The sequence below is a fragment of the Sediminibacillus terrae genome (assembly GCF_009602435.1).
GTDB classification, from domain to species: Bacteria; Bacillota; Bacilli; order Bacillales; family Amphibacillaceae; genus Sediminibacillus; species Sediminibacillus terrae.
Window position 1 is genome coordinate 1 of the sequence record NZ_VZDQ01000027.1, and the last position, 57,671, is coordinate 57,671.

Consider the following 57,671-nt stretch of genomic DNA (forward strand, 5'->3'; position numbering starts at 1 on the left):
TTCAAACGTGTGAAGTTCGTTGATGTCTTCCTTCTTATCTAGTTTTGAAGGTACACTTTTCTTAATTAATCACCAAGGAAGTTCTGTTAAGCCCGTTCACGTCCTGTGAACAACACAGAACGACCTGTATCCTGCAGGCCTGGTGGCAATAGCGGAGAGGCCACACCTGTTCCCATGCCGAACACAGCAGTTAAGCTCTCCAGCGCCCATGGTAGTTGGGGCTTTGCCCCTGCGAGAGTAGGACGCCGCCAGGCAGATTATTCCACCGTAGCTCAGTGGTAGAGCAATCGGCTGTTAACCGATCGGTCGTAGGTTCGAATCCTACCGGTGGAGCCATTTGCTTCCATAGCTCAGTCGGTAGAGCGCTTCCATGGTAAGGAAGAGGTCGCCGGTTCAAGTCCGGCTGGAAGCTCTTTTTTAAAAAACAGGTTTTCGCAAATTGCGAGAACCTGTTTTTTTATGCGCTTGATGTTACAAATATGACTATATAGACTATTGTCACGCTTGAAAATGTAAAGCGGTTGAGTATATATACCTTCTTTCCTCACTCTCCTGCAAAAGACAGGGACTTTAACCATGACTAAATATTACAAAAACAGAGTATAATTACCTTTTTTTGCTATACTATCTAGCCAAGCTTGGAAAGTTTTAGTAATATCGTTGTAACTTCTTTAGAATATTCTGAAAAGTAATGAAAATGGAGGAGGTGAAAGAAAAGTAAGTCTAAAAAAATTGGAAAGGGGAAATTCCATTGAGGCCAAAAAGAGGAAAAATGAAATGGCTTAGCATTTCTTTGATCGCTTTTTTGGTATTACAACTTTTCACTTACACCACCGCCTCGGCACAGAGCTCCTCAACAAGTCTTTCCATCAAAGATAACCTGCAAGTAAATAATAAAATCAGTAAGGATTTAACTGATTCCTTTCAAAAGTCGAAAGAAGTCACCTATCTGGTGAAAATGAAGGATCAGGCAGATACTGCTAAAGCAGCAAAAAATGCTGAGGCAGCTGCGCAAAAGAAAGATTCTTCTTTAACAACCTCCCAAATTAAACGAGTCAAAACATCCGCAGTTGTGACGGAATTAAAATCAACTGCTTTAGAGTCCCAACAGTCATTGAAAAAATATTTGGAGAGTGCAACCGAAAAAGGTAAAGTCTCTTCTTTTAATTCTTACTACATTGTCAACGCGATGGCGGTGACAAGTAATGAAGCAATCATGAAGGAAATTGCTGCTATGCCGGAAGTAGAAAAGGTTCTCCCAAACAGGGTGAGAAAGCTGACTCCGGCTGTGCAAGAAACGGTAAAAGAAATGAAACTGGCGAAGGGTACAGATGCTACAGAATGGAATATTGATCGAGTAGGTGCCCCGGAAGTTTGGGAAGAAATGGGGATAGATGGAAGTGGCGTAGTCGTTGCAAATATTGACACTGGTGTCCAATGGGACCACCCAGCACTTCAAGCGCAGTATCGCGGCTTCGATGCTTCCAACCCTGATCAAACAGATCATGAACTAAATTGGTTCGACGCTACAGCCGGAGAAGAAACTCCATATGACGATCAGGGCCATGGTACCCACACGATGGGAACAATGGTAGGTACGGATGAAGATGGCAGTAACCAGATAGGTGTTGCACCTGGTGCGAAGTGGATAGCGGTAAAAGCTTTCACTGCTGCAGGCGGTACGGATGCAGATTTACTGGAAGCGGGTGAATGGGTGCTTGCTCCTAAAGATGCTGACGGAACGCCTCATCCGGAAGCGGCTCCAGATGTAGTGAACAATTCCTGGGGAGGCGGACCAGGAATGGATGAATGGTATCGTCCAATGGTACAGAATTGGATAAGTGCCGGTCTGGTTCCGGTATTTTCGGCAGGAAACGACGGACCTGGTGATGGAACCATCGCCGCACCGGCGAATTACCCAGAGGTCATCGCGGTAGCTGCTACCGATTCGAGCGATGGATTGGCCAGCTTTTCTTCTCGAGGGCCTTCTCCATACGACGGTGAAATAAAACCGGACATTGCTGCTCCTGGTGTGAACATTCGCTCCTCTGTACCGGGAAGCAACTACGAGAGTGGCTGGAATGGTACTTCGATGGCAGGACCACACGTTGCGGCTACTGCCGCCCTGTTGCTACAGGCGGATAGTTCCCTGTCGGTAGAAGATGTAAAGGATATACTGATGGAAACAGCAGATACAACTACGAACAGCCAATATCCGGAAGATCCTAATGAAGGATTCGGTCACGGAATTGTCAATGCATTCAATGCAGTTTCCGCAGTGGTGAGCGGAGTGGGTGAAATCACCGGGAATGTATACAAGGAAGGGGACGATAGCGAAGAGCCTGCCATTGAACATGTAGCCCCGGAAGATACTTATGAAGGTGTACCGCTCTCCCTTTCTGCCCAAGTCCAAGATAATGTCAGCGTTGATACGGTTGAACTGCAGTACCGTCTCGACGGGGGTGACTGGGAAACAATCACTGCAGAATTAGTCCAAGGTGATTTCACTGAAGGTACTTACCAGGCTGTGATTCCAGGTGAAGCTGTCGCAGGCGACACACTGGAATACAAATGGAAAGCAGTGGACTTTGGCGAAAATGAAGTGGAAACAAACGTGTATCAAATTTCTATTAAAGAAGCAATTTCTGCAGGGTACGAAGAGGACTTTGAAGCAAACCCGGTAGGCTGGTTGTCATTTGGGGAAAACAACACTTGGCAGTGGGGTGTGCCGGAATCCGGGCCAGAAGAAGCTGCGTCAGGAGAAAAAGTCTATGGGACAAACCTGGCGGGAGATTATGACAGTGATGCAAACATGACCCTGGTTATGCCGCCAGTGGAAGTGCCTGAAGGGGATACTTTCCTACAATTCAAATCATGGTTTAACTTAGAAAATAACTATGATTACGGTCATATAGTGGTTTCTACTGACATGGAAAACTGGGATCAGTTACAAGAATTTAACGGAACAACGGATGGGTGGACGGATGCAGAAGTTGACCTTTCCGATTATGCCGGACAGAATGTGTTTGTCGGATTTCACGTTGATACCGATTCAAGCGTAGTGCGTGAAGGATGGTATATAGACGATGTAGCATTAACTGATCAGGCAGATGGTTCAACTGCCTCCCTTCATAAGAACACGACGAAAAAAGCAAAAGCAGCTACGCAGGATAAGAAATCTGCTGACAAAAAAGTAGAAAAGAAAAAGAAGGTCAATCCTAAAAAATTAACACCTTCTAAGCTGAAAGAAGTGACTGCACCCCAGCTGGCAAAAGGGGAAATCGACGATCAGTATCAACCAAACCTCTTGCCATTGGATGCCACAGTCACTGTGCTTGAAACGGATCGTTCCGTAGACACGAACCCTGCTGATGGAAGCTTCCGCTTACTTCATGGTGCGGGAGAGTACACTCTACAAGCAGACGCGTACGGGTTCTATGCCGAGGAGCAGGCTGTTGATGTTCCGGAAGAAGGCTCAGTAGAAGCCAATTTCACGTTGAATCCGATCCCGACTGGTACGGTTTCCGGCCAAGTGATCAATGAAGAAACTGGGGAACCGATTGAAGGAGCTACCTTGATGCTTGTCGAGGACGCAGCAGTCGATCCTGTGGAAACAGGGGAAGATGGATCTTACTCCATCGAAGCATATGAAGGAGATTATACTCTTCGTGTGATGGCTCCGGAATTTCACGCTAAAGAAGTTTCTGTTTCCATTGAAGCGGATGAAACGGTCGAACTGACAATCGAAATGGACCCATTCATTGGGTACCCGGGAGAAATCGGTTACGATGATGGAACAGCAGAGAATGCACGTGCATTTTATGATGCGGGCAACGGCTGGGCTGTGAAAATGTCTCTTGCAGAAGGGCAGGAATCAGCCATGGTTACAGGTGGTCTTTTCCGTTTCTGGACAGAAGATTGGCCAGTACCTGGCGGAGAGGAATTCCAAGTAGCTGTCTACGATGCCAGCGGACCGGATGGGGCACCAGGTGAAAAACTTGGCGGACCATACGATGCAACTGCTTTGCGGAACGGCGAGTGGACGCGTGTCGACCTGGCTGATAAAGGAATTTCTGTATCCGGAGATTTCTATATGGTTTATATTCAAAGTCAACCAAATCCAAACACTCCAGGACTAGGTACTGATGAAGATGGAGAAAACGCCGGAAGAAGCTGGCAATTGGTTGACGGTGGCTGGAGTCAAACACCAGAGGCCGAAGGGAATTACATGATCCGGGCCTTGGTGAGCTATGCAGCTGAAGCACCAGTTATTGAATCGCCATCAGATAACAGTTATACCAAGGAAGAAGTTGTTACGGTTACTGGAAGCGCGGCACCATCTACAACCCTGACTGTTTACAATAACGAAGAAGAAGCAGCGGTGACAGAAGTCAGTGAAGCTGGTGAATTTTCGGTCGATGTTACACTTGAACCAGGGGCTAATTCCCTGACAGCTGTTTCTTCTACCGATAACGGTTCCACTGACCCTTCTGACCCGGTTGTCATAACACTCGACCAACAGAAGCCTGAGCTTACTATCACTTCTCCGGAAGATGGAGAAAAAACGAATAAAGAGGTAGTGAAGGTTACTGGCGAGGTTGAAGAAGACAATCTTGATAAAGTGGTAGTGAACGGTCAGAAAGCAGACGTTGATGAAAATGGAGCGTTTTCTAAGCGTATTCTTCTGGATGATGGTGAGAACGAAATTAAAGTCCGGGCTGTTGACAAAGCCGGTAATGTCCGTGTCAAAACCGTCACCATTGACGCGAAACTGACTGCGCCGGAAATCACCAATGTTTTACCAGAAGAGGATGTCCAACTTCAAGCAGGCGAATCAGTGAAAATCGAGTTTGATTCAGAAGCGGATTTGGATGCAACATTCTATATCAAAATGCCTTTAACCAATTTATCCAACAACGCTACCGAGCTGCCGATGACTGAAACCGAAGATGGACATTATGTTGGTTACTGGACAGCTACTTCCAATTTGGTAGCGGAAGGAGCGGAAATTGTGGTGAAAATAAGTGATGATTACGGTAATACAACCGAGGCAGCAGCCGAAGGGAAATTGTTTATTAACACGGAAGACTAAGCTTTTTACCTCCCCCTATATTATATAAATGGATTGGCCCCTTGGTGCCGTTTCACCAAGGGGTTGTTTTTATGGAAGAACGGCAAAGTTTTTGCGGAAAAATGCTTGTCAAAATCCACAATACCTATTATAATCATATTCGTGCTTAGAAACAGGAACGGCGTTTGTTAGAGGAGAAAATAAAATATAAAAATTTACTCTTTACAAACACCACCTATTTGAGTTATAATAGTATCTGTCAGTTTGAAAGATAGACAATACTGGCCCGTTGGTCAAGTGGTTAAGACACCGCCCTTTCACGGCGGTAACACGGGTTCGAATCCCGTACGGGTCACCATATGTTTTAGTTAGTTGGAGGATTAGCTCAGCTGGGAGAGCACCTGCCTTACAAGCAGGGGGTCGCAGGTTCGAGCCCTGCATCCTCCACCATTTGCCGGCCTAGCTCAATTGGTAGAGCAACTGACTTGTAATCAGTAGGTTGGGGGTTCAAGTCCTCTGGCCGGCACCATCTTTTTAATTGTATAACCTGCATTCCGAAGATTATAATAGGGGTACAGGTCCATTAATACATGGAGGGATAGCGAAGTTGGCCAAACGCGGCGGACTGTAAATCCGCTCCCATCGGGTTCGTAGGTTCGAGTCCTACTCCCTCCATCATTTAAAAACATATAAAAACGATTTAAGTGCGAGCAGCTGGCACTGCTTTTGTTTTTATTGGGCTATAGCCAAGCGGTAAGGCATCGGGTTTTGATCCCGTGATTCGCTGGTTCGAATCCAGCTAGCCCAGCCATTTCTTTTATAAGTAAGATGATTGGATTTATTGTGAGCCATTAGCTCAGTTGGTAGAGCATCTGACTTTTAATCAGAGGGTCGGAGGTTCGAATCCTCCATGGCTCATCAAGGAAGTTGTGGTCGGATTCTCACCTACGGTTCCCCTTGCTTTCGATTTACAACAAAAGGATGCAAGGACTAGCCTGCGGCGTCGGAATCCTCCATGGCTCATCAAGGAAGTTGTGGTCGGATTCTCACCTACGGTTCCCCTTGCTTTCGGTTTACAACAAAAGGATGCAAGGACTAGCCTGCGGCGTCGGAATCCTCCATGGCTCATTGTTTAACTTAAGATGGACAGGGCTGTTTTCAGTGTTCTCCATGTCTTTCTCGTTGTTGCCATTAAAATTTGCGGATGTGGCGGAATTGGCAGACGCGCTAGAATCAGGCTCTAGTGTCTTCGGACGTGGGGGTTCAAGTCCCTCCATCCGCACCATATGCGGAAGTAGTTCAGTGGTAGAACACCACCTTGCCAAGGTGGGGGTCGCGGGTTCGAATCCCGTCTTCCGCTCCAATATGGGGCCTTAGCTCAGCTGGGAGAGCGCCTGCTTTGCACGCAGGAGGTCAGCGGTTCGATCCCGCTAGGCTCCACTTCTAATAAAGGGTAAAATTACTGTTGACAGTAGTTTTACCCTTTTTATGTGGAATGAAATAGGGTGTGTGTCTGGCTTCAGCGTCTCCCGCTCGAGGTCTTAAGTCAATCCTTTATGTGGGCAGGAATATCAATCTGCCACTTCCGTATATATATACAATTTTTTGTCCGGTTGAGTCATTCCTGCACTTTTGACTAAAATGAAGATAGGAAGTAACGAACTTTGAAAAAATGAAAGCGGATCCTTGGAGTTATAAAGGGATGATAAATCGGGAGGAGGCAACATTGTGGTTAATAAGAAAGTATCGATTATAGGTGTTCCGATGGATTTAGGACAGAACAGACGTGGGGTCGATATGGGACCGAGCGCGATTCGCTATGCCGGTGTGTTGGAAACTCTGGAGGCGTTGAATTTTCAAATCGAAGACTTGGGGGATATTAAAATTTCCCGTCCGAGTCGGGGGGCGGAACAGCTGCAAGACAACTTGCGCAATTTAGGCCAAGTTGCCGAAGGGAATGAGTTGCTTGCCAAGCAGGTGGATGAAGTGATAACTGCCGGAAGGTTTCCCCTCGTGTTAGGCGGAGATCATAGCATTGCTATCGGAAGTTTGGCTGGGATAGCCAAGCATTACGAAAACCTTGGGGTGATATGGTACGATGCTCACGGAGACCTTAACACGGCGGACACATCGCCTTCCGGGAATATACACGGCATGCCATTGGCGGTGAATCTTGGACTGGGACACGAGCGACTGACCAATATACTAGGTTATCAGCCAAAAATAAAACCGGAAAACATTGTCCTCATCGGAGCGCGTTCTTTGGATGAAGGGGAAAAAGAGCTTATCCGTGAAAAAGGCATTAAGGTATATACAATGCATGAAGTGGATCGGATGGGAATGTCTGCGGTGATAACGGAAGTCATCGATTATTTAAAGGATCGAACCGACGGCGTGCATCTAAGCCTTGATTTGGATGGACTCGATCCGGGAGATGCACCGGGAGTGGGTACTCCGGTAATCGGGGGTCTGAGTTACCGGGAGAGCCATCTGGCTATGGAAATGCTGGCGGAAACAGACATGGTCACTTCTGCGGAGTTCGTGGAAGTAAATCCTATATTGGATGAAAAAAATAAAACAGCTGTAATAGCTGTGGGATTAATGGGTTCTTTATTTGGAGAAAAATTAAAGTAGTTTTATGGTGTGGCCCTTGCTGAAAAGCGGGGGTTTTTTGTTTTCGATTATGCTTTATCGTATTCATTCAGCCAGTAATCGAGCCGGGTACTGGCCGAGACTACTGCATCGGAGGTAAGTTCTTTTTTGTGAGACAGTTCTAGCATTTCCTTGCGGCAAGCTTCAATTTTTTCCAACAAATACAATTTAATATCCATACCTTCCTCCCAAACTGATATAATATAGTTGTTAATATTTACCCGGTTTAATAGACCTATAAACATAAATTTTTACTATTTTTTCGGTGGAACGAAAATGTTCCTGCTTTTGTTTGTTCAAAAAACAGCAAAAAAATTGAAACCTCAAACCATCGTCACTCGTATAGGTAGTGACCGCAAATGCAGCGGAGGTATTTTTAAATGGATCTGATGATAAAGCAAAAAATAAAGCAAGTGAAAAAAGGAGATCAATCTGCATTTGAGGATGTTGTTTCCTTTTATCAGAACAAAGTGTACCAAATATGTTACCGGATGTTGGGTAATAGTCATGAAGCAGAAGATATAGCTCAAGAAGCTTTTATTCGCGCCTATGTAAATATCCATACCTTCGATGAACGTCGCAAATTTTCTACATGGTTGTATCGAATTGCAACCAACTTGTCCATTGACAGGATCCGTAAGAAAAAACCTGATTACTTTCTGGATGCAGAAGTAAAAGGGACCGATGGATTGGATATGTATTCGCAATTGCCCGCAGAACAAGCATTGCCCGAGGAAGAAGTGGAAAGCCTGGAACTGCAGAGTTACATTCAACAGGAAATCATGGCACTTCCGCCCAAATACCGGGGAGTGATTGCCTTGAGGTATCTCGATGAATTGTCTTTACAAGAAATAAGTGAGATATTGGATATACCGATGGGTACAGTGAAAACACGGATTCATCGAGGCAGGGAGACCCTGAGGAAACGGCTTCGCCACGTGTAAAGGAGTGTGAATACAAATGAGCTGCGATAAAGAAATTGTCAACCTCATGCATATATATTTGGATGGAAACCTATCGAAGGAACAAGAAAATAAGTTGCGCAACCACTTGCAGTCCTGTGAAGCGTGCCAGAAGCATTTTCACGAGTTGAAAAGAACAGTAACGATGCTGAAGAGCGGCAGTGAAGTCCAGGCGCCATCCGGCTTCACTGCAAAAGTGATGGACAGTCTTCCGAAAGAAAAAAGGCGCGTCGGATATATGCGCTGGTTTAAAGCCCATCCACTCATAACAGCAGCAGCGATATTCTTCTTGTTTATGTTTAGCGGGATTTTCTCCGCTTGGAACCAGGATGGCCAGTTGTCCGTTTCCAAACAGAAAAACTTAGTTATCCAGGATGACACAGTCATCGTTCCGGAGGATGTGGTGGTGGACGGTGATTTAGTCGTTAAAAATGGAGACGTGAAGATAGAAGGAGAAGTAAATGGGGATGTGGTCATTATCAACGGGGACCACCTGATGGCTTCGGCCGGCCAGGTCAGTGGAGAATTGAAAGAAGTGAACCAAGTGTTTGACTGGATTTGGTACCATATCAAAGATATCACCAAGAGTGTATTTTCATTGAATGATTGATGGAACATGAACAAAACCTTTGCCACCTTTTGCGGGCAAAGGTTTTATATTGTCCAAAACAAGGAAGTATATTCATTTAAGAGCAATTATTGAATAAGGTTAATATATGATATAATAAAATAGCTTGTCCGGAGGGATGGTACTTGAGAATTCTATTGAGAGGAATTAAAATGCAAGTACATAGCGTTATCATTCAACAGATAGGAAGAAGATTTCATGCATAGAAGGACGTGGAAACATGTTTGATGGGGGATTCGACGTACTCGACATACTTAGAATCGGAATAGATATTGCCCTTGTCTGGTATGTTTTATATAAATTGATCATGTTAATCAGAGGCACGAAAGCCATTCAATTGTTAAAGGGCATTTTTGTCGTGCTTGGAATTTGGTTTTTGAGCAGCGAGAGTGTACTTGACTTGCGAACCGTCAACTGGTTGATGTGGCAGGCAATCACGTGGGGGTTCCTGGGAATCATCATCCTGTTCCAGCCAGAACTCAGACGGGCTTTGGAACAACTGGGCCGGGGAAGCTTTTTCTCACGGAACACCACTTCCGAAGAAGAATTGCTGAATCGAAACGTTGATGCCATTGTAAAGTCGTGCAATTATATGGCAAAACGAAGAATCGGAGCACTGATCACCATTGAAAGGGAAACGCCGATGGGTGATTATGTAGAGACAGGGATCCCGATCAATGGAAGACTGACCAATGAGCTGTTGACCAATATATTTATTCCCAATACCCCTTTACACGATGGGGCAGTCATCCTTAAAAATGAACAAATCATCGCCGCCGCCTGTTATTTGCCATTATCGGAAAACCCATTTATCTCGAAGGAATTGGGAACGCGCCACAGGGCGGCGATGGGTATCAGCGAGGTTACCGATGCATTGACCGTGGTGGTGTCGGAAGAAACCGGACAAATCTCCTGTACAAAAAATGGAGAGCTTCACAGGGATTTGGATCAGGAAAAACTGATCGAGATGCTTAAACAAGAGTTGGATGTCACGTCCAAGACCCCTATGGCAAAAAGCTGGAACTGGAGGGGGAAGAAGAATGGATAATTGGCTGAAAAGTCCTTGGGTTATCCGAGGATTATCATTGGCAATGGCGATATTACTGTTCACAGCAGTAAGGCTGGATGATAATATCGCTCCGCCAGATGACTCGAAAACCTTCATTCCAAGCGGTTCTGAGCAAATAGAAACAATGAACAATGTTCCGGTCAACATTGAAATCGACGAAGAAAAATATGTGGTAAGCGGTGTGCCGGAAAACGTCAACATGAATATAGAAGGTCCGAATAGTTCTGTAACCCCTTTGGTAAGACAGCGGTCATTTGAAGTGTTTGTCGACTTGCAGGGGCTTGAACCGGGCACGCATAACGTTGAAATTCAATATGCAGGCATTCCGAGCGACATCAATGTCGACATGGAGCCGAAGACTGCTGAAGTGACGATAGAGGAACGAGCAGCCGAATCGTTCCCTGTGGAAGTGGATTATATCAATCCGAGTCAATTAGCGGACGGATTTGAAATCGGAGATGCTTCTGCAGAACCGGAAACAGTGGAGATAACCAGTTCGCAGAGCGAAGTGGACAAGGTTGCAGTCGTAAAGGCTTATGTCGATTTGAAGGATGTAGATAAACCAATTGATTCCAGAGAAGTACCGGTCAAAGTCTATGACAGTCAGGGCAATGAACTGAGTGTCCGGGTGGAGCCGGAAACGGTCGAGGTATCTGTCGACATCAACAGTCCAAATAAAGAAGTGCCGGTAGAAACTGTGACCAGAGGAGAACTGCCGGACGGATATTCGATTAAGTCGATGGAAGTAGAACCAAGCGACGTCAAGGTCTATGCTTCAGAGGAAAATCTGGCGAAAATCGAACAAATCGAAACCGAAGAAATTGATCTTTCCAAGATTACAGAGGCGACGACTATGGAAGTCAGTCTGGCACCATCCTCGGAGATGCGTCTGGTGGAGCCGGAACAGGTGAAAGTACAAATTGAATTGGAGCGCACAGAAACGTCTACCATTGAAAACGTTCCAATCGACGTCCGGAATCTTCCGGAAGACGCAACGTTGAATTTTATCGAACCGGAAGAAGATGAAATGGACGTGACGGCGCTGGGCACCGAAGAAGAGCTTGACGGAATTTCAGCCAGCGATTTTCAGTTATCCGTCGATGCCGGGAGCCTGGATGAAGGAGAGCACAAGCTGCCAGTCAGTATAAGCGGTCCGGACGGAGTAGCGGTAGAACCAGAATTTGAAGAAATAACCGTCCAGATAGAATGATATTTCACGTGAAGGAATAAAGGAGAGGTGCATCATGGGAAAATATTTCGGAACAGATGGAGTCAGAGGGATAGCAAACCAAGAACTCACACCAGAACTTGCATTTAAATTGGGCCGCTTTGGCGGTTATGTTCTGACCAAGGGAACGAGCAGGCCGAAGATTTTAATCGGCCGCGATACAAGAGTTTCCGGTAATATGCTGGAGAACGCACTGTCTGCCGGTCTTTTGTCGATTGGCGCAGAGGTGATGCGCCTTGGCGTGATTTCGACTCCCGGCGTTGCCTTTTTAACAAAAGCACTCAGCGCGGAAGCAGGTGTCATGATATCTGCATCCCATAATCCAGTAGAGGATAATGGGATCAAGTTCTTCAGCCCTGACGGCTTTAAACTTTCAGACGAACAAGAGCAGGAAATCGAGTCACTGATGGACCGCGATGAAGACGATTTGCCGCGTCCTGTCGGGGGCGATATCGGTCAAGTCAATGATTATTTTGAAGGCGGTCAAAAGTATATTCAGTATTTGAAACAGTCGGTCGACAATGACTTTGACGGGCTTCATATAGCCTTGGATTGTGCCCACGGAGCTACTTCTTCACTGGCTTCCCATCTGTTTGCCGATTTGGAAGCGGACATCTCTTCCATCGGTACGTCACCGGATGGATTGAATATAAACGACGGGGTCGGTTCTACCCACCCTGAAACGCTGCGTGATTTCGTATTGGAAAAACAAGCGGATATCGGGCTTGCTTTTGACGGTGATGGCGACCGCTTGATTGCGGTAGATGAGCTTGGCAATATTATCGATGGCGATCAGATTATGTATATATGTGGTAAGTATTTTAACGACAAGGGCTTGCTGCGTCATAATACAGTAGTTTCGACCGTAATGAGCAATATCGGTTTTTATAAAGCGCTCGAAAAACACGGAATGAAAAGTGATAAAACAGCGGTCGGTGACCGATATGTCATGGAAGAAATGCGAAAAGGCGGCTACAACCTCGGTGGAGAGCAGTCCGGACACATCATTTTCCTTGACTACAATACAACTGGCGACGGCATGCTGACTGCATTGCAGCTCGTCAATGTCGTGAAGGAAACGGGTAAGCCATTATCCGAACTTGCTTCGGAAATGGAAAAGTTCCCGCAGGTACTGAAAAACGTTAAAGTAGTCGACAAACATGAAGCATTGGTCAATACTGCCATTCAGGATGCCATCGAAAAAGTGGAAGAAGAACTTGGCAGCAATGGCCGGGTGCTGGTCCGTCCATCCGGTACCGAACCGTTGGTGCGTGTCATGGTAGAGGCACCGACCAAGGAAGAGTGTGAAAAGTATGTTGACCGGGTTGCGAATGTGATCGATGAATTGCTCGGTTTGCGGGAATAGATAACTTCGAAAAAATGAATATGCATAAAACGGCACTTCTATTCCGTTTTATGCATATTTTATTATGTCCGGACAGAAAGAACTATTGCCAGTCTGATTTTTTTGCAGTAAAATAAAGTGTATTCTGCTTTTAAAGGTTTGACTGGCTAACTGACCGGTTAAACAGTTAGGGCATGGATGCTTCATTCAAAAAGGAAGGAGGATCGATGTAAAGGTAAAGGTTCATAAAGCGCCTGGGCTATTTTCCGGACGGAGGAAAATAGTTGACGAGGAGGAGGTTTATCGAGCAGTTCGGCGGATGCCTCCCGGTTGCACACATCTCAACCGTTATGTTTTTGCTTCGAAACCAAAGAGGCGACTCTTTGTACAAGGACAAAGACAAGATGATATTATTAATCATTTTACGGGAAAGGGGCAAACGAAACGCCCCTGAAAGTCATAGAGGAAACAGTCTTCTGGCGGATTTTGCAGTTTTTTGCTGTACGCGAAAATCGGCATTTTTCGCAGATGACTTTTTCTGCTGGTCGTTTGTTTGCCCCTTATATTCAAGGAGGATAACAACGATATGTGTGGAATTGTAGGTTATATTGGAAGCAACGATACGAAGGAAGTACTTTTAAACGGCTTGGAAAAACTGGAATACCGCGGATACGACTCTGCAGGAATCGCCACCTTGAACGATGATGGCATCAATTTGTTCAAGGTGAAAGGCCGGATAGCGGCATTGCGCTCAAAGGTGGAAACAGATGATAGCTTTGCGACGATGGGTATCGGTCATACGCGCTGGGCAACACATGGTGCTCCCAGTGAAGAAAATGCCCACCCGCATCAAAGCACGACGCAACGCTTCACAATCGTTCACAATGGCGTAATTGAAAACTATAAAGATGTCCGCAGTGAGTTTTTGAGCGATGTCACGCTTCATAGCGAGACAGATACAGAAATCATCGTTCAGCTGATTGAAAAACTTTATCAAGAGCTTGGTGATGTCGTCCAGGCTTTTCGCGAAGCGATTGCTTTGTTGAAGGGCTCGTATGCAGTTGCTCTAATTGACGCTGAAGATCAAGAGACCATTTATGTTGCCAAAAACAAAAGCCCGTTATTGGTAGGGCTTGGCGATGGTTTCAATGTGGTGGCCAGTGACTCGATGGCAACGCTGCAAGTGACGGATCGTTATATGGAGCTGGAAGACAAAGAAATCATCATTGTATCGAGAGACAACGTAGAATTGCAAAAACTGGACGGTACGGTCGTTGAACGGGAACCGTTCACGGTCGAAATCGATGCTACGGATATCGAAAAGGGGACATACCCTCATTTCATGCTGAAGGAAATCGATGAACAACCGTTTGTGATGCGGAAGATCATTCAGGAATACCAGGATGAAAACGATGAAATCAAACTGGATCAACAGGTGCGCCAGGCAATGCTTGAAACCGACCGGGTTTACATCATTGCGGCAGGTACCAGCTTCCATGCAGGACTGGTAGGAAAACAGTTCTTGGAGAACATTGCCAATGTTCCCGTGGAAGTTCATATTGCCAGTGAATTTTCTTACAACATGCCGTTATTATCAGAAAAGCCTTTGTTTGTATTTATTTCACAGAGCGGTGAAACAGCCGACAGCCGTTCTGTGTTAGTGAAAATCAAAGAATTAGGACACCCGTCTCTAACGTTGACAAACGTTCCGGGTTCCACCCTTTCTCGTGAAGCAGACTATACCCTGCACTTGCATGCAGGACCAGAAATCGCCGTTGCCTCCACCAAAGCATATACAGCACAGATTGCGGTGCTAGCCATTTTGGCTGTGGACACAGCAAAAGCGAAGGGCTTGCCTTTCGACTTCAATCCACTTCAGGAACTGGCTATTGTGGCCAACGCGATGGAAGGTTTGACCGACCAAAAAGAAATAATCGAAGAAATTGCCAGAGACTTCTTTACAGAGACACGCAATGCGTTTTATATCGGCAGAGGACTTGATTACTTTGTCGTTCAGGAAGCATCCTTGAAACTGAAGGAAATTTCCTATATTCAGGCAGAAGGCTTCGCCGGTGGTGAGCTGAAGCATGGCACAATTGCGTTGATCGAAGAAGGCACTCCAGTGATTGCGCTGGCGACTCAGGAAAGTGTCAATTTATCCATCCGCGGCAATGTCCAGGAGGTTGCGGCCCGCGGAGCGAAGACCTGCGTTATCAGCATGAAAGGTTTGGAACAGGAGGGCGACACCTTGGTTCTCCCTCATGTACATGAATTGCTGACACCACTGGTAAGTGTCGTTCCAATGCAGCTGCTTGCTTATTATGCTGCATTGCACCGTGACTGTGATGTTGATAAGCCGCGTAACTTGGCGAAGAGTGTGACAGTGGAGTAATAAAAACAGGCACAAGCCCTTGCTGTTATCTCCCTGTTACTTTCTTCTTCCCCATTCCAAAAGGTCTGTACCTACTGCTAAATAGTTGGTACATTCGAGGGTAGAATGTGGGAAAAAGGAGAGATACACAATCATTTTAAGTTAATCAAATCGAGGCTGGATCCAGTAGGGGTCCGGCCTTTTTTTATCTCTTTTCGCTTTTAGTTTTTACTCCTAATTCTTCTTTCCATTATGTGAAGAACTTAATCACATTATAATCGCATTTCCTTGATTGAAAAGGGAGAAGTTCGTCTTGGAAAAGTAACGAGAAAGTGATAAGGACATTATAAAGTAAAATTTAGTCAATCAATGAGTACGTAAAAATGAAATAATTTTCAAGGTGGTGAATGATATATTGACAGACTACCTACCTGATGGTAGGATAAGTGTGACAAATCAAATTGCCACTTATGATACCCCCTTGGCTTGTATGCGTTCTCTGATCGTCACTGGCGGCTACAATGATCCAGTTATGCCCGCATTGTTGCGGCTGAGATTCGTAAGGTAAATATCAAGGTGGTAGATGATTTGTTGGCACATTACAACTAGGAGGTAGTGCAGAGGTATGGCAAAAACATCTACCACTTATGATGACATTCTGGCTTGTGCGCGTTCTCTGATCGTCACTGGCGGCTACAACGGTTTCAGTTATGCCGACATTGCTGATGTAGTTGGGATTCGTAAGGCGAGTATCCATCACCATTTTCCAAGCAAGGTCGATTTGGTACGAACGCTCGTTAGGCGATATCGGGAAGAATCTAAAGCGGGGATGGCGAATCTCGAACTTCAGGTATCTGATCCGCTGGAACAGCTTCGGCTCTACGTTGGTTATTGGGAAGCCTGTATCACGGACGCAAGCGCTCCGTTTTGTGTCTGCGCGCTGTTGGCAAGCCAGCTTCCCGTCCTTCCCGAGGAAGTCGTAGAAGAGGTCCAGTCACATTTCCGCTACCTGTCGGCATGGTTGACATCCGTGTTGGAACGCGGTGTGCGGCACAAGCAACTTCATCTTGTGAGTGCCCCTGGTGACGAGGCCGAAACATTCATGGCCACGGTTCATGGCGCGATGCTTTCGGCGCGGGCTTATGGTGATCCGCAGATATTCGGCGCCGTGACAGATCAACTCTTGGAACGGTTCACTTCGAGTCTCTCTTGCAATGAAAGTCGCGATGGCGAAAATTGAAGTTATGATCGAGATGAAAGGGGCTCAACATGACCTCCCTTGAAATTAACCCACTTAGGGGGAAGTCTGCGTATTATTTAGAATAAGCTCACTAGTTGTGCGGATTATACTGAGACAACAATTCGCTGCGGTCTTGCTCACATTGTCAGTCTGCGGGTGAAGCCGAGATTGGGATCTCCTATCCTGTGAACATTTATTCAATCTTGGGGGCAAGCCGTGCGAGTTCGTTAAATCCAAGTGAGTCTACAGGATACCTCGTGCCATAGTGAACCGCGGGGAGCTAGGACTGTACCTTGTTGCTAAATGGTTGGGAAACATGCTGACTGGCGATGAATCAGACTACATACCCAAGAACTGCTATAGGATTTTACCAGTTTTCATAGCCGGAAAACCGAAATCAGTTATGGCCGTCTCCATCTAGTGTTTTAGTGTGGTGATGGTTGCTCAGATGGAAAGAGACGCCAAGTTTTAATGGTGGATTTCGCCTTATAATCTACCTTCTAGTAGGTAGTTTGCCGTCAATTAAAGAACCGTGCTGGCCGGAAATTCTATATTTTAGGAGGGGATGTTTGCCGCTTTTCCTTGCGACACAATCCGTGCAGGTATGGATGTCGATGCCGATGCCTCCATCTATCATCAATGTTGCTGATCCTAATCCAAGTCAAGTCATCACCGATCTGATCAGAATGCTGTCAGCTGCTAGTATTGACTCGCACGAAGACAGAACAAATACCCTTGTCCTTAAGGACTGGAAGGAGACAATTATGTTTGGAATTTCATCACTCGGCTGGGTGCATACACTCAGCAGCTTACCCGCTATTCCGCTGGCTATATATATGTTTGCTCGTTACGGACGGATCGTGCCTCGGTCTAGGTCCGGTATCTTCTATTTTATTTCGATGCTGATTGGTGCTATCACCGTTTTCCCCATCGCACATCAATCGGTCAGCTATGTCATTGGAACAGCTACAATCCTATTGCTGCTCACCGGATACAGCATAGGGCGTATTGGGGGTTTCGGGCGTGCAGGCAAGTACCTTGAAACAATCTCCCTTAGTTTGACGGCGTTTCTATTGATGGTACCGACCGTTACCGAAACCTTGACCCGTGTTCCGGACGGCAATCCTATAGCCGCCGATGTGAAGTCGCCAATTCTTCTAGGCGCCCAAGCCGCTCTATTCGTTATTCTCATTGTTGGCTTGACGGCACAAATCATTCATTTGCGCAGGGAGGGCAGGGTGGCGTTGATCGAATCGCCGATCGAGATGTCTGGCGAATGAAGCATCATTAATGGAGATTTAGCATGACAATAAACCAGCAAGTCTTTTTAATATACAGACTCTTTTGAGAAAGTTCTAATTAAAAAGGAGATGCAAAACATGTCATTAACTCAAACTTTAGCGGAAGCCAAACAAGAATTTATTGCCCATACCCCTTTGGATATTCAAACGGAGATGTTCCGTCAGATTCGGGAGCAGCAGGAATCCGATATTGTGTACGGGCGACAGGAGGGGCAGAAGGCAAAGGATTTTACACTCAAGAATGCTTTGGGAGAAGAGGTTAACCTTTATGAGGAATTGTCCAAAGGACCTGTTGTCCTGACTTTTTACCGCGGTGGATGGTGCCCGTTCTGCAATAGTCAGCTTAAGGCTTATCAGAGGCTATTGCCGGACATCGAAGCCCTTGGAGGGCGGTTGATCGCTGTCAGCCCGCAAAGCCCGGACAACACGCTTTCCCAGCAGGAGAAAGAAGAACTGACGTTCCAAGTACTTAGCGATACACACGGTCTTGTGGCTGCTTTCTATAATATTCTTTACGACGTTCCGGATTACATCCAGGATATTATGAAACAAATTGGTATGGATCTGACAGAATACAACGCGACGAACCGTTGGATCCTGCCGATTCCTTCCACTTTTATGATCGACGAGTCCGGAATTATCCGTTCTGCCTACGTGAATCCGGATTTTATGCAGCGGTTAGATCCGGAAAGTATTATGCATGAATTAAGAAAGCTGTAATTTCACTGTTGTCCCAGGAGCAACAGTGAGAAGCTTTCCGACTGGATACAAACATATTTGTACAATGAAATGCGAAATAGGCATTTAAAACATATTGCACCCCAAATGTTATTGAAAATTTAACGTTTGGGGTGTTTTATATGAAACATAGGTTGATCCATTAAAATGGAAGTTTGTTGAAGGATATTCCGAAAGATGCTTCCATGCGATATCCATTTGGAGTATTATAGGTCCAATGGCTCGTTTTCAGGAAATATATTCTTCTATTCCTTAAATAAAATCCGGTATGATAAAATGTGCTATATAAACATGGTTTCCTGTCATGATAAAAAAACAGCATCCATGTTTTTTATTTTTTTGGAATTGAGGTGGGGGAATATGACAAAGGATACGGAAGATCTTGCCCGTGCAACCGGCAGTAAAGCCGTCACCAAACTGGAGTTCCGGGGAGGGGCCTTCGGTGCAGCTGTCCCGTTATTGTTTTTTGTGATTTGGGCGATAACGACGAGTGTACTGCAGCTGTCATCGGAAATCGGTTTGGTGATGGGGGCTGTCATCGGTTTAACGCTTGGGCTGTTGTTCAGTAAAAGCAAATGGGAGGATTATGCACAGGGTTTATTTGATGGTCTTGCCCAGCCAATCGGCGTAATTGCCATGGTTGCCTGGTTTTATGCCGGGATGTTTGCTCAAGTCCTGCAGACCGGTGGTTTGGTTGAGGGGCTGGTGTGGATCGGTGCGATTACCGGCCTGACCGGTGGACTTTTCGTCGCTTTGACCTTCTTGCTTGCAGCAGTCTTTTCCACTGCTGTCGGAACGGGATATGGTACTACAGTTGCTTTCTGTACGCTCATGTATCCGGCAGGAATTGCAACCGAAGCCGATCCTGTCATGTTGTTCGCGGCGATTTTAGCCGGTGCGGTGTTCGGTGATAACTTGGCTCCTGTTTCGGACACGACGATCGTCTCCGCTACGACACAAAACGCCGATGTGCCCGGCGTAGTACGCAGCCGATTCAAATACGCAATCATTGCTGCTATTCCAACCACACTGCTGTTTGCCATATTTGGAGGCGGCGCAGCGGTTTCCACAGATGAAACAGCTCGTACCGCGATGCTCGATTCCGCCGATCCTAAAGGGTTATTGATGTTGATTCCGTTCGCTCTCGTATTGATTCTTGCTTTATCCGGACATCATTTAATTACTTCGTTGACGTGGGGAATCATTGTTTCGATTCCGTTGATTGTTTTCTTAAATTTGGGAGCCTTCAGCGATATTATCCGATTCAATCCGGATTCGGATGCTATTGTGGAAGGTGCGCTTATCAACGGAATCACAGGTTATATTAATATGGCCATTTTAATCTTATTGATAGTGGGGGCTGCTCATTTGCTTCGCTTGGGTGGCACGATGAATGTCATCACCAATGCGTTGGTCAAATGGATTAAGACATCGATCCGTAAAGCTGAATTTGCCATCTGGTCGATTGTTGCCTTGCTGAATAGTGCTATCACCATCAACACTGCTGCGGAAATTGCCGCTGCTCCATTTGTCAAGGAGCTGGGCGACAAATACCGCATACATCGCTATCGGAGGGCGAACATGCTTGATGCGGTCACGTCTGCACTGGGATACATCTTCCCGTGGGGAGCGCCTGTACTATTGGGTTGGTCGACGATCCAAATGATGCAGGACACGTACGATTGGCTGCCGGTTGTAGCGCCGACTTCTGTATTCCCGTTCGTATTCCAAGGATGGTTTCTTGTTATCGTGATGCTGGTAGCGGCATTGACCGGCTGGGGACTGCGATTTGAAGGGGAAAATGGAGAAGAAAGCAAAGAACCGCCGAGCGGCGATTAAAACACAGAAGAATTATATCCAGAAGAGGCTGTTTCCTGACTGATCCCGGATGCAGCCTCTTTTTTGTCCCAGCATCAAACAAATTTCCTCTATATTATGATAGCTATCTAGTCCATTAGAAAATCCCTCACATATTATATGGCAATGGGGCAGGAAAAGAAAATGAGTGTCCATCATTGGGGGTGAACGGTCCGATTGGAACAAAAATTAAAAATCCTGATTCTGGTAAGACAATTTTGGCTGGATTTTCCCAAGCATAAACCAAAGATAGATATGTTGCGTGCTATCGAGGAATTTGCAGAAGTGAATTATTGGCATGAGGATGGGAACATCCATGAGATTCTGGGTGCATTACAATGGAAACCGGATTTTATATTTCATTATGATATTGCCTGGGACAATGGGCTCGCGCCTGTCATAACCGGTTTGGCAGATATTGATATTCCCAAGGCCTGTTTTGTGATCGACTTGCATTTTTCTAAAACGAAAAGGATTCAATATATCGAAAAAAACAAGGTGGATTTGATTTTTTCTGTCAGTAAAAATCCCTTTCTGACTGTATTTCCGCAATACAAGGATAAATTGTGCTGGCTGCCATGGTCGATCAATCCAGATATCATCAAGGATTGGAAGATGAAAAAGGATATCGATTATCTATTGATGGGATTGTTATATTATGAAGATGAACGGAATCCTCCGAGACAACTAGCAGCAAAGGGTCGCTATGCTTTTCGGGAAGCAGTGCTGAATACGATGAAAGATGTCCCGGGATTTGTATTCCATCCGCACCCGGGTCATAAAGTTCCGTACTCAGCGGAAATGTACATTAACGAGAAGTATGCCAGAGAATTGAACCGGGCAAAAATATTTTTCACCTGTGGAAGTCGAAATTCCAGTGGGGCTTTTGCGGTATTGAAGTATTTTGAAGTATTGGGGTGCAAAACGTTGCTGTTGGCAGAACCAAACCAGGAAATCACAGAGTTGGGTTTTCAAGACGGCGTCCACTACGTTGCCTGCAATACGAATGAGATTTATGAAAAAGCGTTGTATTATGTAAATAATGAGGAACAACGAAATCAAATTGTCCAAAATGGATATGACTTCATCCATCAAAATCATACGAACGAGATGCGGGCAAAGCAGTTTGTAACTTATTTAACGAATTATTTAAACAAGATATAAGATTTCTTTTCAGAGTAGGGAATTTCCTGCTCTTTTTTTGATAGCCATCATTTTGTCCGGAAAGCTGCAAAGTACCACATGATATTGATGACGACGCCTGCACCGCAAGCAACCAACAAAGCAAACAGCGATAAAGACATCCCGTTGTTCACCGTAAAAAAGGAGCCTCCTAAAAACATCGGGAGGAAGCTAAGTAATCCTACTCCGCATAATGCAGCCATTACAAATTTCACCCAAGTCATACCAGATAGAAAAAGGATCAACGGCACGAAATAGCAGATAAAGACCATGCTGACTGCAAGCCACATGCCAGTCGTATTGAATTGATTGGCGTTTTCACCGATGTCTGCCAGTGGTGTCAGAGTTGTCAAAATAATGACCAACCCGTAAAGCAAAGCGGAAACAATCGTAAAAATCGTGACTTTTCTTTTCAAGAAAATCCACCCTTTCTTTTCGTATTCATTATTCGTGTCCATTATACGTTTGTTTCATCATGATTAATAGTGAAATATCAGATTTTTACAAAAACGAAGGTGTTTTTCATTTATAATGAAAAAAGTAGGTACTGCCACAGCAAAGCATAGAATGACAGGATGATTGTTTTCCTGGTTGTTAGTATAAAAGCAAGGAGTGAACGACATGGCATGGGTAGAATCGATCCAACGGGCGATTGACTATATGGAAGACCATTTGCTGGAACCGATCAATTTGGAGGATGTTGCCAAACAAGCGCATGTTTCCGCTTTTCACTTTCAGCGGACATTCGCCATCTTGACGGACATATCGGTTGGTGAATATATACGGCGCAGGCGCCTGACATTGGCTGCACAGGAATTGATCCAAACCAGTAGCAAGGTGATCGATCTCGCCTATAAGTATGGCTATGACACTCCCGAGGCTTTTTCAAAAGCTTTTCGAAGGCAGCACGGTATATCACCAAGTGAATCGAGAAGGCTTTCTGAAATGCTGACAATCTATAACCGGCTGACCATCCAGGTACAGTTGAAAGGAGCAGATCCGATGAAGTGGCGAATTGTCGAAATGGAAGGTTTTTCAGTGGCAGGTATGAAACGATCCTTTTCTCTCACCGATGACGAAAACTTGAAAGAAATACCGAAACTATGGAATCAGGTGAATAATGATGGAACAGATGAGCGATTGTTTCGTCTGAATAACGGTCCGATTAAAGGGGTGCTTGGTGTTTGTGTTGATAATAAAAACGAAAAGCGGACAATTGATTATTGGGTGGCAACAGCATTTGATGGTGATCCTCCACAAGCATTCGAGCAAATGAACATCCCTGCTTCCAAGTGGGCGGTTTTCGAGGTCCGTGGACCGATGCCGGGTGCCATGCAGAAAGTATGGAAGCGGATTTTTACGGAATGGTTTCCCACTAGTGGTTACAAGCATGCAGGGACACCGGAATTAGAAGTGTATTCCAGTGATGATCCAGCCCGCCTTGATCTTTATTCAGAAATCTGGATTCCTGTAAAATGAGAAGCAGCTAAGGAAAGAGGAGGGACAGTCACATGCAGAAAAGAATCAGGGATTATGGTATCGAGATTGGCAGCCTGGAAACCGGACGCTTGAATAAAATTACTGACGTGAGCGGGGTGACGGTTGGTCATGCCACTATTGATGACGGGCCGTTAAAGACTGGGGTCACAGCTATCCTTCCTCACCAAGGCAATTTATTCACCAACAAAGTTGTGGGTTCTGTCCATGTTCTCAATGGTTTTGGCAAGTCGGTGGGCGCAATTCAGCTGGAAGAGCTGGGGACGATCGAAACGCCTATCCTGTTGACCAACACTTTAAGCATTGGAACGTGTACGGATAGTTTGATCGATTATATGCTGGAGCATAACCCGGAAATAGGCCGGACGACCGGGACGGTCAACCCGCTTGTCGGGGAATGCAATGATATGTACCTGAATGATATTCGGACAAGAGCAGTTCAGAACAGACACGTTAGAGAAGCATTGACTTCCGTCACCACCGATTTTCAAGAGGGGGGAGTCGGTGCTGGCACAGGAATGAAATGCTTCGGGCTGAAAGGTGGGATTGGTTCTTCTTCCAGGGTGGTCTCTTACCCGCATGGCTCTTATACAATCGGAGTCCTGACACTTACTAATTTCGGCTCCTTGGAACAGCTGCGGATAAACGGCAAGCAAGCAGGGAAAATCATTAAACAACGGCTGGCAGTACAGCGCGATGAACTCGACAAGGGGTCGGTGATGATCGTGGTTGCAACCGATTTGCCAGTATCTTCGCGCCAGTTGAAACGAATCATTAAAAGAGCGGGGGTTGGTTTGAGCCGTTGTGGTTCCTATATTGGAAACGGCAGCGGCGATATCGTCATCGGATTTTCCACAGTCAATCAAGTCGCTCATCGTTCTGATGGGAGAGTTAATTGTCATCGCTACATTCATGAGGATGACATCGACCCGGCATTCCTTGCAGTTGCAGACGCTACAGAAGAAGCCATACTCAATTCGATGCTCACAGCTGAAACTGTAACAGGCAGGGATGGAAATACGTTGTATTCGCTGCGTGAGTTTATCGGGTTCCTATAAAAAAACCGTCGGATTCTTTTCCGGCGGTGATTTCTTGTTATCTCAAAGGAAGTCTGGATTGTTCTTTAAAAAGTTTCTCCAAGCATGTTGTGTACCTTCCTCTAACTCCTGACGCGATGCGCGCAGTCTTTTTTCTGAGGTACCAAACCCGATCTCCAAATCGCCTTGTTTGATTCTGCTATATACAGAATCCGCGAATTCATGCAGGTCGGCACCGAATGTATGGAGGCCGGCTCCGCCTAAATCTGTATTGACAGCCGGAGGAAGAACTTCGATGACCTCTGTACCCGTTCCGGCTAGCTGTAGTCGGAGCGATACTGTGAAAGAATGGATGGCGGCTTTTGTGGCACTGTAGACAGGAACCCATACTCCTGGTGTGAACGCCAGACCGGAAGATACATTGATGATTGCCGCACTATCCTGGTTGGCAAGATGGGGTGCAAACAGCATGGATAAATGGATTGGCCCATCGACATTGATCGAAATTTCCTTTTGATAATCGGCCCAATGGTCGGCCGCCTCGAACAAGTTTGCTCTTTGTTGAATGCCCGCATTATTTACAAGGACGTTGATTGTAGGAAATTCTTTTTTTACCCATTCAAACAGTGCAACTCGATCCGCTTCGTCGGCAATATCGCATTTACGGGTGTGCAGCTGCGGGTATTTTTGTTTCGCATCGTCCAACTTTGTTTCATTCCTGCCAACGATGATGACAGTATTGTTGTCTTCCAGGAAACGTGCAGCCAGGGCAAGCCCGATTCCGGAGGAGCCGCCTGTTATCAAAATGGTGTTATTGGAAACATTCATATGGAACCCTCCAAGAGTATAATCAATTTACCAGGTTATCTTACCCGACTTCAGCTGAATTCAGCCAGTCATTTCAAGCTTTCTAAGCAGCTTTGGAAATACAAAAAAGGCTTTCCTGTGACAGGAAAGCCTTTTGTTAGACTAGTTACGCTTTTTCAACATTAGCTGCTTGAGGTCCACGGTTGCCTTCTTCGATATCGAAAGTAACTGCTTGGCCTTCATCCAATGTTTTGAAGCCTTCGCCTTGAATGGCAGAGAAATGAACGAATACGTCGTCGCCACCTTCTACTTCAATGAAACCGAAACCTTTGTCTGCGTTAAACCATTTTACTGTACCGTTAGTCATAAAAAAATTCCTCCACGTGCTTTTAGCACAATATATTACTATTCTTGCTCTATAAAATCATTCAAGACGATAATCGCTTAAAAGCTTTTTCTTCTTTCATTACAATCATACCGAACAACAATAATTGAATTAAGTATATCATGGATACTTCATCAATGGACATAGGTAAAAAGATTCATTTTTTGGGTGGAGGTGATATAAGGTGTGTGAATATTCAGTTTACGTGTTGAAATCCTGCAAATATCGTTCTATGATGAAAGGTGATTATATAGAAGGACGAAAAAATAGAAAAAGTAGCGGAACGGAAGTGGAAGGATGCAGAAAGAGATAATCAAAACCCGAAAAATCACCTTTCAGCGAGACGGCAGAAAGATTTTACAAGAGGTCGATTGGCAGGTAAGCTCGGGCGAACATTGGGTGATCCTGGGCTTGAACGGCTCCGGAAAAACTTCTCTATTGAAAATCGTGACAGGTTACGAGTGGCCTGCCCAAGGAACTGTTGATGTTCTGGGAAATCGATTTGGCAGGACGAATTTGCCTGAACTTCGCAAATCCATTGGTTGGGTAAGTTCCGCGGTCGATGAACAATTCCTTAATAGAGCGGACGATACAGCATTGGAAGTGGTACTGAGCGGAAAGCATGCTTCGATCGGTATTTATGAGAAGGTTGATAATCAGGATGTCTTGCGAGCAGAACAATTGCTTGATGAGATGCAAATGGCCGATTTTGCCGGGCATCCATTTGTGAAACTTTCTCAAGGGGAAAAACGCCGGGTCATTATTGCCCGGGCTTTAATGCCAGAGCCGAAAATACTAATACTGGATGAGCCGTGCAACGGCTTGGATATCTATGCGAAAGAACAACTGCTAACCACCGTCCAGAAAATGGCCGTTCAAAAGGGTGGACCGACACTGCTGTATGTCACGCACCAGCTGGAGGAAGTGATTCCGGCCGTCACGCATGGATTGCTGATTAATCAAGGGAGAGTGGTGGCCGCAGGGGAAAAAGCAAAAACATTGACCGATTCCAGGTTGATGGAGACGTTTCAAGTTCCTTTAGAAGTTGAATGGAGAGAATCACGCCCGTGGCTGAAGATAAAGTCGACTTTGTAGGAGGAATACAAGGTTCGCTGGAATAGAGGAAAAGGGACAGAAAGAAAAACCGAACGGGTTCGAAGTCTGCAGCTTCCGAACCCGTTCGGTTTTTTCCTTATGTCATTAAATAGGTGTTTTCAACCTCTTTTAGACTGATTTATTGATTGATGTTCCGGCAAGGCTTCAGCTAAATTTGAAAACATCATAAATGACAATGGATTTTTTATGTGCTAACTGTTATACTATTAATATAACAGTTAGCACATAAAAGGATGTGAAGCAATTGTGTTGATTAACATCGATTTACAGTCGAATGAACCAATTTATGAACAGTTAAAAAACCAAATCATGATTCAGATTGCCAGAAAGGATCTCAAGCCGGGGGATGGACTTCCGTCTGTCCGCAGGTTTGCAGCCGATTTAGGAATCAATTTGCACACCGTGAACAAGGCGTATCAGCAGCTGAAGCAAGAAGGGTTTATATTGATCCATCGTCAAAAAGGCGTGGTGGTCAATCCGGAAGGCATACCATCTGTAGATGGGGAGTACGAAGAAAAACTTGCTCAATCACTTCGGCCGCTGATCGCAGAATCCGCATGCAGGGGGATGACAGAAGGAGAATTTACTTCCTTTTGTCGTCAATTATTTAAACAATTAACAGATGAAGGGGATGAGTACTGATGGATGCTTTGGTTATTGCCGGCATTTTTGTTGTCTGTTTACTTCCGGTTTTTATTGTCGTCATGTTTACACCTTATTTAACAAGAAAAACGGAAAGCTTTGGTGTTTATGTCCCAGAAGAGATTTATAACGATCCACGATTGAAAAAAATGCGACGGATGTATGTCTATTCAACCGGGATAGTTAGCTTCCTCGTCATGATTGGAAGTTTCACCGTCGTCCAATCACTAGAAGGGGAAGAACAAATAAGCCTGGCCATTGCTTGCGGGCTTGTGGTCTATTCTGTTGTTTCTTTCTTGGTCTATCTTGTTTTCCATCGAAAAATGAAAAAACTGAAGGCAGAAAGCAAGTGGACAGAGCAAAAACCCCAGCAGGTGACGATCGATCTCCACTTTCAGCAGAAGCAATTGACAGTAACGAATTGGTGGTTCGCAATTCCTTATTTGCTCTCTTTCTTGACCTTGCTGCTGACGATTTCTTTTTATGAGCAAATCCCGGAACGCATTCCAATGCAGTATAACTTTTCGGGAGAAGTGACGAACTGGGCGGATAAATCCTATCGTTCCATGTTAATGATGCCTATCATGCAAGTATATTTAACCAGCTTATTTTTATTCATCAACACGATGATTTCCAAAGCGAAACAGCAGCTTAACGCAGCTAATCCCGAAAAATCGATGGAACAAAACATCCGTTTTCGCAGGCGATGGTCCGGCTATATTATTGTTTCGGGCACAGCTTTAACCTTGTTGTTCGCTTTTACGCAAATTTCCTTCATTTTTCCAGTAAACACACAGCTATTGACGATTGTCCCGATATTCTTGTCCGGAGCGATGGTAGCGGGAGCGATATTCCTTGCCTTTAATACCGGGCAAGGGGGAAGCAGAATCAAGACGGGCACAGACAAGCAGGGCGATGCCATTGATCGGGATGATGATAGGCATTGGAAACTTGGTCAATTTTACTTCAATCCGGAAGACCCCGCTTTATTTCTTGAAAAACGATTCGGGGTGGGCTGGACGATCAACTTTGCACGGCCGCTTGCTTGGACAGTGTTGATCGTGATCATCCTGCTGGCGGTCGCAATCCCTTGGCTTCTGGGCGTTTGAATAATCAAATTAAAGCCGAACGATTCTGATTCGTTCGGCTTTAATGATTTTTTCATATTGGTACATTCGCTCAGCTCCTTCCCCTAAAATCCCCCGATTTTACGATTCCGAACAGTGAGGCGGTCAGAGTAAAAAGTTGAAATGAACGGGTAGGCAACTTAACATAAGGGAATAGAAAAGGTATCAAAGATTGACGGATAAAATGAAATCAGTAGAAAAAAGGACGGATTGTTTCCATGAAGCAACTACATATAAAACACCATTGGCTTGGCAGACTGCTGGCTTCGGATCCCGGAAGAAAAAGGTTCCAGCAGGCTGGAAAAGCGACAATTAGCCTGATTTCTTCAGTGTTCACGATGCTGTTTATCCTGCATGCCAGCGGAAATGGACTGTTCACTCCCGCCCTTGTTGCCGGCATTTTGGGTATGCTTGGAATTATGACGGTGATGGATGATACAAAACAACAAAAAAAGGTGACAACGCTCCTGTTGGCAATATCAGCGGTTTTCGGAATATCGCTTGGCAGCCTGCTGGCCAACAATGCTTATTTTGTAGGAACCTTGATGATTGCGATCATTTTCAGTGCATTTTACTTCTCCAAGCACGGCAGTCGTTATTTTTCGTTGGGCATGGTCGGTTTTATGACAGTCTACTTTTCTTCCTTTTTAAAGTTATCGCCTGCACAATTTCCTTGGTTTTATTTAAGTATCGCGATTGGCGTCATGTATGCCTATCTTTATAACTTTGTTATTTTTAAGGATTCAGCTCAAGTATTAAAGAGAAGTATGCGGTCCTTTCACATCCAGGCCAATCTGACTTTCAATATCTTGATCCGCATCATTGAGGACGATCAAGCCAGTGAAAAGCGGATGAAAAGTCTGGAAAAAAATGTGGCGAAACTGAGTGAGTATGCCCGGAACGTTTCTGAAGATTTAAATGCACAGGATGTCGAGGATGTATGGCCCGGATTGAAAGCATCACAGCTGAGGTTGTATGTATTTGACACGGCAATGCTGACCGAAACGCTTTCCGATTCGATTCAGCGTCTCAAGCGAGCGGATGCGTTGGAAGCAGTCGAGATCCGCCAATTGATCGTCTGGATTGTTGCAGCGCTTCGGGACGCTGAAGTGCTGGCGCAGGATTATGAAGAGAAAAATCTGCAAGAGGCGGAGCGGTCGTTACAGGCACTCCGCTTAATGCTGGCAGAATTGCTGGATACAGAGTCGAGACCGTCTGGATGGATATACTTAATCAGACGAATCGAATCAATCGCCAATCATGTGATCGAAGGGGCAGCCGCAATCCAGTTATCTTTGCAACAGAAAAAACGATACGGCATAGACAAGGAAGATCCCGAGGATGACAAATCAGCAGAAAATGCCGATCAAGAAAAAACAGAAGGAATGGAACCTTCCACAAGGAAAGCTGTTCAATCGTTGGTAACAGGGACACTGGCTATTATCACAGGTTATTTGATATCTCCTGTCCAACCATACTGGGTGCTCCTTACCGCATTCATTGTCCAGCTTGGTACAGCCTCTGTCGGAAGGACTTACATCAAAGGATTTCAACGTTCACTCGGAACGGTTATCGGTGCTGTAATCGGTTTTTTTCTGGCAAAACTTGTTTCTGGTCACGCTGTCCTGGAAGTGACGTTGTTGTTTCTCGTGGTATTTTTGGCGTTTTACCTGTTTTCCGTTTCCTATACTCTCATGAGCTTGTTCATCACCATGTTGATTGCATTCCTATACGATGTGTTGCTAGGCGGTATCAGTCTGCAACTAATGGGTGCCAGAGTGATTGACACAGTCGCCGGTGCGTTGATTGCCCTTGTTGTATCTGCCGTAATTTTTCCTAAGAAAACAAAGGACAAGGTTGCTGAATCGTTTGAGGAATATCTGGAGGAACTGCGCCCGTTTGTGACGGATTATGTAAAAAGGTTCCGCCAGGAGGTCGATGTCAAAAGTTTTACCGATAGTGCCTTTAATTTGGATCAGAAGTTACAGGCGGTACGGGATGAAGCACAGTCCCTGCTGCAGCGGCCCGGTGCCTTCAACAATGCCAACCTGTTACGCTGGGTTACGATTTTTACCGCAGTCAATTATTATGCGAAGCATTTGATTGCTTCCTCGTATCAGAAAAATTTTCACTATCCTCAGGAACTGGAGGAGGATTTTCAAAAGATTGAATGGAAATTGAATCATAATATCCATACGTTGAAACAATTGATCAAGGGTGATGACACCCATGCCGAAGTTTACGCTCTTGATACAGAACGGTCACGTATTGAACGTCTGGCGCCAAGCAGAAAGCAGGGGCAAGGTGATATTATCCACCACCTTTATTATATTTGGCGGATTAATCAATCAATTGTTCTATTGAGCACAGAAATGGGCGCAGAAGAAAAGGGAAAGTGAGACAGGGACCTTGCCAGAGGGTCTCTGTTTTTTTGTTGTATTGGAAATTTAATGGTCTGTGGATAATTATTGGCTGAAATAGCCAAGTCCAGCTCCAGCGCCTACACCGTGGAGGTCTTAAGCTTGTCGGAAGTCCAAACGATGAGGATGATGCAGGCGTTGGATTTTAGTAAACAGGTGTCCCATGGTACAAGTGCAGGCAAGTAGAAATGAAGCGTGAAAATCCTCTTCGAACTGATGAAGATTGAGATGAATCACAGGAGTGGATGAATAATCGCAATACGATTTCGGATGCCGGAATCTTTTGAAGCTGAAGGCTTGTTTTTTAACGACAACAGGAGTATTATGTTTCGTAGACATTTATTATCCATTATGGATAATAAAAAACTACAAAGAAAGAAGTGTGTTCATTGAGAATTAAAAGTGGTGTGGAGCAGGCGGTGAGCATCCTGGTTATTTTGGCAACCCAAAGCGAAGAGCAGCCGGTGAAAAGTGACATTATCAGCGCCCGGCTGAAGGTGTCTCCATCCTACTTGAAAAAAGTAATGCGGAAGCTGGTAGTCAATCAATTAATTACTTCGGTTTCCGGCAACCAAGGCGGTTTTTCGTTGGCCAGGCCGGCAAACGACATAACGATGCTGGATATATTGGATGCAATTGAAGGAACCGATCCGTTCCTTCAAGTAGATGGTCTGATTCAAAGTGTATTCCCGGAGACGGAACTGGCTGTCAAAGGGGAAGAGCTGTTCACTGATGTATTTCTGGAGGCTCAGATGAGCTATCGGGAAACATTGCAGACAGTCACGTTGGAAGCAGTATTAGAACAAACCATCGGTACAAGCGATTTTCGTTTGGTCGATTGGAATAAAGAAATGGGAAAACAAGACATTCTTGCCTTGCAATCCGTCAACTGGAGGAATGAGCAGTGAACATGTTGAAGGCGGAATGGAAGAATCTGTTCCATAGTAAAAAACTTTTGATTGTTGTATTCGGATTACTGATGATTCCGATTTTATATGCCGGTGTCTTTTTGGATGCGATGTGGGATCCCTATGGAAGTATCGAAGATCTGCCGGTTGCTGTGGCGAATGAAGACGTAGCAGCGGATTTTGAAGGGGAAAAACTGAAGCTGGGCGAAGAACTGGTTGACCGGCTGAAGGATGACGGCAGTCTGGATTGGTATTTCACCGACCGTCAGACAGCGATGGATGGTCTGGAAAGCGGCGATTACTACATGGTGCTGGTCATACCGCAAGATTTTTCGCAACATGCGTCTACCGTGTTGGACGATGAACCGCGCGAGATGAATTTGGAATACTACACAAATAGCGGGCAAAATTTTATTGCTGAAAAAATCAGTGCTTCTGCAGCAGAGGACATCAACAAACAAATCGCCGAGTCCGTAACCAAGGAATATGCGGATGCCATGTTTGAAAAGTTGAATGATATTGGGGACGGCATGGCCGAGGGAGCGGACGGAGCCAACGAAATGAAGGACGGAAGCCAAGAACTCGGTGATAACCTGAATAAGCTGTCCGACAGCATCGTGACGTTTGAAAATGGCTTGGACTCGGCAGAGGACGGAGCCGGAGAAATAGCGGTCAATGTCGGCAATGCCGCAGAAGGAGCGAGTGAACTTGCCAGCGGTGTGGAAGAGTACACAGCCGGTGTTCGATCATTAAATGGCGGGATCGGTGATTATACAAACGGAGTGTCCGATCTGAACCAAGGAGTTCACCAATATTTGGCCGGTGTCGGCAAGCTTGATAACGGACTGAATGATTACACGTCTGGGGTAGGGACGCTCAACAATGGGCTGCAACAATATACCTCGGGCGTTGATACATTGAATCAAGGATTGCAGCAATATACGTCCGGCGTCGGACAACTGGATAATGGACTTGAACAACAAGCGCAGGGGGCAAACGACCTGGCATCCCGCAGCTCAGAACTGATCAATGGCAGTGAGAAATTGGCCGATGGTATAGAGGAATTGAGTCCGGGTGTCAGTCAATTGAACGAGGGCCTTCAATCAGCCGCAGGAAAAAGCGGAGAATTGAGTGAAGGGTTAAACGAACTTGCTACCGGAAGTGCGGAATTACAAAAACAGGTCGATCAACTTGCCGGGAAACTGCAGGGAGCCTCCGCAGAAAGTGATGAATTGATTCAAGGGTTGAATGATATCACTTCTGGCTTAAAGGAATTGCAAAGTCAGGTGGATGCGGTTGGAAGCAGCCAGTCCGGCGATGATTTGGCTGAGCAGATAAATGAATTAAAAGCAAAGCATGACGCAGAAATTATTGAAACGGTTGAAAACAATGAATATCTTGATGAAACCGAAAAACAGACTTTAATAGAGGAGATTCAAAATAAACAGGCTGGACAATCGATGCAGCCAATCGTGGATGGTATAAACAAACAGTTTGATGTCATGAGCGCAAAGATGGATGAGTTGTCCGAAGCAATCGGTACGATGATCGTCGGACTGGAAGGTAACGAGACGGAACCGAGTGCTGTCGAAGGGGTCAAACAACTCACAGCTGGTTACAAGGAGCTGGAGGAGGCAGTTGTCGGCGATGCTGACAGTGATACACTGCAGGGAGGCGTCACACGTCTGAATAACGGACTCCAAAACGCTGAAAAGGGCAGCGCAGCCTTGAATGATGGATTGAAAGAACTAGCAGAAAACAGTGGAAAGCTTGCATCAGGTTCTGCGGAATTGCAAGCTGGTGCTGAACAGTTAAACAGCGGTATAGAAAGCTATACGGCAGGTGTCAATCAGCTAAAAGAAGGTGCCGATTCCTTGGCATCTGGCGCCAGTGATTTAAATTCCCAATCAGATGATTTGGAGGATGGTGCCCAACGGCTGGATGACAATGGAGAGGAACTTGCCTCCGGTGCCGAAGAGCTTGATCGTCAATCGGGTAACTTGACGGAAGGATCGGAGCAGCTCGCTGAGCAGGGTGGAGAGTTGTCGAATGGGTCCGAGCAGCTGGACTCGAAAGGTGATGAGTTGCGGGCAGGATCACAGACTTTGGCAAGTAACGGACCGGAATTGAGGGATGGTGCGAACAGCCTTGCCGAGGGGCTTCCACAATTGCGTACGGGATTACAGTCATTGAATGGCGGACTGTCTGATTTAGCTAACGGATCAAAAGAATTGGAATCCGGTGCCAATAAACTGGAAGATGGCAGTTTCGAACTGGCCGGCGGAGCCGATGAACTAGCCGACAAATTGCGTGAAGGTGCGGACGAAATAGAGGACACCAATACTGGTGATGGCAATGCGGAAATGTTCTCCTCTCCAACCAAATTGTTGAACGATGAAGTGGCTAGCGTTCCGAATTACGGATATGGCCTGGCACCGTACATGATGTCGGTCGCTTTATTTGTAGGAGCGGTAATATTCTGCTTGTTATTCCCGATATTCAAGCCGCATACAACGCCTACATCCGGTTTTGCCTGGTGGATTAGCAAGTACTCGATCGTCTTGCTTGTTTCCATTCTGCAGGCTGGCATCATGACAGCAATCATGGTTTGGGGACTGGGCTTGGAGCCTCACAGCGTCACTGAACTGTTCCTGATTTCGATTGTTGTATCGTTTGCCTTTATGGCACTGATTGGATTTTTCTCCCTGGCATTTGGCAATGTCGGCAGATTCCTAATGTTGATCTTGCTGACACTGCAATTGGGTGGTTCGGCTGGCACGTTCCCTATCCAGCTATCCAATGGATTTTTCCAAGCCATCCATCCGTATTTGCCGATGACGTATTCAATCGATGCATATCGCCATGCCATTTCATTAGGCGGATCGATTACAAGTGATATAATCGTGCTGGTTGGCATATTCATCGTTTCCCAATTGGGACTGCTCGTATTCTTCACCTTGAAAACAAAGAAGTATCGCAGTGACGCAAATACAGAAGCAGTGACTCAATAAAAAAGAAAACAAAAAAAGCGCCCGGGCTGGAATCAGTCCGGACGCTTTTTTACTATCGTCAAGTCAATAGCCAAACGTCGAGATTAGTTACAGGTCATTTATTTTAGTTCTTCTCATGATGGTCCTCATGAGAATGTGTGCCGTCTTTACACATTAGCGAATCGTCATGGGGATGTTCTTCGTTTTCCATTTGTACAGTGACATGGCCTATTCCCTTATGCTGTAATTGGTCTTCAATCGTACGGAGCAGTTTCTGGCTATCGTGGATCGATATATTATCACTGACGACAGCATGGCAGGACATCGCATTTTGTCCGCTGGTGATGCTCCAAACGTGGAGGTCATGAATGCTGTGGATGCCAGGGATGTTTTCAATGGCGTCAATAATATCGCTAAGTTCCACATTCTTTGGCGTGCCTTCCATCAAGATATGGCAAGCATCTTTGGTAACCCGGATGCCGCTTATCAATACAAGGACAGCGACTATCACACTGGCCAGCGGGTCTGCCCATCCCCAATTGAAGAACAGAATAAGAAGCGCGGCTATAATCGCTCCTACCGAACCGAGCAAGTCACCTATTACATGGAGAAAAGCTGCACGTAAATTCAGATTTTCTTCTGTATCGCCTCTCATTAAAATCCAGGCAACAACAATGTTGACAACCAGTCCTATTGCACCGATCACCAGCATCCCTGTAGAAGCTACTTCCGGCGGGTCTTGGAAACGCTGGTATGCTTCATAAAAGATATAGATCGCAATTAGCGACAGGGTGACCCCATTGAACAGGGCTGCGAGAATTTCAAACCGTTTATATCCATATGTTTTGCTGTAATTGGCTACTTTTTCACCAAGAACGAAAGCGAGCACCCCAACGCCCAGCGATACAGAGTCACTTAGCATATGGCCGGCATCTGATAACAAGGCAAGGCTGTTTGTTAAAAAGCCGCCGATTGCTTCCAGCACCATATATACTGAAGTGATGAAAAAACTGATTAGCAGTGCTTTTTTATTTGCACCATGCGTGTGATCATGCCCATGACTGTGACTATGTCCCATTGTTTTTCCTCCTTCTTAATGCAAGGCGTGTTCGATTGTTTGTTTCAAAATGCCGATTACATGCTGGTCATCGTGGGAATAAAACAAGGTGGTTCCCGCTCTTCGATATTTGACGAGCCGTAGATTTTTCAAAAAACGCAGCTGGTGGGAAACGGTAGACTGTTTCAATTGTAATTTCTCGGCGATTTCGTTGACAGCGTATTCTTTGTTGAACAGTAGATGAAGAATCCGGATCCGTGTTGGATCTCCCAGTGCTTTGAACGTTTGAGAGACAATGAACAGAGTTTCTTCATCAAGATTGTCGTTGTCTGTGAACACTTCTTCACTTGATTCTTCCACTTGGATGACCTCCTCATTTCAATATATGTACGCACACTACTTATGTGCTTATATTAGCATATGTTCATATTTTATATCTTATTGGAAACTATGTCAAAATCAATTCAAAAATTTTCTTCCTCATAGGTTGTGTTTTTATGGTTTCGGTCTTCTCTATATAGAGGATGCGAAACTGCAAGGTCCAGATCCTTCTTTTTCTATAGAAAATCGGGTTATATTATCAGCGATAGTTTATCCTTTTCTTACAGCACGATACAATTGAACAGTCAAAGTGCTTGAAATAGAAAGAGCGGCAACATCCATCGAATGCTTCCGCTCTGGTCATGATCGCTTATAGATTAGGCCAAAGAAATGCTGTAATTGCTTTATCCACTCCACGATGCTCGTGGAGGCCGGAGTGAGTTGCTTCTGTATCGTAAAAAACTTCCTGGCTGTAATGTGTTGCAGGAACGATATCTTTTATGCCAAGGGCGCTGCTAACTGCGACAAGCCCGTCCCCTGGGTTGTCACTGCGTTGCAAAGCTCCAGCGACTGCAAGCACTTTGGTGTCAGCAGGGAAGGCAGCTTTGTGGTCGGCCATCGATAACAATGCCGGTGAATCTACTCTCAGATCTACTGCAGCGGCACTGCTCCCGGGCTTGTAATATCTTTCAGCGCTGATTCCCTTGAAAGGACTGCCGATCACAATCAGTTTATCGACGGATGGATAAATGTCTTCGCTGCTGGTTAATAAAAAATTGGCAGCAGCTAAACCTCCCATGGAATGTCCGACCAGGTTGGCCTTTTCGAAACCATAGTTTTCATGCAGCGTCGTCATCACCTTCCGCAGCCACATTGTCTGGTCGGTGATGCTTGCCTGATTGTTTTCAAAAACAACTTGGATAAAAGGATGTTTCTGACTGAAGTATCTTCCTTTAATGGTGAGATCACCCTGTTTATTGATATGGAAGGTGAGGCGCCTGGCATCGGGAATACCTGTCTCCAACCTATCGAGTAATGTATCGAACGAGCGGTAGGTTCCTTTAAAACCATGGACAAATACGGTGGGGACGATTTCAGCGTTGTCCTGGGAACGAGTCGGTTTAGAAAAAATATAGGTGGATGAACCGATAACGATCAACGAAGCGACGACAACGAAAAAAAAGACATAGCGGAATTGTTTTAGTTTTTCGGTCACTGTTGTTCCTCCTGTTGCATGTTACCTTTATTCTACTATAAACAGAAATGGATTGATTGATTCCATCTGCTCAAATTTTGAAAGTTTATGCCGTTTTTTGGCAAGAGAGATGAAATGATATTAAACAAGAGGAAAATGTAACGGGCGGTTTCTTCTCTTAAGGCAGGATGGGTTTTAAATGGTTGCAAACCTTCTTTTGCTGGTTATATAGTTGAATACATATGCCAAAAATTGAATGCCGATCATCAGAGGAGACATCTACATGGACAGTTTCAATCAGCAATTTCTATATTCTATTTCCATCATCATTTTAGGTTACATTTTAAAAAGGTTCGATATAATCCGGGAACGAGAAGGAGAAGGGTTGACCAGACTGGTTTTAAACGTCACCCTCCCTTGCTTGCTCATTGTAAGTTTCAGTGAGATCGTCATCGATCCTTCCCTGTTTTTATTGGTGATCATCGCTTTTGTATATGGGTGTTTCATGACCTTCCTGGGTTCTTTTGTGTTTCGGAACGAGAGTTCATTCAACAAAGGGATGTTGTTGATGACCCTTCCAGGTTTCAACATAGGTCTGTTTGCTTTTCCACTAGTAGAAGGCATTTGGGGGAGTGAAGGGTTGAAATATTTCGGTATGTTCGATGCTGGCAATGCCTTTGTCATTTTTGGTCTGAATTACATTGTGGCGACCTATTTTGCCAGCGGCGATGTAAAACCGGATTTCAAAGCGGTGACGACAAAAATCTTTAAATCCATCCCTTTGATGACGTATATCCTTGTTTGCACCATCAATTTGCTGGGACTAAAGCTTCCGGATTTTGCGCTTGGTGTTGCGGGAACAATATCCCAGGCAAACATGCCCTTGTCGCTGCTTATTTTAGGCATCTACTTAAATTTGCAATTCGACAAAAGCAATTTAAAAATCATTTCGAAATTCTTGATTTTTCGATATGCAACCGGAATTGCCGTCGGTTCCTGCCTGTTTTGGCTGCTGCCATTTGATGATTTATTCAAATACACGTTGTTGATCGCGCTTATTTTGCCGACTGCCGCAACGTCGTTGGCTTATTCTGTAGAATTCCGTTATGATACGAAACTTGTCGGCACCATCGCAAATATCACCATCATCATCAGTTTTGTCCTGCTTTGGCTAATCGCAAATTTGGTTCTTTAAACAAAGTAGTGCAAACGGATTAGTTTTCTTTGTTTTTTCGACAAAAAAAGGATAGGCAAAACGATGTGTTTTCTGATTTTTCATTCATCCTTAACCCTGGCTTAATAAATAGCTTGTATAGTAGAAGGAGCAAGACTATAACGGATAAGGGAGAGGAAACTGTGGGGAAATTTTTCATTAGGAAGCTTCTAAGTGGTTTGGCTGTACTTGCTTTATTCAGTTGTTTGCAAGGGTATTCTCCAGAGACAGCGCAGGCGGACGGTTTACCGATTACTTCTGTGGATGCGCCTGCTCCGGTAATCGAACCGACAGTGGAAAACGAGAACAATGACACGAAGGTTTTGTTCGACAATACGCACGGCCAGACCGCAGGCGCTGCCGACTGGGTCATCAATGGTGCATTTTCTGATTTTGGCGAGGCGATAGCCGGCGAAGGCTATTATGTGGAAGAACTTAGACAAAGGACTCCGATTACTTACGAGGATTTGGCAGACTTCCAAGTGTTTGTCATACCAGAAGCCAACATTCCTTACAAAGATGCAGAACAAGATGCGATATTGCAATTTGTCGAGAACGGCGGCAGTGTTTTCTATATCGCTGACCACTATAATGCCGACCGAAACTTGAACCGTTGGGATTCAGGGGAAATTTTCAATGGATATCGCCGTGGTGCCTTCGATGATCCCACAAAAGGATTCGAAGAGGATGAAATCGAATCTGAAGCGATGCAGGATGTGTCTAATTCAGATTGGCTTGCCGACCATTTTGGTGTCCGGTTTCGTTTCAATGCCATCGGTGATGGAGTAGCAGAGGATATTGTAGCACCTGATGATAGCTTTGGGGTCACACAAGGAGTCGACGGAGTGGCTTTCCACGCAGGGGCTACCATTGCTGTGACCGATCCATCGATAGCCAAAGGTCTTGTTTATGTGCCAGAGGGCGTTTCTTCGTGGGGGCCGGCAGTCGACCAGGGTGTTTACAATGGAGGCGGACGAGATGAAGGAGCTTTTGTAGCCATTTCAAAAGTCGGCCAAGGGAAGGCAGCGTTTATTGGTGATTCCTCCCCTGTGGAAGACAGTAGTCCTGCCTATCTAAGAGAGGATACTGGCAGTACAAAAACGACCTATGATGGGTTTGAAGAGGCAGATGACGGAGTCCTTCTTACCAACTTGATCAATTGGCTGGCGGAACAAGAAGATTATGCTGATTTCACTGGGCAAGGTATCCCGTTGGATGAGTCTACGGATCTCCATGATTTCGAAATCCCGGAAAATAGCACAGAACCGGAATCGGAGCCATGGTCTAACCCGCCTTCGGGTTATGAATGGTATGATCGTACGACTTTCCAGCCCGGTTCTTACGGGTCGGAGGAAGAAGCGTCCAATCCAGAGTATCAATTGCAATATCAGGATGTCTTGCCGGGTGACATGCAGGAATTCCAAATTCGTTTTTCCGGTGACAAACTTGGAGCAAATGGAACGGAATCTGACTTTCGTGTAGGAATTTACTTGGATGGCGGGCAGCAAGTCGCCCAGTTCAGCTTAGATGGCGAAAATTGGTCAAGCAATTATGGATATTCTGAGTACTTTGCCTTGAATGCTGATCAACAAGGGCACGCTTCTAAGACTTTGTATGTCCGTATTAAATCTGGTGTGGACGGAGAGGCGAATTTGCGAGTCAAACAAGGTTCTGCCAACTTGTTGACGGAATCCGTGACAATCGACCCTGATGCCGTACCGGAAGACCTTCCGGAAGAAGAGACGCCCGATTTGCCTGAAGCAGCGCCGATCGATCAGGTCCGCGACCTGGGAGACGGTGAACTTGCAACCATACAGGGAACTGTAACGTCTGCATCAGGGTTATGGGGAGCAAAAGGCTTTTATATACAGGATGAAACAGCAGGAATATATGTGTATCAAAACGAGCAAGACGTGAACCCCGGGGATATTGTCCAATTGACTGGTACAACCGAGACATACAATGGAGAAGAAGAGCTTATGAACATCCAGGCGTTTGAAGTGGTTGGCTCTGTCGAGGTTCCCAGCCCGGTTATAGTTGGACCGGCAGAACTGTCCGACCATCAGGGCAGCCTGGTCGGTTTGGAGGCAGTCGAAATTACCGACCTCAGGAAAGCCGACAATTATGGCACTACAGAGTTTACAGCGGTCAATTCGGCCGGCGATTCGGTCGTTGTCCGTCTGGATAACCGGACTGGAACGGACTACGACGCGTTTCCCTATCAAAACGGAGACGTTATTTCCGTCACCGGCCTTGCCAGCGTTTTTAATGGTACTTACCAGTTGAAGCCGCGAGGTATCGATGATTTCTCTGCCGTAGATAACGGTTCATTGAGGCAGCTGATCATCGATAGTGATATCAGACCTGGGGGAATCAAAATAGCATTGCTCGTCAAGCTGAAGATCGCCGAAAGAAACAGTAAGTATTACGATAAAATGATAAAATTCATCGACCACCAGCCCGACAAACACATCAGTGCTGACTTAAAGACAGAGCTGATATCTATGATCAAGGCTATTCGCTAATTAGCAGGGTAACTGGCCGGAATAATCACCAAAGCGAAAACCGAGCGATGTTTCGAAGTCCTAATTCGAACTCGTTCGGTTTTTTGCTTTTGCGAATAAGAGTACAAACACTCCACTACAACTTGCCGCTTCGCTTTTTGCGGGACACGGATTCAGTAAAGAAAATCTTTTGCAGAATGGATCTGCGTTCCAGAGAGGCTGTCATCCTCGCTTTGATTCGTTTTTAAAGCCGTTCAGATTCATCCAATCAATATAGGGAAATTGCTTAACTAAGACTGGATCCATTATTCTAAAATCAGGACACTGTAATTTAGCGAAGGCAGGATATGGAGACTCCTACGGGAACAGCATAGCTGAAAATCACGCTAGAAAGCGGTTTATACTTACTGAGGAAGTTGAAGCCGTGTCCGCGGAAAGTGTAGGATCTTCCCACAGCACCGAGAAGCGGTATACTGTTGGAATTTTTGTGATTGGAGAAGTGTTATATCCCGACCTTTCCTGTTTGTTTTGGATAGAGAACTATCTTACAGCCTTCGATTAAGTATGCGTCCCCCCTCGCTTTTTGCTAAACAAAACCGTCCAGAAGGAAAAGCGGTTATGATAAGATAACGATAAGAAGAAGAATGGAGATGAAGCACATGAAAAACGAAATCATAGACAGATTTACCAGCTATGTAAAAGTCGATACGCAGTCAAACGAAAGCGTCGACAGCTGTCCATCCACTCCAGGTCAATTAACCCTGGCGAACATGCTTGTAGAAGAACTTAAAGAAATCGGCATGCAAGAGGTCACGATTGATGATAATGGATACGTAATGGCGACCCTCCCTGCAAATACGGATAAACAGGTACCGACAATCGGCTTTCTGGCCCATGTCGACACGGCAACAGATTTCACTGGAAAGAATGTCAATCCTCAGCTTGTCGAAAATTATGACGGCGGTGACGTGGTGTTGAATGAAAGCAGAAACGTTGTATTGTCACCTTCTGATTTTCCCAGCTTGGGGAACTATCGTGGCCACACATTGATTACAACGGACGGCACCACGTTATTAGGAGCAGACAATAAAGCAGGTGTAGCAGAAATCATGACGGCGATGGCCTATCTTATCAACCATCCGGAAACCAAGCACGGGAAAATCAGAGTCGCATTCACGCCGGATGAAGAAATCGGCCGAGGGCCGCACCGGTTCGATGTCGATCGTTTTCAGGCAAATTACGCATACACGGTCGACGGCGGACCGCTGGGAGAACTGGAGTATGAAAGCTTCAACGCAGCAGCTGCACGACTGACCTTTTTCGGAAAAAATGTCCATCCTGGTTCGGCTAAAAACAAGATGGTTCATTCTGCAAAAATTGCAATGGAATTTCATGCCGGTCTTCCTGTTGAAGAAGCACCTGAATATACCGATGATTACGAAGGGTTTTACCATCTCATTTCTTTCGAAGGAGATGTCGAAGAAACAAAGTTGTATTACATAGTACGTGATCATGACCGACAACAATTCGAGAAAAAGAAAACAAGAATCAAATCTACAGTCGAGGAATTAAAGCAGAAGTATGGTGAAAACGCAGTCGTGCTGGAAATGAAAGATCAGTACTACAATATGAGGGAAAAAATTGAGCCGGTGAAGGAAATTGTCGACATCGCGTATGAAGCGATGGAGCGTATCGGCATCACTCCCGATGTCAAACCGATCAGGGGAGGAACAGACGGCTCCCAGCTTTCTTTTATGGGGTTGCCAACCCCGAATATTTTCACAGGAGGGGAAAACTTCCACGGTAAATTTGAATTTATTTCTGTCGAAAATATGGAAAAGGCTGTGCAAACAATCGTGGAAATTGCCAGCTTGACGGAAATGAAAGCTTGAAATAAAAAGGGAGGGAAGCAGATGTCCTTTCTAGTGACAGCAGAATGGTTGTTTGACCGACTACAAGAGCCCGCGGAGGAAGATATCGTTGTCCTCGATACACGGTTTGAGTTGATGGACCCGGAAGCTGGAAAGCGGGCCTATTTCCAAGGGCACATTCCAGGGGCTGTCCACTTTGACTTGAATCAGGACTTGTCCGGAGAAAAAGACGAACACGGTGGCAGCCATCCTTTGCCAAACCCGGCTATATTTGCTGATAAGCTGGGGGATGCCGGAATCGGGAGCAAGACGACTGTTGTTATATATGACCAAGGGAATGATATGTTCGCTGCCCGTTGTTGGTGGCTGCTTACTTATTATGGCCATGAGCGTTCTTTTCTCCTCGACGGCGGATTGGAGAGTTGGAAAAAGCATGGGTATCCGGTGAGTCGTGAAATTCCTGTGTCTAAGCCGAAAAGCTTTTCACCAGATATACAGAGCCAGCAAGTAGTCGATATTGACTACATAAAACAAAAAATCGATGACAGCACTTCTCATTTGATCGATTCCCGATCTCCACAACGGTATCTTGGTAAGACAGAGCCACTTTATCATAAGGCCGGTCATATTCCGGGCGCCAACAACTATTTTTGGAAGCAGGTGCTGACGGATGATGGCAAGTGGAAAAGCGAAGAGGAATTAAAGAAGCACTTTGCTGAACTGCCTGCCGATGAGGAAATCATTGTTTCCTGCGGGTCAGGCGTCTCCGCTTGTCCGAATATCCTGGCGCTTCAAGCAGCTGGTTATCAAAATGTAAAATTATATCCGGGTAGTTTTAGCGACTGGATATCTTATCCGGAAAATGAAGTCTCCACCGAAGTGGATGAGTAAAAGCTGTTAAGAACAACCCAACTTGGAGGATACACCATGACTGGAAAAACACACATTATCGGCGGAGTGGCAGCTTGTGTTGTCACAATCCGCTTCACGGGTTTTGACCCGCTTTTACTGACGACAGCAGGTATCTTTGGCTCATTGCTCCCCGACATTTGTCATAGCGGCAGCAAAATCGGAAGGAAAGTGCCTTTATTATCAAATATAGTAAGCGCCCTGTTCGGACACCGTACTTTCACACACAGCCTCTTGTTCCTTTTGTTGATTCAAACGCTAGTCTCCTTGGCCCGTCTGCCTGATGAAATAACAGTAGGTTTACTCGTTGGGGCAGCCAGCCACCTTTTGCTGGATGCAGCCACGAAAAATGGGATCAAACTTCTCTATCCTTTGCAAATGACGTTCCGGCTGCCACTCACTGTGCGAACAGGAGGACCGGCCGAAAACAGTGTTCTCGCAGTATTGGTATTGGTAGTCGTCTATTTTGGACAGGGGATTATGTAACCGAACACTAGGATAGCAGGATGGTTTGGACAAAGCTTGCAGAGAACCTTTGGTTTTACTGCAAGCTTTTTACGTTTAGCCACCCGAGGAGTGAAACTGCTGATCACTAGTGTGAATGCTCTACTCCTTTGAATGATCTGCGCCCCTTTCACCGGGCTTGTTGCTGCTCGTTCTTGATTTTAGCAGCATTGCCGGAAAGTGCAGGATGCAGATAAAATAGGGAAGCCATTGTCGATACTGCTCCTCCAATAAAAATCGCCGTTCCTGTACTGGTCAAATCCGCAAGCAGACCAGCTGATACTGCAGCGACTGGAAGAAGAATCCAGGACATGAACCGGGATGTCGCTTGTACCCTCCCCAACAAGCGGACAGGTGTCAATCTTTGCCGAATCGTTGCAAGACAAGGATTCAGGATAGAGACCGTGCAGGTGCCGGCCATATTGGCTGCAAATAACGAGTGGAAAGATTGCAATTGGCTCAGTACCATGATGGACAAGCCGCCTGTAAACGCGGCAGAAAACAACAGGTTTCGATAGGAGAAATATTTTGTCAGAAACCCGGAGAACAGTGCTCCGGCAATGGCACCTGCACCGCCGCCGGATAACAGCCAGCCAATTTGGACGGAAGTAAGTTGTATCGTGTCTTTCAGGTGGAATACGAGTAATGTCAACAGCAGGGTCGTACCGAAGGTGGAAAACAGCATCGCCAAATTTGTAAACAAAATGGCTTTCGTGGAGACCACAAAGCGAAATCCTTCCTTCAGGTCGTGAAGCATTGTTTGCTTTCCGGATTTTTGTGAATGGTGGAAAGGCAAAGAGATGCTTGCGATGGCAGCAAAAGCAATTAAAAAACTGAAGCTGTTGAGCAAAAGCGCGATGCCGGGATGATACAAGCTTACGACTAGTCCGCCGATGGCCGGAGCTGATAGCGTCGCAGTCTGTAAAGCTCCTGTGTTGAGAGCATTTACAAGCTGCAGCTCCTGCTTGTTAACAAGGCTTGGAACAGCGGCGAATTGGGCAGTGTTATATACCTGGCTAAGCAGGCCGATGCCGAAAGCCGCGATACTTAACTGCCATAGATACAAATTTCCATAAATGCTGAGGAGGCCAATCCAGCCGGTAAGGATCATCCTCCCACCATCGCCAATAAGCAACAGGGTCTTGCGGGAAAACCGATCTGATATAATACCGATCATCGGTTGGAGCAGGATCGGCAAGCGTTCTAAGGCTGCAATGATTCCCATACTGACAGGGGAGCCTGTGACAGCAAGAACCATAAGCGGGAGTGCGATCAAATAAATTTGATCGCCCATGAACGAAACGACATTCCCGCCGATAAAACGAAACAGTGGATAGTTTTTTGTCAGTGGAACGGACGATTGAGTAGAGGTGATGGGACGCTTCATGTTTTTCCCCCTTTAAAGCCTGTCATCCAGGTAATCTTCCAATTCAGCGGGAAGCGACTGGAGCACGTTGCCGTTCAGACTGTAAACCGTGCCATTGTTTCGTACCAGCCGTGCAGCCTTGAGTACTTTCAAATGATGATGGACGGTGGTTTTTCCCATCCCCAATCGATTCGTCAACTCTTGGAGTGTGTGCTCCTTTTCTCCGAGCATTTTCACTATTTTCAGCCGTTGCTCATCGCCCAGTGCTTTGTGCTTGAGTACGAGAAATTGATCCGGTATGTAAGGGTCGGCAGAATGAAAGCTTTGGTTGGAAACCGGATAATAAAAAATTTTATGTCCAGCAAGGTCCGCTTCTACGTTCCAAGGACGATACACTACATGAGGAATCAGCAGAACAGTATGGACACTGGGCTCCGGCAAATAGTGGATCCCCCCAGTCGCCCAAGTAACAAGTTCTTCTGGATGCTTTCTTCTCCGCATCACCTCTTTCGCAGCTGCATCCACCGTTAAAACCGTGCCGATTTGGTCTGCTTCAGGTTGGATGACCGTCCGATACCAGCCTTCCATGACAGAATAAAGATGGGACCGTAGAAAGTCGATATCGGTTTGACAAATAAATTGAATGTAAGCGGGAAAAAAGGTGTGGTCCTTGGCCGCATTTTTAAGCGCTTGGACAGATTCTTGGTTACCTTCCGCCGCTTTTTGAACATCCGCCTGATAGGCTTGTCCAAGAAACGGCAGACAGGCAGCTTTAAGGTCGACAGCAGTCAATTCGGAAATGTTTTGGAGAAATGCCTCTATAGACGGATAATCCTTCAGATGCAGAAGCTGCAGCAGAGCTTTCCAGGTATTATGTCTTTCGGCCAATTCAAGCTGGGAAAGCATGTCTGAAGATAAAGCCGTTTTGATATGATTCCATTCAGACTCCTTTTTCTCCAAACTGCTAAGCAATGGTGTGTTGGTGATGGCTGCAATCCCGAGTGCACACTCCCATAATAAAGAATGTTTTACTTCGACTTTATAGGTTTCTCTGCTTCGTCCACTTGTTTGAATAATTTCCATTGTCGCCCCTCCGAAAGTGATCTTTTTCTGTATACTATATTAATAGTATAAACAATTCAATAATTTTAGAATATGTTTTTCGTTTTTTTCGAAGGGAAATTGGGAAGAAGATAGTTTAAATCGTAAGGAAAGCAGGTGAAACCATGCATGGATGGGAGGGAAGGCACGACCCTTGTCAAAATGAGCAGTTAATCAGCAAATACCTTCCAGGTAACATTCATCCGGCACAAACGGCCTCTACAATTAAGCGGCAATATTGGCAAATCCAGTCCCGCTCCCAGCTGTCTAGTTGCGAACCACAAAGCAACCAATCATTGGGCCAATGGTTGATTGCAGGCTTGAAAAGAATCGTTTCGCAAAAGGCAATCCCCGGGCGAACGAACCAGGAACCAGTGTTTGAAAACAAACATTCTGTCTATCCCAATTGGAAAATAACACTGGATGCACAGCATGACGTGCTTTTAAGACGTATAGAGCGTGAGGTTGACGTGACAGCCTACGGGGCAGTTGGAGACGGGATGACGGATTGTACAAAGGCATTTCAAAGAGCAATCGGAAATGGCAGCGTGAAGGTGAATGTGCCTGCTGGTTGTTATGTGGTGAAAGGAATCAAACTTCCTTCTTATACCTTTCTTCAGGGAGCGGGAAAGGGAAAAACGATCCTCAAGCTGGCAGACTCAGCGCCGAAATGTACAAGGCTGCTCACCAATGCCAATCATTTTCTCGGCAACAGTCATTTGTATGTGGAAGGGCTGACACTTGATTGGAATGTCGAAAGGCTGAAGGGAGACGAGAAGACAAGCTTTGGAAACAATTTTTCCAGTTGTTTGACTTATGCCCATGTGTTATACGGCTGGGTAAGACAAGTGGAGGCAATCAATCCTGGGCTTCATGGCTTCGATATTTCTTCTGTCTATTACAACTATGCAGGAGACGGGTTCCGCGGAAGAGGGGAAAGCAGTTATATCTGGCTGGATCAATTGACCGGCCGCGGATTTGGAGATGATGGAATTACCACCCATCACAGCAGGAAGATTCTCATCTCCAACTCTCATATGTACGATCCGGGCGGACGTTCTCATCGACCGGGATATTCCAATTCGAATGGATTCGAAGTGGATGATGGTTCCCAACATGTTTGGCTCGTGAACAATTCATCGGCAAGGTGTTTCGGCGGCGTGGAAGTGAAGGCGCATGCCAATTCTTCTGCGGCCATGCATATCATTATTGCGGGACATTTATCCATTCATGATAACCGCTCCTATAATTTTCGACACATCGGCCACCATCACCGTGAAGAGCCACATTCCAAGACGGCGGAGGGAATACTGGCTGTAAACCTGGTTTCAGTTCGTCCTGTTTATTCCAAACTGTATCGTAATTCTTCGCCGCGTGCCCTGGTGGTTTCCGGCTACCGTAACGTCGGGATAGACAACTTGATGGCAATAGGAGACCCGGATTATGCTTATCAAAGCAATCCGGTCATCGCTGTACAGTACCGGGCAGACAACGTTTGGCTGAACAATATTTATGTAAAAGACTTTGTGAAGGCTGGTGCAGACGTGCAGTTGTTCGGCGGCAGCAACCATGCTGGAAAAGTCGTGCTGGGAAGGGTGGAAAGCGAAAATTCAGCCCGGAAAAGGGTGAAAGTCGGAAAAGAAGTACAGCTTATGTCTTTTAAACAATAGAAATGGAAAGAAAGAGCTTGGGACAAAAGCATAGCGACCAACATAAAAACCGAACGAAGATTCGTTCGGTTTTTGTCAAAAAAGCAAACCATTCTTATCTTCCTCTTATGAATCGTGTTCCACTCCGGCAAGGTACTTCGCTTTCCGCGGGCACGGCTTCAGCTAACTTGGTAAAGAAAACCGCTTTACCAAGTGGATCTTCAGCTCGCGCCCTGCAATTTCTGAAGAATAACAAACCTCCCCCGCTAATTTTTCGTCTTCGTCCTAACACCGATAAAAGAATACGGTTCTATTCATTTTGTCCTGATAGGCAGAAATCAGACCACGAAAACGTAGCGTAGTATCTTGTCGTAACGATACGAAACTCGTATCAAACAACAGGAAAAAAGAAGTTTTTCGAATTCACAAGCAAAAACCAATTCGCTCTGTTTTTACTTTGGTGGCCATGTTTTTATCCCGGCCTCTTTCTCAGTGCTGGTACACTTCCTTCCTGGCCAAGAATTCCTTGACCAGAGGAACCGCTTCTTCCGTGCTTGACGCATGTATTGTATGACTGTCGTGTTTGTTGGCTGAATAACTATAAAGCGGATCATAATAATATTCCAGCAGCAGTCTGGTGGCTTGACCGTAGTCCGTGTTTTCCAAGCTGGTCTCGATTTCGGCTGCGACCGGTGTATGAATTCGACGTTTGATCCGTTTAAATGCTTCGAGGGCTTCCTCGTGATGGTCCCAGGGTTGATAATCATCCAGAATGTTTCTCACCCGCTCCTCGATAGGGATGTCGATGAACAAGTGTGTTCCGTGCTCTTTCTTTTCCACCATGAAATCAGGCAATACTGCTTTTCCTATACGCTTGCTTTCAGCCTCCATGACAACATAGGGGGCTTGCTGCACCTTCAATAGCTGATGAAGCAGAAGGGATTCGAATTTTTTTTGTTTATTTGGTTCTAAACCGATCTGTCCGAAAATCGAACCACGATGATTGGCCATTTTTTCAAAATCGAGAATGGCGTAACCGTCCTCTTCCAGTTGTTCCAGAATCATCGTTTTTCCTGCCCCTGTGTAGCCATTGAGCACGATAGCTTGAGGAGTAAACGTAAACGACTCCAATGTTTTGACTACCCATTGACGGTAGGAACGGATTCCTCCCTGAAGGCGGTTCACTTTGATCCCCATTAAATCCACCATCGTCGCAGCGGTCTTACTGCGCATACCGCCCCGCCAGCAGAATACTGTTTTATCTGTGTTTATTGCTTGAAACGCCTTTATGAACTCTGGAAGCTTGGCCGAAACAATCTCTACACCACGCTGTTTAGCAGCCTCCTGGCTTTCCTGCTTGTACAATGTCCCGATCTCCGCTCGCTCGTCGTCGTCGAACAGGGGAATGTTGATACTCCCTGGAATCGTCGCTTCGGCAAATTCAGACGGGGAGCGTACATCGATTAACGTATGTTCCTCTGTCTTATGCAAATTGGCGATTTCTTTCCAACTGATATCTTGAAACAATTCCTTCACGCCTCTCTATGATGAACTGGCAAAAAGTCTATTTGATCGAGTTCTCCCTCTATTTTAATGAAAATCAACGGGTTTGTAAAAATTCGGCACTTTTTGCGGTCCATAATACAGAGGGTATATGGAAAAAACAGTATAAAGGAACTGGAATGAAGCACTAAATTATGCATAAATATGGAAATAAAAAAGGTTGGGGAAAAATGAGACAGTTGAGAGAGAACGAATTGTTCAATGACATGGATATGGCGGAACAATACTTACCGATTGTGAAGACGGGATTGAATCCAACGAGCGCTCCAAAAAATATCATCATCATCGGAGCGGGAATGACCGGCCTGGTGGCAGGTTCACTGCTCAAAGAGGCCGGGCACTCGGTAACCATTATCGAGGGAAATGACCGCGTGGGAGGAAGGGTTTATACCGTAAGAGAACCATTTGTCGGAGAGGATTATATCGATGTCGGGGCGATGCGGATTCCTGCCGACCACCGCCTGACGATGGGATACATAGAAAAATTCAAGCTACCGGTAAATCCGTTCATCAATAATTCTCCAGACGACCTCTTGCATACCAATCATGTTACTTTGACTCGTCAGCAGTACGAAAAAAAACCGGATCTATTCGACTACCCGCTTCCGCCTCATGAACAAGGAAAAACGGCGACCGAGCTTTTTCAGAAAGCGGTCGATCCATTTCTGTCGCTTTATGAGCAATCGACCCCGGAACAAAAACGGGAGTTGATTGCCTATTATGATCGTTATAGCATGGAAAATTTTTTGCGGCATAACCCGATTGGACTGCAGCTTTCTTCGCAGGCTGTACGGAAAATAAAAGTACTGCTTGGAATCGAAGGCTTTCCTGAGCTTTCATTTCTCAATATCCTTTCTGATATTGTCGGAACGGTTTTTAACGGGAAAAAGAAATTTTACGAAATCACCGGTGGGAATGATCGGCTTCCAACTTCATTTCTTCCGCTTTTATCAGATGATATTCATTTAGGTGTGACAGCAAATCGCATTATACAGCGGTCCGACGGTGTGACAGTCCACTGTCAGAATGGGCAAGCGGGTAACTTCGAGTGGTATGAGGGGGACTTGCTGCTTACCACCATCCCTTTTCCAGTTTTTCAATTTATCGAAGTGCTGCCGCATCATACAATACGTTTTATGAAGCGAAAGGCTATCCATGAAATGCATCATGTGGCTTCCACGAAAATCGCCATGCAGTTCAAAAACAAGTTTTGGGAGGAACAGGGGCTGCTCGGTTCCAATATTATCAGTGATTTAACGACCAGATTTACTTATACGCCGAGCCATGGAATAGGCACCCCGGGGCCGGGGATTCTACTCGTCAGTTACAGCTGGGGAGAAAACGCCACCCCTTGGGATGCTTTGCCGGAACGGGAAAAAGTCAAGCAGGCATTGCAAGGCCTTGCTAAATTTTTTGGCAATCAGGTGTATGAACAATTTCTGACAAGTTTTGCATTCAGTTGGAACTTGAACCCTTTCTCGGCGGGTTGCTTTACCTTGTTCAAGCCAAATCAAATAACGGAGTTTTCACAAGTGATCAAGGAACCGGAAGGCAGGATCCATTTTGCTGGAGAGCAGACCTCTTCCCATCATGGATGGATAGAGGGGGCGATAGAATCCGGAATCCGGGCAGCACTGGAAATGAACCGGCGTTAAAAGAGAACAATAAACTGACTGAAGGTGCAGTTCAGCCCCCTCAAGCCCCAAAATCAATGTTCTGTTTGCGCCCTTGCTGGTTCACTTCTTTTTTATGTTTGTTGTAGTAGAGAGATGACGTGTTTGGCGACACCTTTAGTGGAAGCGGGATTTTGCCCCGTGACAACTCGCCCGTCTTTTCTTACACAAGATTTGAACGGCAAGGCTGCCTGTTCATAGTCGGCCCCGTGGGTCTTCAATTTTTCCTCTAAAGAGAAAGGCAGATACTTGTAAAGCATCATTGCTTTTTCCTCCCGGTCGGAATACCCGGTTACTGTTTTTCCAGCAAGGAGATACTCGCCATTCGTCAGTTGAAGGTCATAGAGTGCACTTGGTCCATGGCAGACTGCCGCCACAATCCCTCCATTTTCATAGATTGCCCGGGTAATGTCTTGCAGTTCCTGGTTTTTCGGGAAATCCCACATGGTCCCGTGTCCGCCGGCAAAATAAATCGCTTCATATTCAGCCGGGTTTATTTGTCCTGGTGAGTAGGATTGCTTCAACCATTCCATGAAAGTTTGATCGTTATAATAATTGCGGAGCTGTTTGCTGACTAGCAGCTCCGTTAAACTGCGGGGATCTATCGGAACTTCGCCGCCGGAAGGGCTGACAATATCGACTGTGAATGTATGTTTAACCCGATGATAAAATTTAGTGAACTCGCTTAGCCATAGTCCGGTTTCTCTCGAGGGGTCACCTAGAGCCTTATGATTGGTGACGACCATTAAAATTTTCTTCATGTTAATCCTCCTCCGCCTTATGGGTCTACAGACAACTATATTATTCCACATACACCGTTGCCTTAATCGGAATTCCTGAATCCATGGCGCCTGTGCAGTACGATTCTTTCCCGAAAGTAAAAAGGGATCGACAAATTGTTACGTTCCATCCCTTGATTTATTGGCAAAATGCTTTATAATGATAATGATTCTCAATTAAATGATTGTCTTTGAAAGCGTTTGTTTTACATAGTGGTTGAACGGGAAATAGCCGCAACACATTTACAGGAATAAAGGTAAGTAACACGGGTATGGAGCAGATTCGATAAAGGAGTTTTTTCGATGGCAAGTGACAGTGAATTGTATGATGTAACGATTGTCGGGGGAGGCCCGACGGGATTGTTCGCTGCATTTTATAGTGGGATGCGACAGATGAAAACGAAGGTGATAGAGTCCGGCCGGCATCTTGGCGGGAAGGTTGCCCAGTTTTACCCGGAAAAGTACATCTATGATGTAGGAGGAATTCCGCGTATATCCGGTGAAGACCTGGTGCGACAAATGAAAGAACAAGCAGGGCTTCATGACCCCGAGATGGTTTATAATCAGTATGTTACAGCTATTGATAAACAGGAGGATGGGACTTTCATTTTAAGCACCGAATCCGGAGAAGCTCATTATTCGAAAACGGTAATCCTTGCGACCGGATTTGGCATCTATGATCCTGTTCGTCTAACAGCAGGAAACGCATCGAAATATGAAGGCGTCCAGCTGCATTACTCGTTGAATAATAGGGAACAACTCAGCGGAAAAAATGTCCTGATTGTTTCGAAAAACAGAGTCGGCATTGACTGGGCGCTCGCCTTGGAGGGACAGGCGGAAAAAGTGATCCTTGTAAATGAATCAGATGAATTCCAGCATGTCGGACAGGGTGATGAAGAACGGCTGGCCCAGTCTACGGTAGAAGTCAGACTGCACCATGAGGTACTCGAACTGATGGAACAAGATGGCTGTCTTCGCAAAGCAAAGCTGGTCAACAAGGAATCAGAAGAAGAAACTCTGGAGACTATTGACCAGGTTCTCGTTTATCAGGGAATTGAGTTTAAAGCCGCCCCGTTTAAACAGTGGAATCTGGCTGTTGAAAAAAGTAAAATCACTGTAGATGCCGGCATGGCAGCAAATGTAGCAGGGATATTCGCCGCTGGAGATGCCGTACATTATCCGAGAAAGTCGATGCTGATCGCATCCGGCTATACAGAAGCATGCACGGCGGTGAATAGTGCCAAGTTTCATATTGATCCCAAAGCAAGTGCGCAGGTTTACAGTACAGTAGAATACAAATACAGGGAATGATATTCCGGGCTGTCCCCCTTTGGAGAATCAGTCCTTGGTGTATAGGCAGGATTCACTGTCATGTTTCTTCGTTGCACAAAAAATCTTCACTTTGACCTTGCAGCTGACCCTGGATAACAAAATTGGATAAAGAAGCGGACGGGATGTATCGTTTGTGAATGAGTGATCATACTAAAGGGATACTTTATACAAAGCAAAAAACCGAACGAATTCGAATGCTTAGCAATCGAATATTGTTCGGTTTTGGCTTTGTCCCAGCTGCTTTTTCAAAGACAGAAAAGTAACAATACCGACTGATTGTCAAAAGAATCCCTTTGTTTTTCTTGTTCGGAAGAAAAAGTTGCGTATTATTGAAGAATCAGTCGTTGAATAAATCGTGGCTAATCAGAAGCAGGATCATCCGGACGTTTGCCTCGCTTCAATTCATAGATGCTCAGTCCGAAGTCCATCTGCAAGTGGGGATAATCCTTGAATCGCGTCCAATCGCCACCCCATTCGAAACCCAGCTTCTTGGCGATTTCGACGACTTCCATCCAATCTGATTCCCCGTTGTCGTTTCCGTCATAGTTCATGTCCCAAATAGCCCTGCCATTTTCGTTTTGCAGGGCGAAATCAATGGCCAGTCCGTAGTTGTGATAGGATTCTCCTCCTTCAGCATAGGTGACAATGTCCCCCTCTTCTGAACGGCCTTGCTGGTATAATTCATCCTGTCGTTCTGCAGTGCGGAAGCCCTCGGTAATGATGATGGAGATCCCTTGGTCCTCCGCCTTTTCAACTAATTGGTCTTTTTTCTCTTCAACAATGGGATGCAGCTCTTCAGGCAACTCGCCATTTTCTACAAGGTCTTCATCCTGGGGCTCAAACTCCAGATTTTGATTTTCTATATAAAATAGTATAAACAGGACGCAAGCCGTCAGTATGATCAACCATACTAATATATTGACTTTCACCTATCCTATTCCCTTCGTTGTCTAAAATTGTCTTTTCTCTGCTCAGGTGTACATAGGAAAGACTACCATAATTCGAATAAAGCCGACAACCATTGCACTTGCTGAACAAATTGTTTCCTTCGCTCGCTTCCCGGGTACTTATACCATAGTGATAAACGAGAAGGAGGATTTTGCATGTATCCGGATCTGTCGGGGAAAACAGCCATCGTTACAGGATCATCAAAGGGAATCGGTCAAGGGATCGCTGTGCGGTTTGGAAGGGAAAAGATGAACGTCATTGTCGATTACCACACCGATCCAAGTGGTGCAGAAGAAACGGTGCGTTTGATTAAGGAACAAGGCGGCGAGGCCTTGGCAGTGGAAGCCGATGTCTCCCGGGAAGAAGGGATGCGTCAGTTGATCGATGCCGCGATCCAACGCTTCGGGTCTATCCAAGTGATGGTGAATAATGCCGGATTCAGTAATGGATGTCCTTCGCATGAATTAAGTCTGCAGGATTGGCGACGTGTGCTGGAGGTCAACTTGACCGGGGCTTTTATCGGTTCACGTGAAGCGATCAAGTACATGCTGGACCATGAAATCAAAGGAAGCATCATTAATATTTCCAGCGTACACCAGCAAATCCCGAAAGTTCATAATGTCCATTACTCTACTACTAAGGGTGGGCTGAAGATGATGACAGAAACACTTGCCCTGGAATATGCCGGACGCGGTATCCGGGTCAATGCCATAGCACCGGGAACCATAGAAACACCGGCAAATCCCGCGGAGGAAAAAGAAGGGGAAAAGAAGGACGCGACTTTGCAAAAAATACCGATGAACAAAATAGGCAAGCCGGATCAGATTGCGGCAGCCGCCGCCTGGCTTGTTTCTGAAGAAGCTGGATACGTTACCGGGACCACGTTGTTCGTCGATGGAGGCATGACCCTGTATCCTTCACAACTGGAATAGACGAAGTGCTAATGTTTTCCAAATCACGAAATGTCGTTTGCCTCTCATCTGAAAAAGGAAAAGAAGACTAGTTGCTGAACAGGAAGGGTGAAATAAATGCTACGGACCATCTTGATGATTATTGGAGCTATAGTAGTGATAAGTTTCATTATCTCACTACTGTAATTCGGAAAAATGGGAAGGGAAGCTTGGTAAACAGGTCTTCCCTTCCCATTTTTTTAGCACTTTTGCTATATTTTTTGTAAGTCCTGCAAAAATAGCTAAATTTTTCAGAATAGAATAAATATATTGAAACCTTTTAAAAAAGCTATTATAGTTGTTAGAAAGAAAGAGGGAGGCATACATAATGGAAAAAGATTTACGAATCAAAAGCAAAGTGTTCAGCGATGACCCCAAACGGGCGCCAAACCGGGCGATGCTTCGTGCGGTAGGGGTGACGGATGAAGACTTTAAAAAACCGATGATCGGCGTGGCCAGCACTTGGAGCGAAGTGACGCCTTGTAACATCCATCTTCACGATTTAGCAGTAAAATCCAAGGAAGGGGCTAAGGAAGCCGGAGGAGTTCCTTTGGTGTTCAACACGATCACGGTATCGGATGGTATCTCGATGGGAACGCAGGGAATGCGGTATTCACTGCCGAGCAGGGATGTCATTGCGGACTCGATCGAAACGGTCGTGGGAGCGGAGAACCTCGATGCCTATGTAGCAATTGGCGGCTGTGATAAAAATATCCCAGGCTGCATGATTGCCATTGCCCGTTCTGAAGTTCCTGCTGTGTTTGTCTATGGAGGTACGATTTCACCAGGCTTCCATCGAGGACAAAAGCTGGATATAGTGTCCGTGTTTGAAGGAGTCGGCCAGCATAACAACGGCGATATCAACGATGAGCAGCTTCACGGGATTGAATGTCACGCTTGTCCGGGGGCTGGTTCTTGCGGCGGAATGTACACCGCCAACACCATGGCGACTGCAGTGGAAGCAATGGGAATGAGTCTGCCGGGCAGTTCTTCAAATCCGGCGGAATCGGAAGAAAAGCGTCAGGATTGCACGGAAGCAGGAAAGGCAGCTTACAAGATGCTGGAACTGGGAATTTATCCGAAAGACATCATGACAAAAGAAGCATTCGAAAATGCCATCACGGTTGTCATGGCTCTTGGCGGCTCTACCAATGCTGTCCTTCATTTGTTGGCGATTGCCCATTCCATCAAGGTCGACATCACCATCGATGATTTTGACAGAATCCAAAAGAAGGTCCCTCATGTTGCCGACTTACGACCGAGCGGAAAATATGTAATGGACGATTTACACAAGGTCGGCGGTGTTCCAGCTGTCATGAAGTACCTTTACGAAGCTGGTTATTTGCACGGCGATTGTATGACCATCACAGGAAAAACGGTAGCGGAAAATGCAGCGGAAGCACCTTCCTTAAAAGAAGGACAAGAAATTATTACGCCGATCGACAAGCCGTTACGTGAAAACGGGCCATTGGTCATTTTAAAAGGAAATTTGGCTCCTGACGGTGCGGTAGCCAAGGTTTCGGGAGTGAAAGTGAAACGACATACCGGTCCTGCCCGTGTTTACGACACCGAAGAAGAAGCAACAGAAGCAGTCATCAACAATGAAATTAACGAGGGCGATGTACTGGTCATTCGCTATGAGGGTCCGAAAGGCGGGCCTGGTATGCCGGAAATGCTTTCCCTCTCGGCTATCTTAGTTGGAAAAGGGTTGGGCGAAAAGGTGGCATTGTTGACAGACGGCCGTTTCTCTGGTGGGACACATGGCCTGGTTGTCGGCCATATTGCACCGGAAGCTCAATCCGGAGGACCTATTGCTTTGTTGAAAGAAGGCGATATTGTCACGATTGATTCGGATAAGCAGGAAATCGTGATGGATGTTTCAGAAGCAGAATTGGAGCATCGCCGTAAGCAATGGGTGGCACCGCCGCTCTACAACAAAGGTGTACTTGGCAAGTATGCACACACGGTTTCTTGTTCCTCGAAGGGTGCAGTCACCGATCATTTTGAATAAAAAAACACCGGTTCCGATTGGGGAGCCGGTGTTTTTGCGTCAGGAACGCTCGTAGACACAATTGCCTCGGAAGTAGGTGGCTTTCACTTGCAGATGCTTTAAATCGGCTGGATGTATCTTGGCTGGATGATCAGATAGGAGGACAAAATCTG

Annotated in this window: 45 protein-coding genes, 11 tRNA genes and 1 rRNA gene (1 of these 57 running past the window's edge); 44 read left to right on the forward strand and 13 right to left on the reverse strand. The window is 45.7% G+C overall.

Annotated elements, in window-relative coordinates; all coding sequences use genetic code 11:
• Positions 1-138: 138 nt before the first annotated feature.
• From rrf to rocF, 14 genes are all read left to right on the forward strand, one after another.
• A 5S ribosomal RNA gene (rrf, locus tag F6X55_RS16840) occupies positions 139-254 on the forward strand.
• Positions 255-261: 7 nt separating this feature from the next.
• Positions 262-336: transfer RNA gene (locus F6X55_RS16845), tRNA-Asn, on the forward strand.
• Positions 337-339: 3 nt separating this feature from the next.
• Positions 340-412 (forward strand) — tRNA-Thr (locus F6X55_RS16850).
• 360 nt (positions 413-772) lie between these two features.
• Positions 773-5,092: a S8 family serine peptidase gene (locus F6X55_RS16855; protein ID WP_419866471.1), complete on the forward strand. Its 4,320-nt coding sequence runs from the start codon at positions 773-775 to the stop codon at positions 5,090-5,092.
• A 262-nt stretch (positions 5,093-5,354) separates the two neighbouring features.
• Positions 5,355-5,429, forward strand: a tRNA-Glu gene (locus F6X55_RS16860).
• A gap of 16 nt (positions 5,430-5,445) precedes the next feature.
• Positions 5,446-5,521: transfer RNA gene (locus tag F6X55_RS16865), tRNA-Val, on the forward strand.
• Positions 5,522-5,524: 3 nt separating this feature from the next.
• Positions 5,525-5,600 (forward strand) — tRNA-Thr (locus F6X55_RS16870).
• Between the two features lie 63 nt (positions 5,601-5,663).
• Positions 5,664-5,746 (forward strand) — tRNA-Tyr (locus F6X55_RS16875).
• A 61-nt stretch (positions 5,747-5,807) separates the two neighbouring features.
• Positions 5,808-5,882: transfer RNA gene (locus F6X55_RS16880), tRNA-Gln, on the forward strand.
• A gap of 34 nt (positions 5,883-5,916) precedes the next feature.
• A tRNA-Lys gene (locus F6X55_RS16885) sits at positions 5,917-5,989 on the forward strand.
• 282 nt (positions 5,990-6,271) lie between these two features.
• Positions 6,272-6,356, forward strand: a tRNA-Leu gene (locus F6X55_RS16890).
• Positions 6,357-6,359: 3 nt separating this feature from the next.
• Positions 6,360-6,434, forward strand: a tRNA-Gly gene (locus F6X55_RS16895).
• Between the two features lie 4 nt (positions 6,435-6,438).
• A tRNA-Ala gene (locus F6X55_RS16900) sits at positions 6,439-6,511 on the forward strand.
• Positions 6,512-6,799: 288 nt separating this feature from the next.
• Entirely contained in the window at positions 6,800-7,705 is a 906-nt protein-coding gene (gene rocF, locus F6X55_RS16905) for an arginase (protein ID WP_268744580.1), read from the forward strand.
• Between the two features lie 47 nt (positions 7,706-7,752).
• Here rocF and F6X55_RS16910 read toward each other — a convergent pair whose 3' ends face one another.
• Positions 7,753-7,902: an aspartyl-phosphate phosphatase Spo0E family protein gene (locus F6X55_RS16910; protein ID WP_081704465.1), complete on the reverse strand. Its 150-nt coding sequence runs from the start codon at positions 7,900-7,902 to the stop codon at positions 7,753-7,755.
• A gap of 201 nt (positions 7,903-8,103) precedes the next feature.
• Here F6X55_RS16910 and sigW point away from each other — a divergent pair, with 201 nt between their 5' ends.
• The 11 genes from sigW (at position 8,104) to F6X55_RS16965 (ending at position 21,626) form a co-directional block, all read left to right on the forward strand.
• Positions 8,104-8,667, forward strand: coding sequence for an RNA polymerase sigma factor SigW (sigW, locus tag F6X55_RS16915; RefSeq protein WP_026571541.1), 564 nt, complete (start codon positions 8,104-8,106; stop codon positions 8,665-8,667).
• A gap of 16 nt (positions 8,668-8,683) precedes the next feature.
• Positions 8,684-9,295 (forward strand): anti-sigma factor family protein, encoded by a 612-nt coding sequence (locus F6X55_RS16920; protein ID WP_153464875.1) that lies wholly within the window; start codon positions 8,684-8,686, stop codon positions 9,293-9,295.
• 238 nt (positions 9,296-9,533) lie between these two features.
• Positions 9,534-10,361, forward strand: a complete 828-nt coding sequence (gene cdaA, locus F6X55_RS16925; protein WP_026571539.1) for a diadenylate cyclase CdaA — start codon at positions 9,534-9,536, stop codon at positions 10,359-10,361.
• Positions 10,354-11,592 carry a CdaR family protein gene (locus tag F6X55_RS16930; RefSeq protein WP_026571538.1) on the forward strand — a complete coding sequence of 413 codons (1,239 nt, stop codon included), beginning with the start codon at positions 10,354-10,356 and terminating at the stop codon, positions 11,590-11,592. The genes cdaA and F6X55_RS16930 overlap by 8 nt, the downstream gene beginning before the upstream one ends.
• 34 nt (positions 11,593-11,626) lie before the next feature.
• On the forward strand, positions 11,627-12,976 hold the full coding sequence (gene glmM / locus F6X55_RS16935; RefSeq protein WP_026571537.1) for a phosphoglucosamine mutase: 1,350 nt from the start codon (positions 11,627-11,629) through the stop codon (positions 12,974-12,976).
• Positions 12,977-13,541: 565 nt separating this feature from the next.
• Positions 13,542-15,347 carry a glutamine--fructose-6-phosphate transaminase (isomerizing) gene (glmS, locus tag F6X55_RS16940; RefSeq protein WP_153464877.1) on the forward strand — a complete coding sequence of 602 codons (1,806 nt, stop codon included), beginning with the start codon at positions 13,542-13,544 and terminating at the stop codon, positions 15,345-15,347.
• 604 nt (positions 15,348-15,951) lie between these two features.
• Positions 15,952-16,566, forward strand: a complete 615-nt coding sequence (locus tag F6X55_RS16945) for a TetR/AcrR family transcriptional regulator (RefSeq protein ID WP_051381984.1) — start codon at positions 15,952-15,954, stop codon at positions 16,564-16,566.
• 569 nt (positions 16,567-17,135) lie between these two features.
• Entirely contained in the window at positions 17,136-17,846 is a 711-nt protein-coding gene (locus F6X55_RS16950) for a hypothetical protein (RefSeq protein ID WP_235162429.1), read from the forward strand.
• 99 nt (positions 17,847-17,945) lie between these two features.
• Complete coding sequence (locus tag F6X55_RS16955; protein ID WP_153464879.1) at positions 17,946-18,587, forward strand: peroxiredoxin-like family protein; 642 nt, start codon at positions 17,946-17,948, stop codon at positions 18,585-18,587.
• Positions 18,588-18,965: 378 nt separating this feature from the next.
• Positions 18,966-20,444: a Na+/H+ antiporter NhaC family protein gene (locus F6X55_RS16960; protein WP_153464881.1), complete on the forward strand. Its 1,479-nt coding sequence runs from the start codon at positions 18,966-18,968 to the stop codon at positions 20,442-20,444.
• A 195-nt stretch (positions 20,445-20,639) separates the two neighbouring features.
• Complete coding sequence (locus F6X55_RS16965; RefSeq protein ID WP_153464883.1) at positions 20,640-21,626, forward strand: glycosyltransferase family protein; 987 nt, start codon at positions 20,640-20,642, stop codon at positions 21,624-21,626.
• 47 nt (positions 21,627-21,673) lie between these two features.
• Here the strand turns inward: F6X55_RS16965 and F6X55_RS16970 are convergent, their stop codons facing one another.
• Positions 21,674-22,060, reverse strand: coding sequence for a DUF5391 family protein (locus F6X55_RS16970; protein WP_153464885.1), 387 nt, complete (start codon positions 22,058-22,060; stop codon positions 21,674-21,676).
• A 205-nt stretch (positions 22,061-22,265) separates the two neighbouring features.
• Here F6X55_RS16970 and F6X55_RS16975 point away from each other — a divergent pair, with 205 nt between their 5' ends.
• On the forward strand, positions 22,266-23,123 hold the full coding sequence (locus F6X55_RS16975) for an AraC family transcriptional regulator (protein WP_026571531.1): 858 nt from the start codon (positions 22,266-22,268) through the stop codon (positions 23,121-23,123).
• Positions 23,124-23,155: 32 nt separating this feature from the next.
• Positions 23,156-24,199, forward strand: coding sequence for a DmpA family aminopeptidase (locus F6X55_RS16980; protein WP_153464887.1), 1,044 nt, complete (start codon positions 23,156-23,158; stop codon positions 24,197-24,199).
• A gap of 42 nt (positions 24,200-24,241) precedes the next feature.
• Here F6X55_RS16980 and F6X55_RS16985 read toward each other — a convergent pair whose 3' ends face one another.
• Positions 24,242-25,006 carry an SDR family oxidoreductase gene (locus tag F6X55_RS16985; RefSeq protein WP_153464889.1) on the reverse strand — a complete coding sequence of 255 codons (765 nt, stop codon included), beginning with the start codon at positions 25,004-25,006 and terminating at the stop codon, positions 24,242-24,244.
• Between the two features lie 145 nt (positions 25,007-25,151).
• Positions 25,152-25,352 carry a cold-shock protein gene (locus tag F6X55_RS16990; RefSeq protein WP_026571528.1) on the reverse strand — a complete coding sequence of 67 codons (201 nt, stop codon included), beginning with the start codon at positions 25,350-25,352 and terminating at the stop codon, positions 25,152-25,154.
• Positions 25,353-25,667: 315 nt separating this feature from the next.
• Between F6X55_RS16990 and F6X55_RS16995 the strand changes: the two genes are divergently transcribed.
• The 7 genes from F6X55_RS16995 (at position 25,668) to F6X55_RS17020 (ending at position 34,594) form a co-directional block, all read left to right on the forward strand.
• A complete protein-coding gene (locus F6X55_RS16995; RefSeq protein ID WP_035427271.1) occupies positions 25,668-26,465 on the forward strand; it encodes an ABC transporter ATP-binding protein in 798 nt (265 codons plus the stop codon).
• 267 nt (positions 26,466-26,732) lie between these two features.
• Positions 26,733-27,128 carry a GntR family transcriptional regulator gene (locus F6X55_RS17000; RefSeq protein ID WP_026770966.1) on the forward strand — a complete coding sequence of 132 codons (396 nt, stop codon included), beginning with the start codon at positions 26,733-26,735 and terminating at the stop codon, positions 27,126-27,128.
• On the forward strand, positions 27,118-27,258 hold the full coding sequence (locus F6X55_RS20440; RefSeq protein WP_371069667.1) for an SWIM zinc finger family protein: 141 nt from the start codon (positions 27,118-27,120) through the stop codon (positions 27,256-27,258). Before F6X55_RS17000 ends, F6X55_RS20440 begins: the two co-directional genes overlap by 11 nt.
• Positions 27,191-28,237 (forward strand): DUF1648 domain-containing protein, encoded by a 1,047-nt coding sequence (locus F6X55_RS17005; RefSeq protein ID WP_371069668.1) that lies wholly within the window; start codon positions 27,191-27,193, stop codon positions 28,235-28,237. The genes F6X55_RS20440 and F6X55_RS17005 overlap by 68 nt, the downstream gene beginning before the upstream one ends.
• Before the next feature lie 236 nt (positions 28,238-28,473).
• Positions 28,474-30,654 carry an FUSC family protein gene (locus F6X55_RS17010; RefSeq protein WP_153464892.1) on the forward strand — a complete coding sequence of 727 codons (2,181 nt, stop codon included), beginning with the start codon at positions 28,474-28,476 and terminating at the stop codon, positions 30,652-30,654.
• Between the two features lie 410 nt (positions 30,655-31,064).
• Entirely contained in the window at positions 31,065-31,583 is a 519-nt protein-coding gene (locus F6X55_RS17015) for an RrF2 family transcriptional regulator (RefSeq protein WP_161993108.1), read from the forward strand.
• A gap of 2 nt (positions 31,584-31,585) precedes the next feature.
• A complete protein-coding gene (locus F6X55_RS17020; protein ID WP_237648708.1) occupies positions 31,586-34,594 on the forward strand; it encodes a YhgE/Pip domain-containing protein in 3,009 nt (1,002 codons plus the stop codon).
• A 103-nt stretch (positions 34,595-34,697) separates the two neighbouring features.
• Here F6X55_RS17020 and F6X55_RS17025 read toward each other — a convergent pair whose 3' ends face one another.
• From F6X55_RS17025 to F6X55_RS17035, 3 genes are all read right to left on the reverse strand, one after another.
• Complete coding sequence (locus F6X55_RS17025) at positions 34,698-35,651, reverse strand: cation diffusion facilitator family transporter (RefSeq protein ID WP_026770962.1); 954 nt, start codon at positions 35,649-35,651, stop codon at positions 34,698-34,700.
• Between the two features lie 15 nt (positions 35,652-35,666).
• Entirely contained in the window at positions 35,667-35,990 is a 324-nt protein-coding gene (locus tag F6X55_RS17030; RefSeq protein WP_026571520.1) for an ArsR/SmtB family transcription factor, read from the reverse strand.
• 331 nt (positions 35,991-36,321) lie between these two features.
• Positions 36,322-37,167 carry an alpha/beta fold hydrolase gene (locus F6X55_RS17035; RefSeq protein ID WP_153464898.1) on the reverse strand — a complete coding sequence of 282 codons (846 nt, stop codon included), beginning with the start codon at positions 37,165-37,167 and terminating at the stop codon, positions 36,322-36,324.
• 262 nt (positions 37,168-37,429) lie between these two features.
• On the opposite strand from F6X55_RS17035, the gene F6X55_RS17040 reads away from it, so the two are divergent.
• The 5 genes from F6X55_RS17040 to F6X55_RS17060 all read left to right on the forward strand — a co-directional run bounded on the left by F6X55_RS17040 (position 37,430) and on the right by F6X55_RS17060 (position 44,129).
• On the forward strand, positions 37,430-38,341 hold the full coding sequence (locus F6X55_RS17040; protein WP_153464900.1) for an AEC family transporter: 912 nt from the start codon (positions 37,430-37,432) through the stop codon (positions 38,339-38,341).
• A gap of 161 nt (positions 38,342-38,502) precedes the next feature.
• A complete protein-coding gene (locus tag F6X55_RS20120; protein WP_202616149.1) occupies positions 38,503-40,884 on the forward strand; it encodes a DUF5689 domain-containing protein in 2,382 nt (793 codons plus the stop codon).
• A 638-nt stretch (positions 40,885-41,522) separates the two neighbouring features.
• The gene (gene pepT / locus F6X55_RS17050; protein ID WP_026770959.1) at positions 41,523-42,755 is read left to right on the forward strand and encodes a peptidase T; all 1,233 of its coding nucleotides are present in this window, start codon (positions 41,523-41,525) and stop codon (positions 42,753-42,755) included.
• A gap of 21 nt (positions 42,756-42,776) precedes the next feature.
• On the forward strand, positions 42,777-43,625 hold the full coding sequence (locus F6X55_RS17055) for a sulfurtransferase (RefSeq protein WP_153464902.1): 849 nt from the start codon (positions 42,777-42,779) through the stop codon (positions 43,623-43,625).
• 36 nt (positions 43,626-43,661) lie between these two features.
• Positions 43,662-44,129 (forward strand): metal-dependent hydrolase, encoded by a 468-nt coding sequence (locus F6X55_RS17060; RefSeq protein ID WP_153464904.1) that lies wholly within the window; start codon positions 43,662-43,664, stop codon positions 44,127-44,129.
• A 148-nt stretch (positions 44,130-44,277) separates the two neighbouring features.
• On the opposite strand, the gene F6X55_RS17065 is transcribed toward F6X55_RS17060, so the two are convergent.
• Both F6X55_RS17065 and F6X55_RS17070 read right to left on the reverse strand, forming a co-directional pair.
• Positions 44,278-45,534, reverse strand: a complete 1,257-nt coding sequence (locus F6X55_RS17065; protein WP_051390487.1) for an MFS transporter — start codon at positions 45,532-45,534, stop codon at positions 44,278-44,280.
• 12 nt (positions 45,535-45,546) lie between these two features.
• Complete coding sequence (locus F6X55_RS17070) at positions 45,547-46,596, reverse strand: ArsR/SmtB family transcription factor (RefSeq protein WP_153464906.1); 1,050 nt, start codon at positions 46,594-46,596, stop codon at positions 45,547-45,549.
• A 143-nt stretch (positions 46,597-46,739) separates the two neighbouring features.
• Between F6X55_RS17070 and F6X55_RS17075 the strand changes: the two genes are divergently transcribed.
• Positions 46,740-48,284: a glycosyl hydrolase family 28-related protein gene (locus F6X55_RS17075; RefSeq protein ID WP_153464908.1), complete on the forward strand. Its 1,545-nt coding sequence runs from the start codon at positions 46,740-46,742 to the stop codon at positions 48,282-48,284.
• 468 nt (positions 48,285-48,752) lie between these two features.
• Here the strand turns inward: F6X55_RS17075 and mnmH are convergent, their stop codons facing one another.
• Positions 48,753-49,790 (reverse strand): tRNA 2-selenouridine(34) synthase MnmH, encoded by a 1,038-nt coding sequence (gene mnmH / locus F6X55_RS17080; RefSeq protein ID WP_153464910.1) that lies wholly within the window; start codon positions 49,788-49,790, stop codon positions 48,753-48,755.
• 206 nt (positions 49,791-49,996) lie between these two features.
• On the opposite strand from mnmH, the gene F6X55_RS17085 reads away from it, so the two are divergent.
• Positions 49,997-51,481 carry a flavin monoamine oxidase family protein gene (locus tag F6X55_RS17085; protein WP_153464912.1) on the forward strand — a complete coding sequence of 495 codons (1,485 nt, stop codon included), beginning with the start codon at positions 49,997-49,999 and terminating at the stop codon, positions 51,479-51,481.
• A gap of 92 nt (positions 51,482-51,573) precedes the next feature.
• Here F6X55_RS17085 and F6X55_RS17090 read toward each other — a convergent pair whose 3' ends face one another.
• Positions 51,574-52,260, reverse strand: a complete 687-nt coding sequence (locus F6X55_RS17090; protein WP_035427269.1) for a type 1 glutamine amidotransferase domain-containing protein — start codon at positions 52,258-52,260, stop codon at positions 51,574-51,576.
• A gap of 321 nt (positions 52,261-52,581) precedes the next feature.
• On the opposite strand from F6X55_RS17090, the gene F6X55_RS17095 reads away from it, so the two are divergent.
• Complete coding sequence (locus F6X55_RS17095) at positions 52,582-53,589, forward strand: NAD(P)/FAD-dependent oxidoreductase (RefSeq protein ID WP_153464916.1); 1,008 nt, start codon at positions 52,582-52,584, stop codon at positions 53,587-53,589.
• 380 nt (positions 53,590-53,969) lie between these two features.
• Here the strand turns inward: F6X55_RS17095 and F6X55_RS17100 are convergent, their stop codons facing one another.
• Complete coding sequence (locus F6X55_RS17100; protein ID WP_153464918.1) at positions 53,970-54,539, reverse strand: M15 family metallopeptidase; 570 nt, start codon at positions 54,537-54,539, stop codon at positions 53,970-53,972.
• 174 nt (positions 54,540-54,713) lie between these two features.
• On the opposite strand from F6X55_RS17100, the gene F6X55_RS17105 reads away from it, so the two are divergent.
• Together F6X55_RS17105 and ilvD are read left to right on the forward strand one after the other, a co-directional pair.
• Positions 54,714-55,490 carry a glucose 1-dehydrogenase gene (locus tag F6X55_RS17105; RefSeq protein ID WP_153464920.1) on the forward strand — a complete coding sequence of 259 codons (777 nt, stop codon included), beginning with the start codon at positions 54,714-54,716 and terminating at the stop codon, positions 55,488-55,490.
• Positions 55,491-55,836: 346 nt separating this feature from the next.
• Entirely contained in the window at positions 55,837-57,519 is a 1,683-nt protein-coding gene (gene ilvD, locus F6X55_RS17110; protein ID WP_153464922.1) for a dihydroxy-acid dehydratase, read from the forward strand.
• Positions 57,520-57,558: 39 nt separating this feature from the next.
• On the opposite strand, the gene F6X55_RS17115 is transcribed toward ilvD, so the two are convergent.
• Positions 57,559-57,671: the 3' portion of an amidohydrolase gene (locus tag F6X55_RS17115; protein WP_237648700.1), read on the reverse strand. It continues 1,492 nt past the right edge of the window; the window shows 113 of its 1,605 coding nt (coding positions 1,493-1,605); the start codon falls outside the window, past its right edge — the gene reads right to left on this strand; its stop codon occupies positions 57,559-57,561.

Excerpts from the sequence above, each read along its gene's own strand:
- F6X55_RS16855 (WP_419866471.1), top strand. The coding sequence starts at position 773 with ATGAAATGGCTTAGCATTTCTTTGATCGCTTTTTTGGTATTACAACTT.
- F6X55_RS16910 (WP_081704465.1), bottom strand. The coding sequence starts at position 7,902 with ATGGATATTAAATTGTATTTGTTGGAAAAAATTGAAGCTTGCCGCAAG.
- sigW (WP_026571541.1), top strand. The coding sequence starts at position 8,104 with ATGGATCTGATGATAAAGCAAAAAATAAAGCAAGTGAAAAAAGGAGAT.
- F6X55_RS16920 (WP_153464875.1), top strand. The coding sequence starts at position 8,684 with ATGAGCTGCGATAAAGAAATTGTCAACCTCATGCATATATATTTGGAT.
- cdaA (WP_026571539.1), top strand. The coding sequence starts at position 9,534 with ATGTTTGATGGGGGATTCGACGTACTCGACATACTTAGAATCGGAATA.
- F6X55_RS16930 (WP_026571538.1), top strand. The coding sequence starts at position 10,354 with ATGGATAATTGGCTGAAAAGTCCTTGGGTTATCCGAGGATTATCATTG.
- glmM (WP_026571537.1), top strand. The coding sequence starts at position 11,627 with ATGGGAAAATATTTCGGAACAGATGGAGTCAGAGGGATAGCAAACCAA.
- glmS (WP_153464877.1), top strand. The coding sequence starts at position 13,542 with ATGTGTGGAATTGTAGGTTATATTGGAAGCAACGATACGAAGGAAGTA.
- F6X55_RS16945 (WP_051381984.1), top strand. The coding sequence starts at position 15,952 with ATGGCAAAAACATCTACCACTTATGATGACATTCTGGCTTGTGCGCGT.
- F6X55_RS16955 (WP_153464879.1), top strand. The coding sequence starts at position 17,946 with ATGTCATTAACTCAAACTTTAGCGGAAGCCAAACAAGAATTTATTGCC.
- F6X55_RS16960 (WP_153464881.1), top strand. The coding sequence starts at position 18,966 with ATGACAAAGGATACGGAAGATCTTGCCCGTGCAACCGGCAGTAAAGCC.
- F6X55_RS16975 (WP_026571531.1), top strand. The coding sequence starts at position 22,266 with ATGGCATGGGTAGAATCGATCCAACGGGCGATTGACTATATGGAAGAC.
- F6X55_RS16980 (WP_153464887.1), top strand. The coding sequence starts at position 23,156 with ATGCAGAAAAGAATCAGGGATTATGGTATCGAGATTGGCAGCCTGGAA.
- F6X55_RS16985 (WP_153464889.1), bottom strand. The coding sequence starts at position 25,006 with ATGAATGTTTCCAATAACACCATTTTGATAACAGGCGGCTCCTCCGGA.
- F6X55_RS16990 (WP_026571528.1), bottom strand. The coding sequence starts at position 25,352 with ATGACTAACGGTACAGTAAAATGGTTTAACGCAGACAAAGGTTTCGGT.
- F6X55_RS16995 (WP_035427271.1), top strand. The coding sequence starts at position 25,668 with ATGCAGAAAGAGATAATCAAAACCCGAAAAATCACCTTTCAGCGAGAC.
- F6X55_RS20440 (WP_371069667.1), top strand. The coding sequence starts at position 27,118 with ATGAGTACTGATGGATGCTTTGGTTATTGCCGGCATTTTTGTTGTCTG.
- F6X55_RS17005 (WP_371069668.1), top strand. The coding sequence starts at position 27,191 with ATGTTTACACCTTATTTAACAAGAAAAACGGAAAGCTTTGGTGTTTAT.
- F6X55_RS17010 (WP_153464892.1), top strand. The coding sequence starts at position 28,474 with ATGAAGCAACTACATATAAAACACCATTGGCTTGGCAGACTGCTGGCT.
- F6X55_RS17020 (WP_237648708.1), top strand. The coding sequence starts at position 31,586 with ATGTTGAAGGCGGAATGGAAGAATCTGTTCCATAGTAAAAAACTTTTG.
- F6X55_RS17025 (WP_026770962.1), bottom strand. The coding sequence starts at position 35,651 with ATGGGACATAGTCACAGTCATGGGCATGATCACACGCATGGTGCAAAT.
- F6X55_RS17040 (WP_153464900.1), top strand. The coding sequence starts at position 37,430 with ATGGACAGTTTCAATCAGCAATTTCTATATTCTATTTCCATCATCATT.
- pepT (WP_026770959.1), top strand. The coding sequence starts at position 41,523 with ATGAAAAACGAAATCATAGACAGATTTACCAGCTATGTAAAAGTCGAT.
- F6X55_RS17055 (WP_153464902.1), top strand. The coding sequence starts at position 42,777 with ATGTCCTTTCTAGTGACAGCAGAATGGTTGTTTGACCGACTACAAGAG.
- F6X55_RS17060 (WP_153464904.1), top strand. The coding sequence starts at position 43,662 with ATGACTGGAAAAACACACATTATCGGCGGAGTGGCAGCTTGTGTTGTC.
- F6X55_RS17065 (WP_051390487.1), bottom strand. The coding sequence starts at position 45,534 with ATGAAGCGTCCCATCACCTCTACTCAATCGTCCGTTCCACTGACAAAA.
- F6X55_RS17070 (WP_153464906.1), bottom strand. The coding sequence starts at position 46,596 with ATGGAAATTATTCAAACAAGTGGACGAAGCAGAGAAACCTATAAAGTC.
- F6X55_RS17075 (WP_153464908.1), top strand. The coding sequence starts at position 46,740 with ATGCATGGATGGGAGGGAAGGCACGACCCTTGTCAAAATGAGCAGTTA.
- F6X55_RS17085 (WP_153464912.1), top strand. The coding sequence starts at position 49,997 with ATGAGACAGTTGAGAGAGAACGAATTGTTCAATGACATGGATATGGCG.
- F6X55_RS17090 (WP_035427269.1), bottom strand. The coding sequence starts at position 52,260 with ATGAAGAAAATTTTAATGGTCGTCACCAATCATAAGGCTCTAGGTGAC.
- F6X55_RS17095 (WP_153464916.1), top strand. The coding sequence starts at position 52,582 with ATGGCAAGTGACAGTGAATTGTATGATGTAACGATTGTCGGGGGAGGC.
- F6X55_RS17105 (WP_153464920.1), top strand. The coding sequence starts at position 54,714 with ATGTATCCGGATCTGTCGGGGAAAACAGCCATCGTTACAGGATCATCA.
- ilvD (WP_153464922.1), top strand. The coding sequence starts at position 55,837 with ATGGAAAAAGATTTACGAATCAAAAGCAAAGTGTTCAGCGATGACCCC.